The sequence below is a fragment of the Mycobacterium sp. IDR2000157661 genome (assembly GCF_022317005.1).
GTDB lineage: Bacteria > Actinomycetota > Actinomycetes > Mycobacteriales > Mycobacteriaceae > Mycobacterium.
The window spans coordinates 3350501-3408171 of record NZ_CP081006.1; the positions used below are offsets into that span (position 1 = coordinate 3350501).

At 69.9% G+C, this 57671-nt stretch carries 45 protein-coding genes and 1 tRNA gene (2 of these 46 running past the window's edge); 35 read left to right on the forward strand and 11 right to left on the reverse strand.

The window, feature by feature from the left end:
* On the reverse strand, nucleotides 1-326 hold the beginning of the coding sequence (locus K3G64_RS17525; RefSeq protein ID WP_238886110.1) for a nitrite/sulfite reductase. It extends 1351 nt beyond the left edge of the window; only the first 326 of its 1677 coding nucleotides appear in the window; it begins with the start codon at nucleotides 324-326; the stop codon falls past the left edge of the window.
* Nucleotides 327-615: 289 nt separating this feature from the next.
* Between K3G64_RS17525 and hemW the strand changes: the two genes are divergently transcribed.
* The 4 genes from hemW to K3G64_RS17545 all read left to right on the forward strand — a co-directional run bounded on the left by hemW (nucleotide 616) and on the right by K3G64_RS17545 (nucleotide 8398).
* A complete protein-coding gene (gene hemW, locus K3G64_RS17530) occupies nucleotides 616-1791 on the forward strand; it encodes a radical SAM family heme chaperone HemW (RefSeq protein WP_238886111.1) in 1176 nt (391 codons plus the stop codon).
* A 67-nt stretch (nucleotides 1792-1858) separates the two neighbouring features.
* Nucleotides 1859-2374, forward strand: coding sequence for a sigma-70 family RNA polymerase sigma factor (locus K3G64_RS17535; protein WP_238886112.1), 516 nt, complete (start codon nucleotides 1859-1861; stop codon nucleotides 2372-2374).
* Complete coding sequence (locus tag K3G64_RS17540) at nucleotides 2371-3084, forward strand: hypothetical protein (RefSeq protein ID WP_238886114.1); 714 nt, start codon at nucleotides 2371-2373, stop codon at nucleotides 3082-3084. The genes K3G64_RS17535 and K3G64_RS17540 overlap by 4 nt, the downstream gene beginning before the upstream one ends.
* A 199-nt stretch (nucleotides 3085-3283) precedes the next feature.
* The gene (locus K3G64_RS17545; protein WP_238950770.1) at nucleotides 3284-8398 is read left to right on the forward strand and encodes a type I polyketide synthase; all 5115 of its coding nucleotides are present in this window, start codon (nucleotides 3284-3286) and stop codon (nucleotides 8396-8398) included.
* A gap of 21 nt (nucleotides 8399-8419) precedes the next feature.
* Here K3G64_RS17545 and K3G64_RS17550 read toward each other — a convergent pair whose 3' ends face one another.
* Nucleotides 8420-10093 carry a (2,3-dihydroxybenzoyl)adenylate synthase gene (locus K3G64_RS17550; protein ID WP_238886116.1) on the reverse strand — a complete coding sequence of 558 codons (1674 nt, stop codon included), beginning with the start codon at nucleotides 10091-10093 and terminating at the stop codon, nucleotides 8420-8422.
* 100 nt (nucleotides 10094-10193) lie between these two features.
* Here K3G64_RS17550 and K3G64_RS17555 point away from each other — a divergent pair, with 100 nt between their 5' ends.
* Nucleotides 10194-13652 carry a non-ribosomal peptide synthetase gene (locus K3G64_RS17555; RefSeq protein ID WP_238886118.1) on the forward strand — a complete coding sequence of 1153 codons (3459 nt, stop codon included), beginning with the start codon at nucleotides 10194-10196 and terminating at the stop codon, nucleotides 13650-13652.
* Here K3G64_RS17555 and K3G64_RS17560 read toward each other — a convergent pair.
* The gene (locus tag K3G64_RS17560; RefSeq protein ID WP_238950772.1) at nucleotides 13644-14504 is read right to left on the reverse strand and encodes an LLM class F420-dependent oxidoreductase; all 861 of its coding nucleotides are present in this window, start codon (nucleotides 14502-14504) and stop codon (nucleotides 13644-13646) included. The genes K3G64_RS17555 and K3G64_RS17560 overlap by 9 nt on opposite strands.
* A 217-nt stretch (nucleotides 14505-14721) precedes the next feature.
* Between K3G64_RS17560 and K3G64_RS17565 the strand changes: the two genes are divergently transcribed.
* From K3G64_RS17565 to K3G64_RS17600, 8 genes are read left to right on the forward strand one after another with little or no spacing between them, the layout of a single operon-like run.
* Nucleotides 14722-15468, forward strand: a complete 747-nt coding sequence (locus K3G64_RS17565; protein WP_238886120.1) for a thioesterase II family protein — start codon at nucleotides 14722-14724, stop codon at nucleotides 15466-15468.
* On the forward strand, nucleotides 15458-16786 hold the full coding sequence (locus tag K3G64_RS17570; RefSeq protein ID WP_238886122.1) for a polyketide synthase: 1329 nt from the start codon (nucleotides 15458-15460) through the stop codon (nucleotides 16784-16786). The genes K3G64_RS17565 and K3G64_RS17570 overlap by 11 nt, the downstream gene beginning before the upstream one ends.
* A complete protein-coding gene (mbtD, locus tag K3G64_RS17575) occupies nucleotides 16783-19728 on the forward strand; it encodes a mycobactin polyketide synthase MbtD (RefSeq protein WP_238886123.1) in 2946 nt (981 codons plus the stop codon). The genes K3G64_RS17570 and mbtD overlap by 4 nt, the downstream gene beginning before the upstream one ends.
* Nucleotides 19725-24827 (forward strand): non-ribosomal peptide synthetase, encoded by a 5103-nt coding sequence (locus tag K3G64_RS17580; protein WP_238886124.1) that lies wholly within the window; start codon nucleotides 19725-19727, stop codon nucleotides 24825-24827. Before mbtD ends, K3G64_RS17580 begins: the two co-directional genes overlap by 4 nt.
* A complete protein-coding gene (locus K3G64_RS17585) occupies nucleotides 24824-29179 on the forward strand; it encodes an amino acid adenylation domain-containing protein (protein ID WP_305071261.1) in 4356 nt (1451 codons plus the stop codon). The genes K3G64_RS17580 and K3G64_RS17585 overlap by 4 nt, the downstream gene beginning before the upstream one ends.
* Complete coding sequence (gene mbtG / locus K3G64_RS17590) at nucleotides 29176-30477, forward strand: NADPH-dependent L-lysine N(6)-monooxygenase MbtG (protein ID WP_238886125.1); 1302 nt, start codon at nucleotides 29176-29178, stop codon at nucleotides 30475-30477. Before K3G64_RS17585 ends, mbtG begins: the two co-directional genes overlap by 4 nt.
* Nucleotides 30455-30670: an MbtH family protein gene (locus K3G64_RS17595; RefSeq protein WP_238886126.1), complete on the forward strand. Its 216-nt coding sequence runs from the start codon at nucleotides 30455-30457 to the stop codon at nucleotides 30668-30670. Before mbtG ends, K3G64_RS17595 begins: the two co-directional genes overlap by 23 nt.
* Nucleotides 30671-30714: 44 nt before the next feature.
* Entirely contained in the window at nucleotides 30715-31368 is a 654-nt protein-coding gene (locus tag K3G64_RS17600) for a DUF998 domain-containing protein (protein WP_238886127.1), read from the forward strand.
* On the opposite strand, the gene K3G64_RS17605 is transcribed toward K3G64_RS17600, so the two are convergent.
* Nucleotides 31365-31700, reverse strand: coding sequence for a type II toxin-antitoxin system VapB family antitoxin (locus K3G64_RS17605; RefSeq protein ID WP_238886128.1), 336 nt, complete (start codon nucleotides 31698-31700; stop codon nucleotides 31365-31367). The genes K3G64_RS17600 and K3G64_RS17605 overlap by 4 nt on opposite strands.
* A gap of 173 nt (nucleotides 31701-31873) precedes the next feature.
* On the opposite strand from K3G64_RS17605, the gene hrcA reads away from it, so the two are divergent.
* From hrcA to era, 8 genes are all read left to right on the forward strand, one after another.
* Nucleotides 31874-32905: a heat-inducible transcriptional repressor HrcA gene (gene hrcA / locus K3G64_RS17610; protein WP_238886130.1), complete on the forward strand. Its 1032-nt coding sequence runs from the start codon at nucleotides 31874-31876 to the stop codon at nucleotides 32903-32905.
* A gap of 36 nt (nucleotides 32906-32941) precedes the next feature.
* The gene (gene dnaJ, locus K3G64_RS17615) at nucleotides 32942-34090 is read left to right on the forward strand and encodes a molecular chaperone DnaJ (protein ID WP_238886132.1); all 1149 of its coding nucleotides are present in this window, start codon (nucleotides 32942-32944) and stop codon (nucleotides 34088-34090) included.
* 3 nt (nucleotides 34091-34093) lie between these two features.
* A complete protein-coding gene (locus K3G64_RS17620) occupies nucleotides 34094-34834 on the forward strand; it encodes a 16S rRNA (uracil(1498)-N(3))-methyltransferase (protein ID WP_238886134.1) in 741 nt (246 codons plus the stop codon).
* A 103-nt stretch (nucleotides 34835-34937) separates the two neighbouring features.
* Nucleotides 34938-36002: a PhoH family protein gene (locus K3G64_RS17625; protein ID WP_238886136.1), complete on the forward strand. Its 1065-nt coding sequence runs from the start codon at nucleotides 34938-34940 to the stop codon at nucleotides 36000-36002.
* Nucleotides 36003-36006: 4 nt separating this feature from the next.
* The gene (ybeY, locus tag K3G64_RS17630; protein WP_238886138.1) at nucleotides 36007-36543 is read left to right on the forward strand and encodes an rRNA maturation RNase YbeY; all 537 of its coding nucleotides are present in this window, start codon (nucleotides 36007-36009) and stop codon (nucleotides 36541-36543) included.
* A complete protein-coding gene (locus K3G64_RS17635) occupies nucleotides 36540-37832 on the forward strand; it encodes a hemolysin family protein (protein WP_238886140.1) in 1293 nt (430 codons plus the stop codon). The genes ybeY and K3G64_RS17635 overlap by 4 nt, the downstream gene beginning before the upstream one ends.
* Nucleotides 37825-38145: a cytidine deaminase gene (locus K3G64_RS17640; RefSeq protein ID WP_238886142.1), complete on the forward strand. Its 321-nt coding sequence runs from the start codon at nucleotides 37825-37827 to the stop codon at nucleotides 38143-38145. Before K3G64_RS17635 ends, K3G64_RS17640 begins: the two co-directional genes overlap by 8 nt.
* Nucleotides 38146-38161: 16 nt before the next feature.
* Nucleotides 38162-39076: a GTPase Era gene (era, locus tag K3G64_RS17645; protein WP_238886144.1), complete on the forward strand. Its 915-nt coding sequence runs from the start codon at nucleotides 38162-38164 to the stop codon at nucleotides 39074-39076.
* Between the two features lie 4 nt (nucleotides 39077-39080).
* On the opposite strand, the gene K3G64_RS17650 is transcribed toward era, so the two are convergent.
* Together K3G64_RS17650 and K3G64_RS17655 are read right to left on the reverse strand one after the other, a co-directional pair.
* A complete protein-coding gene (locus tag K3G64_RS17650) occupies nucleotides 39081-39653 on the reverse strand; it encodes a CAP domain-containing protein (RefSeq protein WP_238886146.1) in 573 nt (190 codons plus the stop codon).
* 11 nt (nucleotides 39654-39664) lie between these two features.
* A complete protein-coding gene (locus K3G64_RS17655) occupies nucleotides 39665-41155 on the reverse strand; it encodes an amidase (RefSeq protein WP_238886148.1) in 1491 nt (496 codons plus the stop codon).
* A 64-nt stretch (nucleotides 41156-41219) separates the two neighbouring features.
* Here K3G64_RS17655 and recO point away from each other — a divergent pair, with 64 nt between their 5' ends.
* The 3 genes from recO to K3G64_RS17670 are packed head-to-tail and all read left to right on the forward strand — an operon-like array spanning nucleotide 41220 to nucleotide 43343.
* Nucleotides 41220-42089 (forward strand): DNA repair protein RecO, encoded by an 870-nt coding sequence (gene recO, locus K3G64_RS17660; RefSeq protein WP_238886150.1) that lies wholly within the window; start codon nucleotides 41220-41222, stop codon nucleotides 42087-42089.
* Nucleotides 42034-42918: a decaprenyl diphosphate synthase gene (locus K3G64_RS17665; protein ID WP_238886152.1), complete on the forward strand. Its 885-nt coding sequence runs from the start codon at nucleotides 42034-42036 to the stop codon at nucleotides 42916-42918. Before recO ends, K3G64_RS17665 begins: the two co-directional genes overlap by 56 nt.
* Nucleotides 42918-43343: a hypothetical protein gene (locus K3G64_RS17670; protein WP_238886154.1), complete on the forward strand. Its 426-nt coding sequence runs from the start codon at nucleotides 42918-42920 to the stop codon at nucleotides 43341-43343. Before K3G64_RS17665 ends, K3G64_RS17670 begins: the two co-directional genes overlap by 1 nt.
* A gap of 16 nt (nucleotides 43344-43359) precedes the next feature.
* On the opposite strand, the gene K3G64_RS17675 is transcribed toward K3G64_RS17670, so the two are convergent.
* Both K3G64_RS17675 and K3G64_RS17680 read right to left on the reverse strand, forming a co-directional pair.
* A complete protein-coding gene (locus K3G64_RS17675; RefSeq protein WP_238886156.1) occupies nucleotides 43360-43755 on the reverse strand; it encodes a Fur family transcriptional regulator in 396 nt (131 codons plus the stop codon).
* Nucleotides 43752-44138, reverse strand: a complete 387-nt coding sequence (locus K3G64_RS17680; protein ID WP_238886158.1) for an ArsR/SmtB family transcription factor — start codon at nucleotides 44136-44138, stop codon at nucleotides 43752-43754. Before K3G64_RS17680 ends, K3G64_RS17675 begins: the two co-directional genes overlap by 4 nt.
* A gap of 71 nt (nucleotides 44139-44209) precedes the next feature.
* Between K3G64_RS17680 and K3G64_RS17685 the strand changes: the two genes are divergently transcribed.
* Entirely contained in the window at nucleotides 44210-45616 is a 1407-nt protein-coding gene (locus tag K3G64_RS17685; protein ID WP_238886160.1) for a glycine--tRNA ligase, read from the forward strand.
* 141 nt (nucleotides 45617-45757) lie between these two features.
* Here the strand turns inward: K3G64_RS17685 and K3G64_RS17690 are convergent, their stop codons facing one another.
* Entirely contained in the window at nucleotides 45758-47761 is a 2004-nt protein-coding gene (locus K3G64_RS17690; protein WP_238886162.1) for a TPM domain-containing protein, read from the reverse strand.
* 65 nt (nucleotides 47762-47826) lie between these two features.
* On the opposite strand from K3G64_RS17690, the gene K3G64_RS17695 reads away from it, so the two are divergent.
* From K3G64_RS17695 to K3G64_RS17705, 3 genes are read left to right on the forward strand one after another with little or no spacing between them, the layout of a single operon-like run.
* Nucleotides 47827-49083: a deoxyguanosinetriphosphate triphosphohydrolase gene (locus tag K3G64_RS17695; protein ID WP_238886164.1), complete on the forward strand. Its 1257-nt coding sequence runs from the start codon at nucleotides 47827-47829 to the stop codon at nucleotides 49081-49083.
* A 9-nt stretch (nucleotides 49084-49092) separates the two neighbouring features.
* Nucleotides 49093-51024, forward strand: coding sequence for a DNA primase (gene dnaG, locus K3G64_RS17700; RefSeq protein WP_238886166.1), 1932 nt, complete (start codon nucleotides 49093-49095; stop codon nucleotides 51022-51024).
* Nucleotides 51025-51084: 60 nt separating this feature from the next.
* A complete protein-coding gene (locus tag K3G64_RS17705; protein WP_238886168.1) occupies nucleotides 51085-51387 on the forward strand; it encodes a DUF7155 family protein in 303 nt (100 codons plus the stop codon).
* Here the strand turns inward: K3G64_RS17705 and K3G64_RS17710 are convergent.
* Nucleotides 51384-51644 (reverse strand): hypothetical protein, encoded by a 261-nt coding sequence (locus K3G64_RS17710; RefSeq protein ID WP_238950775.1) that lies wholly within the window; start codon nucleotides 51642-51644, stop codon nucleotides 51384-51386. The two genes, K3G64_RS17705 and K3G64_RS17710, sit on opposite strands and share 4 nt — an antisense overlap.
* Before the next feature lie 159 nt (nucleotides 51645-51803).
* Between K3G64_RS17710 and K3G64_RS17715 the strand changes: the two genes are divergently transcribed.
* The 7 genes from K3G64_RS17715 to K3G64_RS17745 all read left to right on the forward strand — a co-directional run bounded on the left by K3G64_RS17715 (nucleotide 51804) and on the right by K3G64_RS17745 (nucleotide 56627).
* Nucleotides 51804-51876: transfer RNA gene (locus tag K3G64_RS17715), tRNA-Asn, on the forward strand.
* Between the two features lie 114 nt (nucleotides 51877-51990).
* Nucleotides 51991-52329, forward strand: a complete 339-nt coding sequence (locus K3G64_RS17720) for a hypothetical protein (RefSeq protein ID WP_238886170.1) — start codon at nucleotides 51991-51993, stop codon at nucleotides 52327-52329.
* Between the two features lie 110 nt (nucleotides 52330-52439).
* Nucleotides 52440-52721 carry a GlsB/YeaQ/YmgE family stress response membrane protein gene (locus K3G64_RS17725; RefSeq protein ID WP_238886172.1) on the forward strand — a complete coding sequence of 94 codons (282 nt, stop codon included), beginning with the start codon at nucleotides 52440-52442 and terminating at the stop codon, nucleotides 52719-52721.
* Between the two features lie 99 nt (nucleotides 52722-52820).
* Nucleotides 52821-53189: a hypothetical protein gene (locus K3G64_RS17730; RefSeq protein WP_238886174.1), complete on the forward strand. Its 369-nt coding sequence runs from the start codon at nucleotides 52821-52823 to the stop codon at nucleotides 53187-53189.
* Nucleotides 53190-53357: 168 nt separating this feature from the next.
* On the forward strand, nucleotides 53358-55628 hold the full coding sequence (locus tag K3G64_RS17735) for a DUF4185 domain-containing protein (RefSeq protein WP_238886176.1): 2271 nt from the start codon (nucleotides 53358-53360) through the stop codon (nucleotides 55626-55628).
* Between the two features lie 4 nt (nucleotides 55629-55632).
* Complete coding sequence (locus K3G64_RS17740) at nucleotides 55633-56115, forward strand: hypothetical protein (RefSeq protein ID WP_238886178.1); 483 nt, start codon at nucleotides 55633-55635, stop codon at nucleotides 56113-56115.
* Nucleotides 56116-56150: 35 nt separating this feature from the next.
* A complete protein-coding gene (locus K3G64_RS17745) occupies nucleotides 56151-56627 on the forward strand; it encodes an LppP/LprE family lipoprotein (RefSeq protein ID WP_238886179.1) in 477 nt (158 codons plus the stop codon).
* 9 nt (nucleotides 56628-56636) lie between these two features.
* Here K3G64_RS17745 and K3G64_RS17750 read toward each other — a convergent pair whose 3' ends face one another.
* Nucleotides 56637-57671, reverse strand: the 3' portion of a protein-coding gene (locus tag K3G64_RS17750; protein WP_238886180.1) for an acyl-CoA dehydrogenase family protein. The gene runs 951 nt beyond the window's last position; only the last 1035 of its 1986 coding nucleotides appear in the window; its start codon lies off the right edge, out of view; its stop codon occupies nucleotides 56637-56639.

Below are 57671 nucleotides of genomic sequence, written 5' to 3' on the forward strand. Positions count from 1 at the left end.
GTCAGCGCGCCGCCGTCGCAGCGCACCCGCATCATGAAGAACTCGTCTTCGAGCATGTCGGTGTTCTCGTCACCGGTCCAGGTGCCGTCGTAGCCCTGCTTGCGCTGGGTGTAGAGGCCCATCCAGCGCATGCGGCCCCGCAGGTCCTGCTTGTCGATGCTGTCGAAGCCCTGCTGCGAGTAGACGTCGAGGATGCGGGCGCGGACGTTGAGCGCGTCGTCGTCCTTCTTGAACTGCTCGTTCGGGTTGAGCGGCTCGCGGTAACCGAGCGCCCACTGGCCTTCGCCGCGCGGACGCTTGACCGGCTTGGGTTGGGCTGTGGTCATGGTGTGGCTCCTTTGTGGAGCCGGATCGCGCGGCATCACCGGTGGCTGTCCGGCGGCGCAGATCCGGCGGCCAGCTGAAGTTTCAGGTGGGCGATCTACGACGTCAACGCTGACAACAACAGGTACAAACGCGCTTGAAGTCGACGTGCCGCCGCGCCACCAACGAAATGCGGTGGGGGAAGTGGGCGGCAATCACGAGTTCGATTGTGCCACGGACACCGGCGTATGCCCTAACTGGCCAGACTTTCGCGCACGGTGAACGAAACGGTGCGTCTGGGACACTGGCGGGGTGACTGTCCGAACCGCGCCCGTTCCGCTGCTGGCACTCGCGCCGACACCGGGGCGGCCGTTCGGTATCTACATCCACGTACCGTTCTGCGCCACCCGCTGCGGCTACTGCGACTTCAACACCTACACGCCCGCCGAGCTGGGCGGTGCGGACCCCGACGCCTGGCTCGCCGGGTTGCGCGTCGAGCTGCGGCTGGCCGCGCAGCTGCTGGGCCCGGTCCGACCCGTCGACACGGTCTTCGTCGGCGGCGGCACCCCGTCGCTGCTCGGCGGCGCGGCCCTTGCGGCGGTGCTCGAGGCGGTCCGCGAGCCGTTCACCCTGGCCGCCGACGCCGAGATCACCACCGAAGCCAACCCCGAGTCCACCTCGGCGCGGTTGTTCGACCAGCTCCTCGCCGCCGGATACACGCGGGTGTCGTTGGGCATGCAGTCCGTCGCGCCACACGTGCTGGCGGCCCTGGACCGGGTGCATTCGCCCGGTCGGGCGCTCGAGGCGGCCAGGGAGGCCCGCGCGGCCGGCTTCGGCCACGTCAACCTCGATCTGATCTACGGCACGCCGGGGGAGAGCGACGACGATCTGCTCCGGTCGGTCGATGCGGTGATCGACGCCGGCGTCGACCATGTGTCGGCCTACGCGCTGGTGGTCGAGGACGGGACGGCGTTGGCGCGTCGGGTGCGGCGAGGCGAGTCGGCGGCCCCCGACGACGACGTGCTGGCCCGGCGCTACGAACTGCTCGACGGTCGCCTGACCGCCGCCGGGTTCGACTGGTACGAGGTCTCGAACTGGAGCAGGCCCGGCGGCGAGTGCCGGCACAACATCGGCTACTGGAACGGCGGCCAGTGGTGGGGAGCAGGACCGGGAGCGCACGGGTTCGTCGGCGCGACGCGGTGGTGGAACGTCAAGCACCCCGGCGCCTACACCAGGTCGTTGGCCGCGGAGACGTTGCCCGTCGCCGACCACGAACACCTCGACAGCGGGCTCGCGCACGTCGAGGACGTGATGCTGCGGGTGCGCCTGCGGGCCGGCCTGCCGCTGGCCCTGCTGAGCGCGGCCGAACGCCGCCGCGCCGACACCGTCGTCGGTGACGGCCTGCTCGCCCGCGACGAGGATCGGCTGGTGCTGACCGGGCGCGGCCGGCTGCTGGCCGACGCCGTGGTGCGCGATCTGCTCGACTGACGGCGCCGAACGTTGAACGATTGCCTCGTGCGCTCCGTTGTGTTGAGCGACGACAGGAGGAGAAGGGATGAGCCCTGAGCCGGACCAGGCCGCGCTCCTGCGGGCGATCCACGACGAGCACAGCCCGGCACTGCTGCGCTATGTGCTGCGGCTCACGCGCGGCGACATGCCGTTCGCCGAAGACGTGGTGCAGGAGTCGCTGCTGCGGCTGTGGCGCAAGCCGGAAATCATGGAGCAGCCCGGCGAGTCGGCTCGTGCGTGGCTGTTCACCGTCGCGCGCAACCTGGTGATCGACGACCGGCGCAGCGCCCGCTACAGCCGCGAATTGCAGACCGACGACATGCCCGAGCGGCCGTCGGCCGACACCCTCGGGCCGGCCTTCGACAAGTGGATCCTGTCCGACGCGTTGCAGTCGCTGAGCCCGGACCACCGCACCGCCATCGTGCGCGCCTACTACCTGGGCCAGACCGTCGCAGACATCGCCCAGCATGAGGGGATACCCGAGGGCACCGTGAAATCCAGACTCCACTACGCGCTGCGCGCGCTGCGAATCGCACTGCAGGAAAGGGGGGTGGTCCAGTGAGCGGACCGAATCCCGACCGCACACCCGACGACGACATCGCCGAATGGGATGCCGCCTACGTACTGGGTGCGCTGAGTCGACAGGACCGACGCGACTACGAGGACTTTCTGGCGGAGAATCCGCAACGGACCGCCGACCTGACCGAACTGGCCGGCATGCCCGGCATTCTGAACGCGCTCAGCCGCGAGGAGGCGGTGGCCCTCACCGACATCGGCGGCCCGCCGGTGCCCGCCGAGCGGCCCGACAATGTCGCCTCCCTGGCTCGCGCCGCGGCCAAGAGACAGCAGCGGTCCCGCCGCAGTGCGCTGGTGGCCGCGGTGGCATCGGCGGCGGTGCTGGCCGTCCTCGGGGTGGTCGTCGGCTCGACGGTGTTCCCCCGCCAGTCCGCGGTGCAGACCGTGGCGATGCAGCCGATGCAGCAGGCGGAGCGCCAAGGGCTCACCGCGCAACTGGCCGTGACGCAGAAGAAGTGGGGCACCGAACTCCACTGGGCGTGTGAGTACACGAAGGACTGGGCGCGTCAGGTCGACAGCTACGACATGGTGGTGATCACGCGCGACGGCGCACAGCGAACCGTCGGGTCCTGGCGCCCGGCCGGCGACGAGGCCACTGGTCTGGCGGCCGCGACGGCCATCCCGACCGACCAGATCCGCAGCGTCGAGATCCGGGTCTCCGGCCGCGACGAGCCCCTGGCGATCCGCACGCTGTAGCGACCCGGGTCGACGGCGCCGCGACGTGACCAGCGCCACCGCCGACGACGCGGTGTGAATCACAAAGATCAGTGCGGTTGTGTCAAGATTGCCCGCATGTCCGATGATTTATTAGGGAAGGCTACCCAGACTTCGCTATCCATCGGGTTGGGCTGAGGTGGCCGATTCCGCATCCCCCGAACCGGTCGCGATCGTCGGCATGGGCTGTCGACTGGCGGGCGGCGTCAGCAGCCCGGCGCAGTTCTGGCGCTTCCTGCTCGCAGGCGGCAGCGACGTCACCGAGATTCCCAGCGAACGCTGGGAGCCGTATCTGCGCCGCGACCCGCGCAATGCGGCGGTGCTCAGGGAGGCCACAAAGCTGGGCTCGTTCCTGCCGGATCTGGGCGGGTTCGACGCCGAGTTCTTCGGGGTGTCCCCACGCGAGGCGGAGCTGATGGACCCCCAGCAGCGGCTCGCGCTCGAGGTCAGCTGGGAGGCGCTGGAACACGCGGGCGTACGGCCGCGGTCGCTGGCCGGCAGCGACACCGCCGTGCTGATGGGCGTCAACTCCGACGACTACGGCAAGCTCGTCATGGAGGACCTCACCGGCATCGAGGCCTGGACCGGGATCGGCACGTCGTTGTGCGGCATCGCCAACCGGGTGTCGCACCTACTCGACCTGCGCGGGCCCAGCGTGGCGCTGGACGCCGCCTGCGCCGCCTCGCTGGTCGCCGTGCACCAGGCCTGTCAACTGCTGCGGGCGGGTGAGACGTCGCTGGCGCTGGCCGGGGGCGTCAGCGCGTTGATCGGACCCGGGCTGACCCGGGTGCTCGACGTCGCGGGCGCGACCGCTGCCGACGGACGGTGCAAGACGTTCGATGCCGCCGCCGACGGCTACGGGCGCGGTGAGGGCGCAGGCGTGGTGGTGCTCAAGCGACTCGCCGACGCGGTCCGCGACGCGGACCACGTGTACGCGGTCGTGCGCGGCGGCGCCGTCGCGCAGGACGGTCGCACCGTCGGGATCATGTCGCCGAACGGCGACGCCCAGGCCGACATGTTCCGGCGGGCCTGCCGGTCGGCGGGCGTGAGTCCCGCGAGCGTCGACTTCGTCGAGGCGCACGGCACCGGCACCCCGACCGGTGATCCCACCGAGGTGCGCGCCCTCGCATCGGTTTACGGTTTCGGCCGCGGGGGCGACGCGCCGTGCCGCATCGGCTCTGTCAAACCGAATGTCGGCCACCTCGAGGGGGGCGCCGGTGTCGTCGGGCTCATCAAGGCGGCCCTGGCCCTGCACCACGAGACCATCCCGCCCACTGCGGGCCTGACCACCCTGACTCCGGCCGTCGACTGGCCCAGCAGCGGGCTGCGGGTGCCGACCGATGCCGAACCATGGCAGCGCACCGCGGAGCGGCCACGGCGCGCTGCGGTGTGCAGCTACGGCTACGGCGGCACCATCGCCCATGTGCTGCTCGAAGAAGCGCCGGCGCAGCCTGGCCCGGAAGCCGTTGACAGACAGAAAGTTCCGGCGGTCATCCCGGTGTCGGCCCGGTCGGCCGCGCGGTTGCGTGCGCAGGCGGGCGCGCTCGCCGAGCACCTGAACGGCGGCGGCGATTCCCTCGACCGGGTCGCGGCCACCATGTGGGTGCGCCGCTCACACGAACCGGTGCGCGCGGCCGTGATCGCCGACGACCTCGCCGCCGCGGCGACGGCGCTGTCCGCACTGGCCGCCGACACCCCCGACCGCGCGGTGGTCACCGGCGCCGTGCTGCCGTCGGCGGCCGACGGTGCGGTGTGGGTGTTCTCCGGCCACGGTTCGCACTGGACCGGCATGGGTCGCCGACTGCTCACCGCCGCAACGGAATTCGCGACGGTCATCGATGCGATCGACCCGGTGTTCGAGGCGCAGCTCGGCTTCTCTGCCCGCGAGGCGCTCACCGCGGGCGAACTCGGCGGCACCGACCGGGTGCAGGCCCTGACGTTCGCCATGCAAGTCGGCCTGGCGGCCGTGCTGCGGGCGCGCGGCGTGACACCCGCCGCGGTGATCGGGCATTCGGTCGGCGAGGTGGCCGCCTGCGTGACGGCCGGGGTGTTCGACCTGACGACCGGTGCCGCGGTCGCGTGCTACCGGGCGCGCGGCTTCCGGTCGGTGGCGGGGCAGGGCGCCATGGCACTTGTGCGCCTGCCGTTCGCCGAGGCACAGCGACGCCTGAGAGGGCGGACCGACATCGAGGCGGCGATCAACGCATCGCCCGCCTCGACCGTGGTGTCGGGCACGGTCGACGCCGTGGCCGAGGTCAGCGCCGACTGGGCGCAGCAGGGCGTCATGGTGCGCCGCGTCAACACCGACGTCGCGTTCCACAGTCCCGCGATGGACGCGCTGACCGGCGAACTCGGCCGCCTCACCGGGCAGCTGCCCGCTCCGCGCGCCGCCGAAACTCCGCTGTACACCACGGCGTTGGCCGACCCGCGGTCCCGAGCACCGCGTGACCGGCACTACTGGGTGGCCAATCTGCGCGACCGCGTGCGGTTCGCCGAGGCCGTGTCGGCGGCGATCGAGGACGGACACCGACTCTTCCTCGAGGTGTCGGCGCATCCGGTGGTCGCGCACTCGATCGCCGAAACCCTGGCCGATGCCGGAATCGACGAGCACGCGGTCGTACCGCTGCTGCGGCGGGACCGGCCGGAGATGCACTCGGTCGCAACGGCACTCGCCGCGCTGCACTGTCACGGCGCCCCGGTCGCCCACGGTTTCGACGCGGCCGCACCGTGGGCACACGACCTGCCGGTGACGCAGTGGCAACACCGCCGCTTCTGGCGCACCCCCACGCCGCCACCAGGCGGGCGCGCCGTGCACGACGTACGCAGTCACACGTTGCTCGGTGGCCGCACCGAGGTGACCGGCGCCGTGACATCGCGGATGTGGCAGACCCGCCTCGACATGAGCACCCGGCCCTATCCCGGAGATCATCCGGTCAAGGGCACCGAGATCGTGCCCGCCGCGGTCATCGTCAACACGTTCCTCGCTGCGGCCGCGGGCCTGAACACCCGCTGTGACCGCGTGGGCACTGATCTGGTCGACGTCCGACTGCGCACACCGGTCGCACCGGGGCGTGCCCGTGACGTCCAGGTGGTGCTGCAGGACCGAGGCCTGACGCTGGCCACCCGCCTGGTCGACGACGAGGACGGCGCCGAGGACGGCGGGTGGCTGACCCACAGCAGCGCGGTGGCCGCGGCCGACGAGCACATCGAGGACCTACTCGGGCGGCTGCTCGACGAAGCCGCGGCCCGCGATCGGTGCCACCGGCCGTTGCCCCCCGACCATGTGGTCCACACGCTGTCCGCACTGGGAGTGGCCGCGATGGGATTCGACTGGCAGATCCGCGAAATCAGCGGCGGCGACGGCGAACTGCTCGCCCGGGTCACCACGCACGGTGACGGCTCTTGGCCCGACACCTGGGCCTCGCTGCTGGACGCGGCGACGTCGGCGGCGTCGACGGTGTTCGACGGTCCACCGCGGCTGCGCATGCCTGCGAGCATCGAACGGATACAGGTGCACGGCCGCCCGCCCGCGGTGGCGCTGCTGCACGTTCGGCGTCGCCCCGGCACCACCACGACCGACGTGGTGCTGGCCGAGCAGTCGGGCAAGGTGCTCGCCTCCCTGACCGGTATGGCCTTCGAGCCACTCGAAAACCCCTCGGGCAGTGATGTTTCCCGGATGCTGCACCGAGTTGCGTGGCATCCGGTGCCGTGGTGCGAGGACAGCAGGCCCGCTGCGGTCCTGATCGTCGGCGGTGACCAGGGCAGCCGCGACCTCGTCGGCCGCGACCTCGCCGCCGCCGAAGTCCCCTACGCGTTCTGCGGCGACCCGGTCGAGGTGGCCGCGTCGCCGGTCGTGACCCAACGGGACGCGGTGGTGTTGCTGATTCCGCGGCCCCAGGATTCACCCGAGCAGTCGGTCGCGCTGGCCACGCGGACGTTGCGCGTTCTGGTGGACCATGGCGCGACGGCCCGCATGTGGATCCTCACCCACCGGGTGCACGAGGGCGCCAACCTGGGACCCGCGCCCCTGTGGGGCCTGGCCAGGGTGGCCGCGGCCGAACATCCGGACGTCTTCGGCGGGGTACTGGACGTCGCCGCCGGACTGCCGGTCGGCGTGCTGTCGTCGGTGCACGGTCACCCCGTCGTGGTGGTGCGCGACGGGGTCGCCCGGTCGGCCCGCCTGGCGCCCGTCGAGCGCGGCGCGGCTGCCCCACTGCAGTGTTCGGCCGGCGGTACCTACCTGATCACCGGGGGCACCGGCGTGCTGGGTCTGCGCATGGCTGCGCGGCTGGCCGACATCGGCGCCCGACGACTGGTGCTGCTGTCGCGGTCCGGCATACCGGACCGGTCCGAGTGGCACGGTGACTGCGAACTGACCCACACCGTCACAGCGCTCGAGCAGCGCGGGGTCTCCGTGCACGTCGTCGCCGTGGACATCGGCGCATCCGGCGCCGCCGGTGTGCTGCGCGCAACGCTGCGGGACCTGCCGCCCGTGCGCGGCGTGATCCACGCCGCCGGTGTCGAGGCGGGCGCACTGCTGGTCAACACCACGCCCGAGGATTTCCGCGCCGCGATGCACCCCAAGGTCGACGGCACCCTGACCCTGCACGAGGTCTTCCCGCCCGAGCAGCTGGACTGGATGGTGTTGTTCTCGTCATGCGGTTACCTCTCCGGATTCCCCGGCCAGGGCGCCTACGCGTGCGCCAACTCGTTCCTGGATGTGATGGCCCGGCACCGCCGTGGGTTGGGTGACCGCACGGTCAGCGTGGCCTGGACGGCATGGCGGGGCCTGGGTATGGGGTCGACCTCCGGCTTCGTCGCGGCGCAGCTGGATGCGCTCGGCATGGGAACCGTCGGCGCCGACGAGGCGATGCGCGCACTCGACCTGGCGATGCGCCTCGACGAACCGAATGTGGTTGTGCTGCCCGTTCTTCCAGATGCTGCAGCAGTGCCGATGCTGGCCGACGTGGCGCCCGCTGTTGAGAACGAGGCGGGGGAGGCGCCTGCCGACGGCGGGCCGGACGTCGACCCGGAGAACGTGAGCGGAATCGTCGTCGCCGCCGTCGCGGCGCAGCTGGGATTGCCCGAGCGCGACGTGGATACCGGCCTGCCGCTGGTGGAGGCGGGCGTCGACTCGATCATGACCGTCGGACTGCTGCGCACCCTGGAGAAGCGAACCGGGCTGTCGCTGCCGCCCACGCTGCTGTGGGAACACCCAACGGCGGCAGCGGTTTCCGACCGCATCGTCGAACTGCTCGCCGCACCGGGCATGGCCGAGCAGATCGAGGTGTCCTGACCGTCAGGACATCAGCTGGGCTCAGGACACCAACTGAGCGATGACCTTCTTCTTGTCGACCTTGCCGACCGCGGTCTTGGGCAACGCAGGCAGCGGCGCCAGCACGTCGGGGCGGCAGTGCGCCGAGACGCCGCGGTCGTCGAGGAACCGGTTCAACTCGGCAAGCGTGATCGGTGCGCCCTGGAAAACCACGGCGGCGCAAATCTTCTCGCCGAGGAAGTCGTCGGGCAGCGCCACCGCCGCCGCGGCATAGACCGCAGGGTGCGCGAACAAATGCTCTTCGAGGTCGGACGCCGACACCGTCTCGCCACCCCGGTGGATGACGTCCTTGATGCGTCCGGTGACCTCGACGTATCCGGCGTGCGGACCGTCGGTGAAGATGCGCACGCGATCGCCGGTGCGGTAGAAGCCGTCCGGGCTGAACGACCGCGCGTTGGCCTCCTCGGCGCGGTAGTAGCCGTTGAGGGTGTAGGGCCCGCGCACGAGCAACTCGCCCTCCGCACCGGCGGCCACGTCCGCGCCGGACTCGTCGACCACCCGCATCTCGTCGTGGGGCGACATCGGGCGGCCCTGGGTGTTGACCACGACGTCGACGGGATCACCGGGACGGGTGAAGTTCAGCATGCCCTCGGCCATCCCGAAGATCTGCTGCAGCCCCGGCGTGAGCCCCGACAGGATGTACTCGGCCTCCTGCGGGGTCATTCGCGAGCCGCCCACCTGCACCAGGCGCAGCGAGGTCGGCAGCACCGGTTCCCACTCACAGGCCTGGGTCCACACCTTGGCCAGTGCGTTGACCAGAGCGGTGACGGTGACTCGGTGGCGGTCGATCAACGCGAACGCCGATTCGGGGCTGGCGTCGGTGGTGAAAACCGATGTGGCGCCGACCGTCATCGACCCCAGGATGCCCGGACAGGCGAGCGGGAAGTTGTGCCCGGCCGGCAGGACGACGAGATAGACGTCGTCGCCGGTCATCTGACATTCCTGAGCGCTTGCCTTCGCGTTGTACAGATAGTCGTTGTGAGTGCGCGCGATCAGCTTCGGCAGGCCGGTGGTGCCGCCCGACACCAACAGCAGGGCCGGTGCATCCGGGTCGACCGAAACGCGGGGCGGTGGCGGCCCGTCGAATTCGGCCAGCGCCGAGAAGGATTCGAAGTCACCCGGCTCGCCGTTGACGAAGACATGCCGCAGGGCCGGGTTCGCGGCGACCAGTTCGGCGGCCAACTCGCGGTAGTCGAAGCCCGCGATGACGTCGGCGACGATGAGGCCGACGGCGTCACTGGTGGCCGCGAAATGGTTCAGTTCGGCCGCGCGGTGGCCGGGCAGGCACATCACCGGGACGGCGCCTGCCCGCAGCACCCCGAACACCGCGACGGCGAAGTCGCAGGTGTTCGGCAGTTGCACCAGCAGTCGGTCACCGGGTGCGATCCCGCCGTCGGTCAGCGCCGCGGCGACGCGGTCCGCACGGGTGTCGAGGTCGGCGAAGGTGTAGCTCACGGCCGGGTCGATCACCGCCGTCCGGTCGGGCCAGGCTGATGCCGCGTCGCCGAGGATCGAGTCGAGCGGGCGGTCGGCCCAGTAGCCCGCTCGCCGGTAGGCCTCGGCGCGGTCAGCCGGAAACGGCACGAAACCGGTCGTGAGATCGCCGGTCTCGACCGATCCTGGTGCGGCGGTGTGCTGTTGGAAGCCGGTGCTCATCGCGATTCGGGCCCCTCGAGGTAGGTGTACGGATGCGTGCGGATATAAGGTAGCGTTCCCCGGGCTAGTTAGGGCAGCCTGTACTAATTCGGAGGACGGCGTGAGTTCTGGCAGGACGGTGCGTGAGGAGGTCGCCGAGCTTCTCGGCGTGAGTCCGGAAACCGTCGACCCGGAGGCCGACCTGATCGCGTCGGGCCTCGACTCGATCCGCATGATGTCGTTGTCCGGCCGGTGGCGTAAGCAGGGCATCGACATCAACTTCGCGGCGCTCGCCGAGAACCCCACCGTGGCGGCGTGGTCGACGTTCGTGGCCGAACGCCGCGCCGACACTCCGCCCGCACCGGTGGCCCGCCCGGGGGCCGGGGACGCCGGCGACGCCGGGGAGGCGCCGTTCCCGCTCGCACCGATGCAGCACGCGATGTGGTTGGGCCGCAACGCCGACCAGCGACTCGGCGGTGTCGCGGCGCACCTGTATGTCGAGTTCGACGGCGCCGGTGTCGATCCCGAGCGGCTGCGCGCGGCGGCGGCGAAACTCGTCGCCCGCCATCCGATGCTGCGGGTAAAAATCCTGCCCGACGGCACCCAGCGCATCGGTGACCGCGGCCTTACGGTCACCGTGCACGATCTGCGCGACCTCGACACCGCGGCCGCCGACGAGCGGCTGGAGGCGATCCGGCACCAGAAGTCGCATCAGATGCTCGACGGTGACGTGCTCGAGCTGAGCCTGTCCCTGCGTCCCGGCGGCCGCACCCGGTTGCACGTGGACATGGACATGAACGCAGCCGACGCGGTGAGCTACCGCAAGTTCATGGCCGACCTCGCGGTGTTCTACCGCGGCGGCGACCTGCCCGACCTCGGCTACACCTACCGCGAGTACCGCGCCGCGCTGACGGCGGCCGATCCCGGGCCGACCGAGGAGGACCTGCGGTGGTGGGCCGAACGGATTCCCGGGCTCCCCGAAGCGCCCGCCTTGCCGCTAACGCCTCCTGCCGAGCAGGATGACCCCCGCCGCAGCGTGCGGCTCTGGCACATCTTCGACGTGCCGACCAGGGACGCCCTGTTCGCCGCCGCACACCGCCGCGGCATCACCCCCGCCATGGCCGTCGCGGCGTCCTACTCGAATGCGCTGGCGCGCTGGTCGAGTGGCCCGCGCTTCCTGCTGAACCTGCCGATGTTCGGCCGTGAGCCGTTCCACCCCGACGTCGAGAAGCTCGTCGGGTGCTTCACCTCCTCGCTGATGCTCGACATCGACCTGTCGCACACCAGAACCCCCACCCAACGGGCGCGGGCGGTGCAGGGGACGCTGCACAACACCGCGAGGCACTCGAGCTACTCGGGCTTGTCGGTGCTGCGCGACATCGGCAGGCACCGCGGCAACCAGACCCTCGCGCCGATCGTCTACACCAGCGCGCTGGGGCTCGGCGACCTGTTCGCCGGTGAGGTGACAGATCAGTTCGGCGCGCCGGTGTGGACCATCTCCCAGGGGCCGCAGGTGCTCATCGACGCCCAGGCGACGCCGCTGGCGGACGGCCTGATGATCAACTGGGACGTCCGCGTCGACGCGTTCCGGCCCGGCGTCGCCGACGCCATGTTCGCCTACCACCTGGCCGAGCTGACCCGACTCGCCACCGACGACACCGCCTGGGAGCGGCCCGACCCGCCCGCGCTGCCCGAGGCGCAGCGGGCCGTGCGCGAGGTGGTGAACGGCACCGCCGCGCCGCCCAGCGGAGAGGCGCTGCACGACGGGTTCTTCCGCACCGCGGCGGCCGCTCCGGGTGCACCCGCCCTGATCGGGCGTGACGGCGAGCTCAGCTACGGCGAACTGCGTGCGCGGGCGCTCGGCGTCGCTACAATGCTGCGCGCCAACGGGGTTCGCCGAGGTGACGTGGTCGCGTTGATCGGACCCAAGTGCACCGAGCAGATCCCGGCGGCGCTGGGCATCCTTGCCGCCGGCGCGGCCTACCTGCCGATCGGCGCCGACCAGCCGGCGGACCGGACCGCGCGGATCCTCGCGTCGAGCGGCGTGTCGGCGGTGCTGCTGAGCGGCGGGGCCGGACCCGTGGGACTCGACGTGCCGACCCTCCGCGTCGCCGATGCGGCTCGGTCGGCAGCCGACGGTGAGCGCGATCCCGTCGATCCGCAATCCCTTGCCTACGTGCTGTTCACGTCGGGGTCGACCGGTGAGCCCAAGGGTGTGGAACTGACGCACGACGCGGTGATGAACACCGTCGAGTTCGTCACCGACCGGTTCGGTCTGGGACCCGCCGACCGCAGCCTGGCACTGGCCTCCCTGGAGGCCGACATGTCGGTGCTGGAGATCTTCCCGATCCTGCGCGCCGGCGGCACCGTGGTGGTGGTCGACGAGGATCAGCGCCGCGATCCCGACGTCTGGGCGCGACTCGTCGACGAGCACGGCGTCACGATGCTCAACTGGATGCCAGGATGGCTGGACATGCTGCTCGAAGTCGGTGGCGAGCGGCTGCGCAGCCTGCGCGTGGTGCTGCTGGGCGGTGACTGGGTGCGCCCCGAACTCGTTCGGCGTCTTCGTGATTCGGCACCATCGGTGCGGGTGTCGGGTCTCGGCGGCGCCACCGAGACCGCCGTGCACGGCACCGTCTGCGAGGTCGGCGAGCTTCCGGCGGCGTGGACGTCGGTGCCGTACGGTCACCCCTTCCCGAACAACGCGTGCCGCGTCGTCGCCGCCGACGGCAGCGACTGCCCGGACTGGGTGCCCGGCGAACTCTGGTTCACCGGCCGGGGGATCGCGCGCGGATACCGGGGCCGCCCCGACCTGACGGCCGAGAAGTTCGTCGAACACGACGGCCGGACCTGGTACCGCACCGGTGATCTCGCGCGCTACTGGCCCGACGGCACGCTGGAGTTCGTCGGCCGGATGGACCACCGGGTCAAGATCAGCGGTTACCGCATCGAACTCGGCGAGGTGGAGGCGGCGCTCGAACGGGTGGCTGGTGTCGACGCCGCCGTCGCCGCCGTCGCCGCCGGCGACCGTGACGCCCTGGGCGCGGTGGTGCGCAGCGCGGATCCGAGCGTCGACGCGCGATCCGTCGCCGCGGCGCTGACCGATCTCCTGCCTGCCCACATGGTTCCCAGCGTCATCGTCGTCACCGATGCGATCCCGTTCACCCTCAACGGCAAGATCGACCGCACGGCCGTCGCGCGACTGCTGGCCGAGGCGAAACCCCCTGCGGCCCAGATGTACCGGCCGCCGTCAGGCCCGCTGGAATCGGCGCTGACCGCCATTGTGGCCGACGTGCTCGACATCGATCCCGAGGGCATCGGCGCCGATGACGACTTCTTCTCCCTCGGCGGCGACTCGGTGTTGGCGACCCAGGTGATCGCCCGGGTGCGCGACTGGCTCGACGCTCCGACGGCGCAGGTGACCGACATGTTCGCCGCGCGGTGTGTGGCCGGGCTCGCCGAGCGCCTGCTCGCCGGGGAGGCCGACGGCGAGCGGCTCACTGCGGTGGCCGAGGTCTACCTCGAGGTCGCCGGAATGGACAGCGACGAGGTTCTTTCCGAACTGGAGTCCTCAGCGTAGGGCCGCGGCCAGTCGGCGCCACTGCTCGTGCGGGAATTCGCGCGGGTCGGCGGTGAGCACCTGAACGCAGACATGGTCGGCGCCGGCGTCGTGATGCTCGCGCACGCGGCGCAGCACCGTCTCCTCGTCTCCCCAGGCGATGATCGCGTCGAACAACCGGTCGCTCACTGAGCTCACGTCGTCTTCGGTGAAGCCGGACCGCAGCAGGTTGTTGGCGTAGTTCGGCAGCGCCAGATACGCGCGCAGCCAATCGGTGCCCAGCGAGCGCGCCTGGTCGGCGTCGGTGGTGAGCAGCACCGTCTGCTCGGGCAGCAGCAGCGGGCCGGCACCGAGGTGCTCACGCGCGAACCCGGTGTGCTCGGGGGTGACCAGGTAGGGGTGTGCCCCGCGGGAGCGGCTCGCAGCGAGTTCGAGCATCTTGGGGCCCAGCGCCGCGAGTACCCGGTTGCCTACGGGCACGGGGTGTTCGGCGGCGTCCAGCCCGTCGAGATACGCGCGCGTCGCGGCCAGTGGCTTGCGGTAGCGGCCCGGTTCGGTCGAGTCGATCAGCGGTGCGTGGCTCACGCCGATACCCAGCAGGAAACGTTCCCCGTGCGACGCGCTGAGCTCGGCGTAACGAGCGGCCACGTCGGCGGGCTCGTGCATCCAGAGGTTGAGGATGCCGGTCGCGATCACCACGTTCGTCGTCGCCGTCAGCAGGTGGTCCACCGAGTCGAGCACGGGCCCGCCGACGTCCGGTATCCACAACGCGTCGAAGCCCAGCTCCTCCAGCTCCGCGGCGGCTTCGGCGGCCTGCCCCTGGTCGCCGTAACGCAGCTGCGAACTCCATATACCGACGCCCGTCAGATCCATGCCGTCACCCTTCCCGCTAGCCAACGGCCTCACGTTACGGAGCGACCGCAGCCGCGGTTCATCCGGTGGGCGCGGATCTCGAGGTAGGCCGCTCAGCATGGCAAGGATAGGGTAACCTCACCACTGATTTAGGACAGCCTGCGCTAATTCACTGGAGGACCTCGATGCGTCTGCTCGCCGCGCACCCGCAGGCCCTTTCTCACCGCGTCTCCGACCGATGATCGACGAACAGAGCCGGCTGAACTTCGCGCCATGGATCAAGCGCTCGTCCGGGCAGCCGTCGCGGCCGGCGACCGTCGTGTTCCCGCACGCCGGCGGCGCCGCCGCTGCTTACCGGGCGTTCGCCTCGGCGCTGTCGCGCGGCGGCGGGGATGCGTTCGTCGTGCAGTATCCGCAACGGGCGGACCGGCTGACCCATCCCGCCCCCGACACCGTCGAGCAACTGGCGGCCGAGTTGTTCGCGGCCGGCGACTGGGCGGGTCTCGGCCCGCTGCGCCTGTTCGGCCACTGCATGGGTGCGGTCATCGCGTTCGAGTTCGCCCGAGCGGCCGAGCGCCACGGTGTCGACGTCCGGCAACTCTGGGTGTCGGCCAGCCAGGCGCCGTCGACGATCGCGACGTCGCCGCGCCTACCGACCGCCGCGGCCGAAGTCGTCGCCAACATGGTCGACCTCGGGGGCACCGACCCGCGGTTGCTGGCGGACGAGGACTTCATCGAACTGCTCGTGCGGGCCGTGCGCGCCGACTACCTGGCGTTCAACCGGTACGCCTGCGGTTCCGACGTGCGCATCCGCGCCGACATCCACACGCTCGGCGGCCACGGGGACCATCGGGTGAGCCAGGACATGCTGCGGCACTGGCAGACTCACACCGACGGCGCGTTCACCCTGTCGGTTTTCGACGGCGGGCACTTCTACCTCAACGACCACATCGACGCGGTCGCGGAGCTGGTCAATGCCGGATAGCAGGCGGCACGGCGCGGCCGCCGACCCGATCGTCATCGTCGGCATGGCGCTCGAGGCACCGGGCGGCATCGTCACCGCCGACGACTACTGGGCGTTGTTGTCGCAACGACGCGAAGGCCTTGGGCCGTTCCCGCGCGACCGCGGCTGGCGGGTGCGTGACGTTCTCGACGGGTCGGCCCGCGACGGCTTCAAACGCATCCATGATCTCGGCGGGTTTCTCGACAGCGCAGCCACTTTCGATCCCGAGTTCTTTGGGATCTCGCCCCGCGAGGCGGTCGCCATGGACCCGCAGCAGCGGGTCGCCCTGCGGGTGTCGTGGCGGGCGCTGGAGAACAGCGGCATCAATCCCGACGACCTCGCCGGCCACGACGCCGGCTGCTACGTCGGCGCGTCGGTGATGGGGTACGGGCCCGACCTCGCCGAGTACTCGGATCTCACCGGACACCTCATGTCGGGAACCTCGCTGGGGGTCATCTCGGGGCGGATCGCCTACACCCTCGGCCTGGCCGGTCCCGCGCTGACCGTGGACACCTCCTGCTCGTCGGCGTTGACCGCGGTGCACACCGCGGCCCAGGCGCTGCGCTCGGGTGACTGCGACGTGGCGCTGGCCGGTGGCGTCTGCGTGATGGGCTCACCCGGGTTCTTCGTCGAGTTCGCCAAACAGCACGCGTTGTCCGACGACGGCCATTGCCGCCCCTACAGCGCCCACGCCAGCGGCACGGTGTGGGCCGAGGGCGCGGCGATGTTCGTGTTGCAGAGGCGCTCGGCCGCCCTTCGCGAGAACCGCCACGTATACGCCGAGTTGCGCGCCACCTGCCTGAACCAGGACGGTCGATCCGTCGGGCTCACCGCACCCGACGGACAGGCCCAGGCGCGGTTGTTCCGCCGTGCGATCGACCGGAGCGGCGTGCGCGCCGAGGACATCGGGATGATCGAGGGCCACGGCACCGGGACCCGCCTGGGCGACCGCACCGAACTTCAGTCGCTTGCCCGGACCTACGGAGCCACCGCTCCCGGGAAGGGCCCACTGCTGGGTTCGGTGAAGTCGAACCTCGGACACACCCAGGCTGCCGCGGGCGGGCTCGGCCTGGCCAAGGTGCTGATCGCCGCAGAGTGCGGCACCGTTCCCGCCACCCTGCACGCCGACGAGGCGAGCCCCGAAATCGACTGGGCCGGTCAGGGTCTGCGGCTGGCGTCCGAGCAGTCGCCGTGGCCCGCCGTCGACGGCCACCGACTGGCTGCGGTGACCGCATTCGGCATGAGCGGCACCAACGCCCACGTGATCGTCTCGATCCCGGCGCGGCCGGAGGCGGCATGACGGCCGCCGGACTGCCCGACGGGCGGGTGCCCGTCGTGCTGAGCGCACACGCCGAGGAACTCGTCACGGCCGACGCCGCGGCGATCCTGCGTCACCTCGACGAGGGAACCGACGTGGCCGCCGTGGCGGCCACCCTGCTGCGCACCCGCAGGCTGCGCAGGCACCGGGCGGTCGTGCGCGCGGTCGACACCGCCGAGTTGGCCGACGGGCTGCGCGCGCTGGTCGCGGGCGTCGAGCACCCGCTGCTCACCCGTTCCCGCGAGGCGCGTTCGGCCCGAACGGCTTTCGTGTTCCCCGGACAGGGCAACCAGTGGTCCTCGATGGGTGCCGACGCCTACCGCCGATCCGCGGTCTACCGCACCCACGTCGACCGCTGCGCCGACGCGTTCGTCGCCGCGGGCGAGCGGTCACCGCTGCCCTATCTGCTCGCCGACACGCCGGGGGGAGCCTGGCCCCAGGTACAGATCCAGGGCGCGCAGTTCGCCCATGCGGTGGCGCTGGCCCGCCTCTGGTGTGCCGCCGGAATCACCCCCGACGTCACGGTCGGGCACAGCCTCGGCGAGGTCGCGGCCTGCTACGTGGCGGGCCGCATCGCGCTGCCCGATGCTGCCGCCGTCGTCATAGCCCGGGCCAGGGCGGTCGAGCGCCTGCGCGGCGACCACGGCATGGCCGCACTGGGCGTCTCGCTGGACGACGTCGAACGGCTGATCGCCGCGGTCCCCGGCTGGCTGGAGGTCTCGGCGGTCAATGCGACCGCATCGGTCGTGGTGTCGGGGGACCGCGCGGCGGTCGCAACATTGGTCACCGCCGCGACTGCCGAGGGGCTGTTCGCCCGCCAACTGGACGTGGACTACCCCGGCCACAGCAGCGCTCTGGAGCGGCTTCGTGCCGACCTCACCGCGATGCTGCCGCAGGCCGAGTTCGCCGACAGCGCGGTCGAGTTCATCGGGTCGACGACCGGATCGGCGGTGGATGCGGGTACCGGGTTCGGCGACTACTGGTACCGCAACCTGCGCAACACAGTCCGCTTCGACCTGGCGGTAACCGCGGCGCTCCGCAACGGTGTCGACCGGTTCGTCGAGATCTCGGCGCATCCGGCGCTGCTGTTGGCCATGGCCGACCTCGTCGGCGACGAATGCCTGGTGACCGGGTCGGGCCATCGCGACGCCCCGCTGGTCGAGGCGGTGTCCGCCAGCATCGTCGCCGCCGCTGCGGGTGACGACAGGAATGGTTGGACCGGTCTGGTCGACATGACCCGGCCGCCGCTGCGGAACTTCCCCAACGCACCCATGCGGGCCACGCACCTGTGGGCCGATCCCCGACCGTTGCCGCCGGTATACGGGCTGACCGTGGCCACCGAAACGTGGAAGCCGTTGCTTACCAGACGTTTCAGCCAGGGTGTTCGCCGCGTCGCGGTGCTCGACCTCGCCGGTCCCGACGCAGGCCCGACGCCAGTCGGCCTCGCCGGCCTGCTGCGCGCCGCGCTGCACCACCACCACGCGGTCGACGTCACGGCAGCCCGGGACGCCGACCTGCTGGTCGCGGTTGCGCCCGTCCTGGACCACCCGGATGTGGAACGCTCCGCACGCGAGGTCGCCGACCTGGTCGGCGCCGGCCTGCTCGACTACGTCGACGCAGCGGGTCCCGGCTGTCGCGCCGTCTGTCTGGTCACCGCGGGGGGCGAGCATGTCCGCCCCGACGAACCGGTGGCGCTCCCAGCCCAGGCCGCACTGGCGGCGATGCATCGCAGCCTGGGCCTCGACCGGCCCGACCAGGCCTACCGGCACCTCGACCTGCCGTCCTGGGAACCCGGGGAAGCGGTCGTCGCGGCCGCGGTCGATGCACTGCTGGGCGAGTCGCAGGAGCTCGCCGTTCGCGACAACGGTTCGCAGACAACGACCCTCGTCCGATCCGTCACCGACCCCACCGAACCGGCGCCGCCGTGGCGGCTGGACACCGGAGTGCTCGACAACGTGGTGATCACCGGCGGCAGCGGTGCGGTGGGCCTGCACTTCGCGCGTCACCTCGCCGCCAACGGCGCTCAGCGCGTCGTGCTGCTGAGCCGCGGCGGTGTCGACACGGCGGTTGTGACCGAACTGACCCGACTGGGCGCCGACGTGGTGGCTGCACACTGCGACGTCACCGCCGCCGCCGACGTCGCGGCTGCTGCGCGCGCATACGCCGGGGTCGGTGCGTCGCTGGTCGTCCACGCCGCCGGCGCGGCGACATTCGGCGACCGCGACGAACTCACCGCCGAGGCGTTCGTCCATACGGCGGCGGCGAAGCTCGGCGGCATGGCCCGCATGGCGGAGCTGTGGCCGATGCGTGCCGACGCGCGAATCGTGCTGTGCTCGTCGATATCCGGTGTCTGGGGCGGTCGCGGTCATGCCGCCTACTCGGCGGCCAACCGGATGCTCGACGTGCTGGCGGGCCAGCTTCGGGCCGATGGCAGGCACTGTGTGGCGCCGAGGTACGGACTGTGGCGGGGGAGTGGGATCGCCGGAGCCGACGAGGTGGCCGGCATCCAGCGGTCCGGTCTGCAGCCGATGAACCCCGACGCCGCGGTCGCCGCGACCCTGCGCGACCACACCGAGGACCCACTGCTGCTGGCCGCCGACCACGCCCGGCTGCAGGTGTTCCTCGACAGTCAGGCGCCGAAGGCCGCCGACGACGGACCCGTGGTGTCCGGCGGCGACACCGCGGACCGGGTGCGAGCCGACCTCGCGGCGGTGCTGAACCTGCAGCCGGACTTCATCGATCTCGATACCTCGCTGCTCGACCTGGGGGTGGACTCGCTGCTCGCGCTCGATCTGCGCAAACGGCTGCACCGCACGACCGGGCGGAAGGTCGCGCTGGCCACTTTGCTCGGCGGCATCACCGGCGGGGCGCTCATCGCCAGCCTCGACGCCACGACACAGACGACAGAAGGTGGAAACGCGTGACTGACATGGTCGACACCCGTGCCAGGCAGGACGACCAGCGGCTGGAGTTGTTGCGGCGCAGGCTCGCCGAGCGCGGTCTGCGTTCGGCCCCGGGCGCCTCCGGGGACGCATCTGTCGCCGCCGGGCTCTCCGACGGGCAGCGCCGCATGTGGTTCGTGCAGATGGCCGATCCGACCGGCGCGATCCTCAACATCTGCCTGTCTTACCGGATCACCGGGCAACTCGATGTGGCCCGACTACACGATGCCGTCGACGCGGTCGCCGCGCGTCATTTGATCCTGCGCACCACCTACGCCGCCGGCGCCGACGGCGAGCCGCAACCCGCCGTGCATCAGGAGCTGACCCCCGGTTGGTCGGTGCACGACCTGACCGACCTGTCCGAGCACGCACGGCAGCTGCGCCTGGAAGTGCTGGCGCAGCGCGAGTTCGGCGCTCCCTTCGATCTCGCCACGGACTCCCCGCTGCGGCTCACATTGGTGCGCACCGCGCCCGATGAGCACGTCATGCTTCTGGTCGCACACCACATCGCGTGGGATGACGGCTGCTGGTCGGTGTTCTTCGGCGACCTGACCCGCGCATACGTGGGCGAGCAGCTGGTTCCGGCTCGCTTGCCTGCACCGGACCTCCACCCGGTCGACGACGACATCGACTACTGGCGAACGGTGCTCGCCAACCCGCCGGAACCGCTCGAGCTGCCCGGCCCCAACGGTTCTGCGGTGCCGACGAGTTGGCGGTCCCAACGCGCCACGCTGCCGCTGTCGCAGCAGACGGTCGAGCGGGTCGCGATGCTGGCCAAGGAGTCCGGCGCGACACCGTACATGGTGCTGCTGGCCGCGTTCGGTGTGCTTATGCAGCGCTACACCCAAGCCGAGGACCTCCTCGTGGCCAGCCCGGTGCTCAACCGCGGCGCCGATGTCGATGACGTCATCGGCTATTTCGGCAACACGGTCGCCCTGCGGCTTCGTCCGCAACCCCGCCAGAGCTTCCGGGAGGTGCTCGCGCACACCCGCGACACCGCGGTCGGTGCATTCGCCCATCAACGGGTCGATCTCGACCGCGTCGTGCGTGAACTCAACCCCGACCGCACCCACGGCGCGGAAAGGATGACCCGGGTGTCCTTCGGTGCGCGCGGCGCCGACGGCGACGGTTTCCGCCCCCCGGGTATCACCTGCCGCCGCAGTGAGCTGCGCGGTCGGCTCACCCAGCTGCCGCTGGGCTTCATGGTCGAATTCGACCACACCGGTGCAGAAGTCGAGGCCGAGTACCTGGTCGAGATCCTCGACGCGGCGTTGGCCCGACAGCTGCTCGAGCACTACTCGGTGCTGCTCGACGATGCGCTGGTGAATCCCGACCGGCCGATCAGCGAGCTCGACCTGCTGGGGTCCGCCGACGCCGAGTGGCTGCGCCGCGTCTCCGCCGGCGAACAGTTCACCACGGCGCCAACGACTATGACCGCCCTGGTGCAGGAGCAGGTGGCCCGCACCCCGGACGCGGTGGCCGTGGTCTATGAGGGCAGGCACTACACCTACCGCGAGCTCAACGCGGCAGCGAACCGGGTCGCGCACTGGCTCATCGGCAAGGGCATCGGCGCCGAGGATCGGGTGGCGGTGCTGCTGGACCGCTCACCGGAACTGGTGATCACCGCACTCGGGGTGATTAAGGCCGGCGCGGTCTACCTGCCGATCGACCCCAGCTACCCGCAGGACCGGTTGACCTTCATCCTGTCCGACTCGGAACCCGAACTCGTCGTCCGCGAACCCATCACCGATCTCGACGACCTGCCGGACACCGATCCCACCGACGCCGACCGGGTTCGGGCGCTGCGGCCCGAGAACACGGCCTACCTCATCTACACCTCGGGGTCGACCGGCCTGCCCAAGGGCGTGCCGGTGCCGCACCGACCGGTCGCCGAGTACTTCGTCTGGTTCCAGGGTGAATACGACATCGACCACCACGAACGGCTGCTGCAGGTCGCCTCGCCCAGCTTCGACGTGTCGATCGGGGAGATCTTCGGCATGCTCGCCTGCGGAGGGCGGCTGGTGATCCCGCGGCCCGACGGGCTGCGCGACATCGGCTACCTGACCGAACTGCTGCACACCGAGGGCATCACGTCGATGCACTTCGTGCCGTCACTGCTCGGGCTGTTCCTTTCCCTGCCCGGCGTCAACCGGTGGCGGACGCTGCAGCGCGTGCCCATCGGCGGTGAGGCGCTGCCGGGTGAGCTCGCCGACAAGTTCCACGCGACCTTCGACGCGCTGCTACACAACTTCTACGGCCCCACGGAAACGGTGATCAACTCGAGCCGCTACAAAGTGGAAGGCAAGCAGGGCACGCGCATCGTGCCCATCGGCACCCCGAAGATCAACACGCAGATCCACCTGCTCGACCACGCGCTGCAGCCGGTGCCCGTCGGGGTGATCGGGGAGATCTACATCGGCGGAACACATGTGGCGCGCGGCTACCACCGCAGGCCGGGGCTGACCGCCGAGCGGTTCGTCGCCGACCCGTTCACACCCGGCGGCCGGCTGTACCGGTCGGGCGATCTGGCCCGCCGCAACCCCGACGGCGACATCGAGTTCGTCGGCCGCGCCGACGAGCAGGTCAAGATCCGCGGCTTCCGCATCGAACTCGGCGAGGTGGCTGCCGCGATCTCCGTCGACCCCAGCGTCGGACAGGCAGTGGTGGTGGTCAGCGACCTGCCGGGCGCCGGGCAGAGCCTCATCGGCTACGTGACGCCGGCCGACGACGTCACCGACGTCGACGTCGAGCGCATCCGCAACCGGGTCGCCGCTGCGCTTCCCGAGTACATGGTGCCCGCCGCATACGTGGTGCTCGACGAGATCCCCATCACCGCGCACGGCAAGATCGACCGGTCGGCGCTGCCCGACCCCGACTGGAGCACCGGCGCCACCTACCGCGAGCCCGCGACCGGCACCGAACGCCTGCTCGCCGACCTCTACGCCCACTTGCTCGAACGCGACGCCGTCGACATCGGCGCCGACGACTCGTTCTTCGAACTCGGCGGCCACTCGCTGCTCGCGACGAAACTCGTTGCCGCAGTGCGGGTGCGGTTCAACGTCGACATCGGCGTGCGGGACGTCTTCGAGCTCGGCACCGTGGCCGCACTGGCCGCGCGGATCGACTCGGCCGCCGCAACCGACCAGCGCAGGCCACGACTGGCCAGCGTCCCGCACGACGGACCACTGCAACTGTCGGCGTCCCAGCTGCGGATGTGGTTCCAGTACCGGGTCGACGGGCCGGGCCCGGTCAACAACATCCCGTTCGCCGCCCGCATCGACGGGCCATGCGACCCCGAGGCGTTCGTGCAGGCGGTGCGCGACGTCGTGGCGCGGCACGAGGTGCTGCGCACCACCTACCGAGAGATCGACGGCGCACCGCATCAGATCGTCAACCAGGCGGGAGAGGTCGCGGTGCGCCGGGCACGCGGCGGGGACGACGGCTGGCTGCGCGACGAACTCGAGAAGGAACGCAAACACGTATTCGACCTCGAATGCGATCTGCCCGTACGGGCCGCGGTGCTGGCCACCCCCGGCGCACACGTGGTGTCGCTGGTGGTGCATCACATCGCGGCCGACCACTGGTCGGCGATGGTGCTGTTCACCGATCTAATGACGGCGTACCGCGCGCGGCGGGCAGGCCGGTCACCGGGCTTCGCGCCGCTGCGGGTGCAGTACGCCGACTACGCCGCCTGGCAGGCCGCGCTGCTGTCGGACGGCGACGGGCCCATTGCCGAGCAACGGGAGTACTGGCGCAGGCAACTGGCGGGCGTGCCCGAGGACTCCGGCCTGGCGCCGGACTTCGGCCGGCCGCCCGTTCTCAGCGGGGCGGGTGACGCGGTCGCATTCAGCATCGACCCCGCGACCCGGGCCAGGTTCGCCGAACTGAGCGCCGAACTCGGTGTCACCGAGTTCATGCTGCTGCAATCCGCGGTGGCCCTCGCCCTGCACAAAGCCGGAGAGGGGCCGGACGTACCGCTCGGCACACCCGTCGCGGGCCGCACCGAACCCGAACTCGACGCGCTGGTGGGCTTTTTCGTCAACATCGTGGTGCTGCGCAACGATCTGCGCGACAACCCCACATTGCGGGAGGTGCTGCGGCGGGCCCGCGACACCGCGCTGGCCGCCTACGCCCACCAGGACCTGCCGTTCGACCAGGTGGTCGACGCGGTCCGCCCGGCTCGGTCGCTGTCGCGCAACCCGCTGTTCGGTGTGGTGGTGCATGTGCGCGACGCGCTGCCCGATGGCAGGCTCGTCGAGACGGGGCCCGCCGCGGACACCACGTTCACCGCGCTGGAACCGCCGTTCGACGTCGCGCACGCTGACCTGTCCGTGAACTTCTACGGCACCGATGACGGATACCGCGGACACGTGATCTACCGGACCGACCTGTACCGGCGCGCCACCGCCGAACGGTTCACCGGCTGGCTCTCCCGTGTGCTCGCAGCGCTTGCCGACGATCCGGACCAGCGGGTGCGCGACGTGCAAATCGCCGACTGCGACGAACGCCGCCTTGTCGAGAGGTTCTGCGCCGCAGCGAAAACCAGCGTGTTCGACGGTTGGTACGACAACGTCGCGATCGGGGTGGTCGGCGACGTCTACGAGCAGGTGACCGTCGAGGACGAGACCGTCCTGCGGGCCACCGGGAGACGTGGCCGCTGGACCGCCGACGGGCGAGTGGAGTTGGTCGAGAGCGCAGAACCGCGTCGCCGGGCCGCCACCCCGGCCGGCATGGCCGAACCGGCGCGCACCGAGACCGAACGAGTGCTGGCCGCGATCCTCGCCGAGATCGTCGGAGTGGCCGAAGTCAACCGGACCGACGACTTCTTCGAACTGGGCGGCGATTCCATTCTGGCGGTCCAGCTGGCGGCGCGCGCCCGCGATACCGGTCTGTCGTTGACCGCGCGAATGGTGTTCGAAAACCCCACGATTCACGCGCTCGCCGCCACCGTCGACGAAGCCCCCCGCGCGCATTCCACACCCGACACCCGCCATGAGCCGATGGCCGCCTCAGGACTCTCGGCCGACGAACTGGCGGCGGTGACGTCGATGTGGTCTGCCTCGCAGGACGGCGTCCGGTGACCGCGACGCAGTCCGAGCCCGCCGTCGAGGACGTGATGGCGCTCAGCCCCCTGCAGCAGGGGTTGTTCTCGCTGGCCCAGTTGAGCACCGGCGCCGACGACCCGTATGTCATCGCGATGGCCGCCGACATCACCGGCGAACTGGACACCGCTCTGCTGCGCGACTGCGCCGCGGCCCTGCTGGCCCGGCATCCGAACCTGCGGGCCTGCTTCCTGCGCGGCGATCTGAGCAGGCCGGTGCAGGTGGTGCCCGCCCGCGTGAACGTGCCCTGGCGGCATGTCATCGCCGCCGCCGACGAGGTGGCCGCGCTCGAAGCCGACGAACGGCGGCGTCCGTTCGATCTGGAACGCGGTCCGGCGATCCGCTTCCTGCTCATCGACATCGCCGGTCATCAGGACGGCCGGTTCCGCTTCGTTGTCGTCGCGCACCACATCATCATCGACGGCTGGTCGCTGCCCCTGTTCGTCGGCGAGCTCATCGCGCTGTACCGCTCCGGCGGTGACACCGGTGTGCTGCCGCCGCCGCCGCGCCCCTACCGCGACTACATCGGCTGGCTGGCCGCACGCGATCAGCAGGCCAGCCGTGATCTGTGGCGCGCCCACCTCGGCGGTCTCGACGGTCCCACCCTCGTCTCTCCCGCGCTGACCACCGGGGAGCCGCCCGCCGGCGAGCCGCACCGCACCGAGGTCGCGCTCGACCGCGCCGCCACCGACCGGTTGACCGACGCGGCCCGCAACCGCGGCGTCACCGTCAACACGCTTGTCCAGATGGCCTGGGCCGTCCTGGTTTCGGCGTTCACCGACCGCGACGACGTGGTGTTCGGGGTGACGGTGTCCGGGCGACCCGGCGAGCTCACCGGCGTCGAGACGATGGTCGGCCTGTTCATCAACACCGTGCCGCTGCGGGTGCGGCTGGACCCGGTGGCGCGGGTCGGCGCGCAATGCCTTGCGCTGCAACGGGAGGCCGCCATGCTGCGCGACCACGGCTACCTGCCGCACAACGAGTTGCGGGCAATGGGCGGCGTCGGTGAGATGTACGACAGCCTGCTGGTGTACGAGAACTTCCCGCCCGGCGGATTGGTCGGCGCCGGTGAGTTCGTGGCCAACGGCGCCACTTTCCGGCCCGCGGCACTGGAGAGCGTCTCTCATTTCCCGGTGACCATCGCCGCGCACCTGGTCGACGACCACCTCACGGTGCTGGTCGAGGTGGTCGACGGCGCGCTGGGCCCGATGAGCCCCGAGTCGCTGGGCAGGCGACTGCTGATGACCGTCGAGCGGTTGGTCAGCAACTGGGACACGCCGCTTCGCGACGTCGACCTGCTGTTCGACGGCGAGGATCCGGTGCTGGGGGACGGGTCTGCGACCTCACCGGCGGCAGCGGGGGTGCACGAGATGTTTCGCCGGGTGGCCGGTGGCCGCCTCGGGTCTGTCGCATTGAGCTGGTCCGGCGGTGAGCTCACCTACCGCGAACTCGACGAGGCCGCCGACCGCGTCGCCGCGGCGCTGGCCGTTCGCGGCGTGCGCACCGAGACACCGGTGGCGATCCAACTGGGGCGCGGCCCGCACTACGTGATCGCGATGCTCGCCGTCCTCAAGGCGGGCGGGGTGATCGTCCCGCTCGACCCGGCGATGCCCGACGAACGCGTCGCCGACATCCTCGCCCAGTCGAAAGCGACGGTCGTCGTCGACGAGGCTTTCGTGGCCGCGTCGGCGAGCGAGCCCGCCGACGACTTCCGCCCGGTGCCTGCCCGCACCGGACAGGCCGCATACGTGGTGTTCACCTCTGGCACCACCGGCAGGCCGAAGGGCGTGGTCGGCACACACCAGGCGCTGCTGGCCTACGCCGACGACCATGCCCGAACCGTGTTGCGGCCTGCGGCGACCCGGCTGGGCCGTCCGCTGCGGGTCGCCCACGCCTGGTCGTTCACCTTCGACGCGGCGTGGCAGCCGCTGGCCGCGCTGCTCGAGGGGCACGCCGTGCACATCGTCGACGACCATGTCCAGCGCGACGCCGAGGCACTGGTCGAGACCATCGGGCGCCACGGCATCGACCTGATCGACACCACGCCGTCGATGTTCGCCCAACTGCACGCCTGCGGGCTGCTGACGACCGTCCCGCTGGCCGTGCTGGCGCTCGGTGGCGAGGCGGTCGGCATTCCCGCGTGGTCGATGATCCGCGACGAGTGCGCCCGCACCGGCATGGCGGCCTACAACTGCTACGGCCCGACCGAGACCACCGTCGAAGCGGTCGTCGCGGTCGTCGCCGCCCACGAGGCACCGACCATCGGCCGGCCGACGTCACCCACCCGGGCCTACGTACTGGACTCCTGGCTGCGACCGGTCCCCGACGGCGTGCCGGGCGAGTTGTACCTGGCCGGGGCTCAGCTGACCCGCGGCTACCACGGCAGGCCCGGCGAAACCGCAGCGCGATTCGTGGCCGACCCGTTCGCGCCGGGACAACGCATGTACCGCACCGGCGACGTGGTGCGACGACAGGCCGACGGCGCGCTCGACTTCCTCGGCCGATCCGACGCACAAGTCAAGATCCGCGGTTACCGCGTCGAGCCCGCCGAGATCGCGGCGGTGCTGCACGGCCACCCCGCGGTGCGGCACGCCCACGTTGCCGTGCGCAGGCGGCGCTGGGGCGCCCAACTGGTCGCCTACGTCGCCGCCGAGCCCGCGCCCGACGTCGCCGAGCTGCGCGCGCTGGTCGCAAAACGCCTGCCGCGCTACATGGTTCCGCACAGCATCGTGCCCGTCGACCGGATGCCGGTGACGTCGCACGGCAAGGTCGACGACGCGGCGCTGGCCGCCATCACCGTCACCGACGACCGGTCCGCCGCCGCCGCGACGCCGACGGAGGCCGCGCTGGCAGCCGTGCTCGCCGAACTGCTCGACGGCGCCGAGATCGATGTCACCGCCGACTTCCTCGCGCTGGGACTGGACAGCATCGTCGCGCTGTCTGTGGTGCAGGCCGCGCGCAGACGTGGGATTGCGCTGCGAGCGCGGCTGATGCTCGAGTGCGCCACCGTCCGCGAACTGGCCGCCGCGCTCGACGACGAGGTCGACCAGGCGGCGGCGGCCAACCGGCCCGGCGAGCCGGCCGGCCCGATCCCGGTGCTGCCCAACGTGCACTGGCTCTACGAGCACGGCGATCCGCGGCGACTGATGCAGACCGAGGCGATCCGGCTGCCCGACGGCATCACCGCCGGGCACCTGAACGCGATGCTGCGCGCCGTCGTCGACGATCACGAGATGCTGCGGAGCCGCCTCGACCGGCCGTCCATGACCTTCGTCGAACACGAGCCACAGCAGTTGCTGACCGAGGTGTGGGTCGACGGCGCCGTCACCGAAGCGGTCGCCGCAGCCACTGCGAACGCGGTCGAAACCCTTGACCCGCAACGCGGTTCGATGCTGACGGCGACTTGGCTGCGACATCCCGACGGTCCCGGTGTTCTCCTGCTCGCCGCGCACGTGCTCGCCATGGACCCCGCGTCCTGGCGCATCGTGTTGGCCCAGCTCGACGCGGGCTGGCATGCGATCGGTTCCGGGCGCGACCCCGTGTCGACGCCGGAGCACACCGGTTACCGGCGGTGGTCGCGGTTGCTTGCCGAGCGCGCCGAGACTCTCGACACCTGTGACTTCTGGGCCGCTCAACTCGACGGCGACGATCCCGCGCTGGGTGCCCGCCGGTTGCGGCCAGGAACCGACCGGGTCGGCGATGTCGTGGTCTCAATGTCGATGGCCGGCGCCGAACTGACCGTGCGGTTGCTCACCGCCGCCGAACCCGCACCGCACCTGTTGGCCGCGGCGGTCGCGCGCACCGTCACCCGGTGGCGGCGCCACCGCGGCCAGGACACCCCGCCGCCACTGTTGTCGCTGGAGACCCACGGCCGTGCCGACGACGTGGTCAGCGACGCCGACCTGTCGGACACCGTGGGCCTGCTGACCGCCATCTATCCACTACGCGTGCAGTCGATCAGCGATGTGGCCGGACTGCCCGGCGCCGGAATCGATTTCGGGCTCCTGCGCTACCTGCGGTCGGATACCGGCGAACGGCTCGCCGCCTGCCGCGAACCCCAGCTGCTGCTGAACTTCCTCGGCAGGATGCACGCCGGGATCGACGGCGGCGCACTGCAGCCCGACCGCGGACTGCTGGCAGGCGTGTCACCGATCCCGGAGCCGAATCTCGCGGTGCGCCACGAACTGACCATCATGGCCGCGATGCTCGGCCCGAGCGACGCTCCGGTGCTGGGCACCCAGTGGCGCACGCTGCCCGACATCCTGTCCGCCGAGGACGTCGCCATGCTGCAGTCGATGTTCCTCGACTCGCTGGAAGAGGTCCTCTCGTGAACCGGACACTCGCGGTGGTGGGCGCGGGCGCGAAGGCGGTGGCGGTCGCGGCCAAGGCCGCCGTGCTGCGCGACATGGGCGTCGACGCGCCCGACGTCGTCGTGGTCGAACGCACCGAAGTGGCCGCCAACTGGCAGGCCGACGGCGGCTGGACCGACGGTCAGCACCGGCTGGGCACCAGCCCCGAAAAGGACGTCGGGTTCCCGTACCGGTCAGCACTGGTCCCGCGGCGCAACGCCGAACTCGACGAGCGGATGACCCGGCACAGCTGGCAGTCGTACCTGATCGCCACCGGCCAGTTCGCCGAATGGGTCGACCGCGGCAGACCCGCACCCACGCATCGCCGGTGGAGCCAGTACCTGCGTTGGGTCGCAGCCAATGTCGAGATGACGGTGGTCGCCGGGGAGGTGCAGCGCATCTCGGTCGACGTCCGCTTCGACCGGCAACGCTGGGTGCTGCACACACCCGACCGCACGGTGCCGGCCGACGGCTTGATGATCACCGGCCCCGGCCAACCCGAGCGGTCGATTCTGCCCGGCAATCCGCGGGTGCTCTCGATCGCCCAGTTCTGGCACCGCGCGGCCCAGCGCGAGATGATCTCCGCCGAACGCGTCGCGGTGATCGGCGGCGGCGAGACCGCGGCCTCGATGCTCAACGAGCTGTTCCGGCATCGCATCTCCACGATCACGGTGATCTCGCCGCAGGTCACGCTGTTCACCCGCGGCGAAGGTTACTTCGAGAACACGCTGTTCTCCGACCCGACCGGATGGACGAATCTCACGCTGGCCGAACGGCGCGACGCGATGGCACGCACCGACCGCGGGGTCTTCTCCGCGCGGGTGCAGGACGCCCTGTTGGCCGACGACCGCATCCGGCACCTGCGCGGCCGGGTGGCGCATGCCGTGGCCAGGGACGGTCAGATCCGGTTGACGCTGAGCACGAACACCGGCGGTCCGGCGCTGGAGACCGCCCATGGATTCGACCTCGTCATCGACGGCTCGGGCGCCGACGCGCTGTGGTTCGTGCCGCTGCTCGCCCAGGACGCCCTCGACGTGCTCGAACTCGGGCTGGGCGGGCCGCTGACCGGTGACCTGCTGCAGGTCTCGATCGGCGACGATCTCGCGGTCGAACACGTCATGCCGAAGCTGTTCCTGCCGGGGTTGGCCGGCCTGACCCAGGGCCCCGGCTTCCCGAACCTGTCCTGCCTGGGCCTGCTGTCCGATCGGGTCCTCGGCGCCGACCTGACCACAACCCCATCGCCTGCGAGGAGAAGCCATGAGCCACAACCCTTTCGATGACGAGCACGGGGACTTCTACGTGCTGGTCAACGACGAGGACCAGTACAGTCTGTGGCCGACGTTCGCCGAGGTTCCCGCGCAGTGGCGGGTCGTTTTCGGCGAGAGCACCAGGTCGGACTGCCTGGCCTACATCGAGGAGAACTGGACGGACCTGCGCCCGCGCAGCCTGCGCGAGGCGATGACGGAGCGCTGACGGCGCCGGAGTCCGGCACCGCCGGTGCCCTACGGTGTGATGTTGTGGCAACGACGAGAACGCCGGTGGTGGCCAACCGCACGGCCCTCGTCGTCGGAGCGGTCGCGTGGCTGGTGGCAGCTGTCGGCTACGTCGCCCTCGAATTGCTCGCGGCGTCGGCGGTTCCCGGATACAGCTACGCCGAGCAGTACATCAGCGCGCTCGGCGTGCCGGCCTGGTCGCCGCGCGCCTACCTGATGAACGCCGCGTTCCTCGGTCAGGGCGTGCTCTTCGTCGTCGGCTCGGTGTTCGTCGCCCGTGCCGTGCGGGCCGGGTGGACCGGCGCGCTGTTCGTCGTGCTCACGGTGGTCGCGGCCGCTGGCGACTTCCTGGTCGGCATCGTGCACGGTGGGTCACCGCTGTGGAACGCCGGGCACGAGTGGCTGCACGGGCTCGGTGCGGTCCTCGCGATCTTCGGCGGCAACGCGGCGATCCTCGCGGGCACCGCGGTGGCGGGCCGCGCGATCGGCACCAGAGGCTACCGGCTCATCGGGGCCTCGATCGGGATCGCCGGGCTGCTGATCCTCGTCGTGCTGCAGAACTACCACTCTTGGACGGTCGACTACGTGCCGATCGGTGTCGTCGAACGGGCCTGTGTGTACACGGTGATGTTGTGGCAGCTGCTCACGGCGCTGGTGCTGCTGCGCCGCCGTACCTAGATCTGCTGAGACTCGGCCCACGCGTCAGCCGGAGACGGGAAGTCCATGTCGAACACGCGCGCGTGCAGCACCGTCCGGTTGCGCAGCGCGGCGCGCACCGCCCGGTGCAGACCGTCCTCGAGATAGACGTCGCCCCGCCACCTGACCGCGTGTGGGAACAGGTCGCCGTAGAACGTCGAGTCCTCCGACAGCAGCCGGTCCAGCGCCAGCACCGTCGTGGTCATCACCAACTCGTCGAGGCGGATCTGCCGCGGCGGGATCTGTGCCCACTGTCGATGCGACAACCCGTGTTCGGGGTAGGGCCTGCCGTCGCGGACTCCCTTGAAGATCATCGGGCAAACACCCTTCGCGTCGTCCCCCGGGGCAACCACATCAAGCCGGCATCGCGGTACAAAGGCTAGCGGGAAAAGGGCCGTCCGCGGCGCGGCAACCGCTCATACGCTATCGCCGCTGTTGATGACCGTAAAATGGGTGCGAACTCGACGCGAGGGGTAGGTGAACAGGCATGGGTAGCGCCGACGATCGTCGATTCGACGTGCTGCGCGCGATCGTCGCCGACTTCGTGGCCACCAAGGAGCCGATCGGATCCAAGACGCTCGTCGAGCGGCACAACCTGGGGGTGTCGAGTGCCACCGTGCGCAACGACATGGCAGTGCTGGAGGCCGAGGGCTACATCACCCAGCCGCATACCAGTTCCGGGCGGGTGCCCACCGAGAAGGGTTACCGCGAATTCGTCGACCGGCTCGACGACGTCAAGCCGCTGTCGACCGCCGAGCGGACGGCGATCCTGCGGTTCCTCGATACCGGCGTCGACCTCGACGACGTGTTGCGCCGCGCGGTGCGGCTGCTGGCCCAGCTGACCCGTCAGGTGGCGATCGTGCAGTACCCGACGCTGACCACCTCGACGGTGCGCCATCTCGAGGTCGTGGCGCTCACGCCTGCGCGGTTGCTGCTGGTGGTGATCACCGACACCGGCCGCGTCGACCAGCGCATCGTCGAACTTGGTGATGCGCTCGACGAACACGACGTCGCCAAGCTGCGCGACCTGCTGGGCCAGGCACTCGAGGGCAAGCCGGTCACCACCGCGTCGGTCGCGGTGTCGGATCTGGCCTCGCACCTCACCGGGCACGGCGGGCTGGCCGACGCCGTCGGCCGGTCGGCGACCGTGCTGGTCGAGACGCTGGTCGACCACAGCGAGGAACGGCTGCTGCTGGGCGGCACCGCCAACCTGACCCGGAACACCGCGGACTTCGGCGGTTCGTTGCGCTCGGTGCTGGAGGCCCTCGAGGAACAGGTCGTGGTGCTGCGGCTGCTGGCCGCCCAGCAGGAGGCGGGCAAGGTGACCGTGCGCATCGGTCACGAGACCGAGGCCGAGGAGATGGCGGGGACCTCGGTGGTCACCACCGCCTACGGCAGTTCGGGCAAGGTGTACGGCGGCATGGGTGTGTTGGGGCCCACTCGAATGGACTATCCGGGAACTATCGCTAATGTCGCTGCGGTTGCTCTCTATATCGGGGAAGTCTTAGGCAGCCGGTAGAGCCGGCATCGTCAACCAGGAACAGGCAGGGTCAGCGTGGCACGCGACTATTACGGGCTGCTCGGGGTGAGCAGGGGCGCGACGGATTCGGAGATCAAGCGCGCCTATCGCAGGCTGGCGCGCGAACTGCATCCCGACGTCAACCCGGACGAAGGGGCCCAGGCGCGGTTCAAGGAGATCAGCGTCGCCTACGAGGTGCTATCGGATCCGGAGAAGCGCCGCATCGTCGACTTGGGCGGTGACCCGCTGGCGTCGGCGGGGGCGAACGGAGCCGGCTTCTCCGGCGGGTTCGGCGGGCTCGGTGACGTGTTCGAGGCGTTCTTCGGCGGCGGCGGCACCGCCCGCGGACCGGTCGGGCGAGTGCGGCCGGGCTCGGACTCACTGCTGCGGATGCGACTGGACCTCGACGAGTGCGCGACCGGGGTGACCAAGCAGGTCACCGTCGACACCGCGGTGCTGTGCGACCTGTGCCAGGGCAAGGGCACCCATGGGAACTCGACGCCGGTGGCCTGCGACACCTGCGGTGGCCGCGGCGAGGTACAGAGCGTGCAGCGCTCGCTTCTGGGTCAGGTGATGACGTCGCGGCCGTGCCCGGTCTGTGGCGGCGTCGGCGAGGTCATTCCCGACCCTTGCCACCGCTGCGGCGGCGACGGGCGCGTGCGGGCCCGACGGGACATCAGCGTGAAGATCCCCGCAGGCGTCGGTGACGGGATGCGGGTGCGGCTGGCCGCGCAGGGCGAGGTCGGACCGGGCGGCGGGCCCGCAGGCGACTTGTACGTCGAGGTGCACGAGAAGCCGCACGAGGTGTTCCTCCGCGATGGGGACGACCTGCACTGCACCATCTCGGTGCCGATGGTCGACGCCGCGCTGGGCACCACGGTCACCGTCGAGGCGATCCTCGACGGGCCGACCGAGATCACCATCCCGGCGGGCACTCAACCCGGAGCGGTCACCACTCTGCGCGGGCACGGTATGCCGCACCTGCGCTCGGGAGTGCGCGGTGACCTGCACGCCCACATCGAGGTGATGGTGCCGACCCGACTCGACCACGAGGACGTCGACCTGCTCCGCAGGCTCAAGGAGAAGCGCAACCGCGACGCCGCCGAGGTGCGGTCGACCCACGCCGGCGCGGCCACCGGCGGCGGACTGTTCAGCAGGCTGCGCGAGACGTTCACCGGTCGCTGACCGGTGACCCGCGCGCTGTTCTACGTGGACGCGCTGCCGCCCGCCGGCGACCTCGCCGTCGTGGACGGGGATGAGGGCTTCCACGCGGCCAACGTGCGCCGGATCCGCGTCGGCGAGCGGCTCGACCTCAGTGACGGCGCCGGCGCGCTGGCCTCATGCGTCGTCGAAGACGTCGGCAGGGGCAGGCTGGCGGCGCGGGTGCTGGACCGTCGCACCGTCCCGCCAGGGAGGCCCACCGTGACCGTGGTGCAGGCCCTGCCCAAATCGGATCGCGCCGAACTGGCCGTCGAGCTGGCCACCGAGGCCGGTGCCGACGCCTTCGTGGCGTGGCAGGCGTCGCGCTGTGTCGCCAGGTGGGACGGCGCCGCCAAGGTCGACAAGGGCCTGCGGCGCTGGGCCGCGGTGGCCCGGTCGGCGGCCCGGCAGTCGCGGCGCGCACACATCCCACCGGTCAGCGGCCCGTTGTCGACGGCCGAGCTGTTGTCGTCGCTTGCCGGTGACGGCTCCGTCGTGCTTGTGCTCCACGAGTCGGCGACGCGTCGGCTGACCGAGGTGCCGGTGGCCGGCGCGGACTCGCTGAGCCTGGTCGTCGGTCCCGAAGGCGGCATCGCCGACGACGAGCTGACCGCGTTCGACGAGCTGGGGGCGACGGTGGTCCGGCTGGGCCCCACGGTGCTGCGCACCTCGACGGCCGCGGCGGTCGCCCTGGGCGCGCTCGGCGTCCTCACCTCCAGGTGGTCGTGATGCGGCCGGTGCGGTTAACCATTGGGATGCGCCAGCACCCGGCGGTAAACTGTGACCACAGCTACGACCAGGCCAGACCCCAGAAAGCAGGCATCGAACCCTCTTGACGCCCCGCGAGACAACCGCTGACTCGCCGCAGGCCTCCGAGTCTCCTCAGTCGGTACGCAGCACGAGCTCGAAGATCGATGTGCCGCCCGACCTCGTCATGGGCCTTCTGGGTTCCGCCGACGAGAACCTGCGCGCGCTCGAGCGAATCCTGGCCGCCGACATCCATGTGCGCGGCAACGCGCTCACCCTCGCCGGTGAACCCGCCGACGTCGCGCTCGCCGAGCGGGTGGTCTCCGAGCTGATGACCATCGTGGCCAACGGTCAGTCGCTGACACCGGAGGTGGTGCGGCACGGCGTCGCGATGCTCACCGGCACCGGCGACGAGTCGCCTGCCGAGGTGCTCACCCTCGACATCCTCTCGCGGCGGGGCAAGACCATTCGGCCCAAGACGCTGAACCAGAAGCGCTACGTCGACGCCATCGACGCGCACACCATCGTGTTCGGCATCGGCCCCGCAGGCACCGGCAAGACCTATCTGGCAATGGCCAAGGCGGTCAACGCATTACAGACCAAGCAGGTGTCGCGGATCATCCTGACCCGGCCCGCCGTGGAAGCCGGGGAGCGGCTGGGCTTCCTGCCGGGCACGCTCAGCGAGAAGATCGACCCGTATCTGCGCCCGCTCTACGACGCGCTGCACGACATGATGGATCCCGAGCTGATCCCGAAGCTGATGAGCGCCGGGGTCATCGAGGTCGCACCGCTGGCGTACATGCGCGGCAGAACCATCTCGGATGCGTTCATCATCCTCGACGAGGCGCAGAACACCACCGCCGAGCAGATGAAGATGTTCCTGACCCGGCTCGGCTTCAACTCGAAAATCGTTGTGACAGGTGACATCACGCAGGCCGACCTGCCGGGTGGCGCGGCATCGGGACTGCACGCGGCGATGCGGATCCTCGACGGCATCGACGACATCCACTTCGCCGAACTCACCAGCGCCGACGTGGTGCGCCACCGGCTGGTGTCGGAGATCGTCGACGCCTACGCCAGACACGACGAGCCGGCGCTGATGAACCGGGCGCAGCGGCGCGCATCCGCCACCGGCCGGGCCCGGCGGTAGCCCCATGAGCATCGAGGTGTCCAACGAATCGGGCATCGACGTCTCCGAAGAGGAGTTGATCAGCGTCGCCCGGTTCGTCATCCGCAAGTTGAACGTCAACCCGGCCGCGGAACTGTCGATGGTGCTGCTGGACACCGCGGCGATGGCCGACCTGCACATGCGATGGATGGACCTGCCCGGGCCCACCGACGTGATGAGCTTTCCGATGGACGAGCTGGAGCCCGGTGGGCGGCCCGACGCTCCCGAACCCGGTCCCGCGCTGTTCGGCGACATCGCGCTGTGTCCGGAGTTCGCCGCGACCCAGGCCGGTGCGGCCGGCCACTCGCTGGGCCAGGAACTCGCGCTGCTGACCGTGCACGGCGTGCTGCACCTGCTGGGGTACGACCACGCCGAGCCGGACGAGGAAAAGGAGATGTTCACGCTGCAGCGCCAACTGCTCGAGGAGTGGGTGGCCCATCAGGTCGAGGCCTATCACCAGGACCGCCAGTCCGACAAGGAGCGGCGGCTGCTGGACAACTCCCGATACTTCGACGCACCGTGAGCGGTGTGGGGCAGCTCATCGTCGCGGCCGTGCTCGCAGGCCTCGGCGGGTTGTTCGCGGCGATCGACGCTGCGCTGAGCACGGTGTCGATGGCCCGCGTCGAGGAGCTGGTCCGCGACGAACGGCCCGGTGCGGTGCGACTGGGCAGGGTGATGACCGAACGCCCGCGCTACATCAACCTCATCGTGCTGCTGCGCATCGCGTGCGAGGTGGGCGCGACCGTGCTCATGGCCGCCTACCTCGATGACTACCTGGGTGTCACCTGGGGGCTGGCTGCGGCCGCGGCGATCATGACGGTGGTCAGCTTCGTGGCCATCGGAGTGGGGCCCCGCACCCTGGGCCGACAGCATGCGTACTCCATTGCGCTGGTCGCGGCCCTTCCACTGCAGGCACTTTCGGTGGTGCTGACGCCCGTGAGCCGGCTGCTGGTCCTCATCGGTAACGCGCTGACACCCGGCCGCGGGTTCCGCAACGGCCCGTTCTCCTCGGAGATCGAACTGCGCGAGGTCGTCGACATGGCACAGCAGCGCGGGGTGGTGGCCGACGACGAGCGGCGGATGATCCAGTCGGTGTTCGAACTCGGCGACACGCCCGCGCGGGAGGTGATGGTGCCGCGCACCGAGATGGTGTGGATCGAGAGTGACAAGACAGCCGGTCAAGCGACCTCATTGGCGGTGCGCAGCGGTCACTCCCGCATCCCGGTGATCGGCGAGAACGTCGACGACGTCGTCGGCGTCGTCTATCTGAAAGACCTGGTGCAGCGGACGTACCACTCCACCAACGGCGGCCGCGGCACCAGTGTCTCCGAGGTGATGCGCCGGCCGGTGTTCGTGCCGGACTCCAAGCCGCTGGACGCCCTGCTGCGCGAAATGCAACGCGACCGGGTCCACATGGTGCTCCTGGTCGACGAGTACGGCGCCATCGCCGGGCTGGTCACCATCGAGGACGTGCTGGAGGAGATCGTGGGTGAGATCGCCGACGAGTACGACACCGACGAGGTGCCGCCCGTGGAGGAACTGGGTGACAACCGGTACCGGGTGTCGGCCCGCCTGCCCATCGAAGACCTCGGCGAGCTGTACCACATCGAGTTCGGCGAGGATCTCGACGTCGACACCGTCGGCGGACTCGTCGCGCTGGAACTGGGCCGCGTGCCGTTGCCCGGCGCGGAGGTCACCTGGGACGGGCTGCGGCTGCAGGCCGAGGGCGGCCCGGACCACCGCGGCCGGGTGCGCATCGGCACGGTGCTGGTCGGTCCCACCGAGACACCCGAGGAAGAAACCGATGAGTGAGCTGGACCCCGAGGACGCCAAGCTGGTGACGCTGGCGCGCGGCGCGATGGGCCGGGCCGAGGCGGCCAGCGGAGCAGCGGTGCGCGACGCCGACGGCCGCACCTACGCCGGTGCGCCGGTCACACTGCAGGCGTTGCGGCTGAGCGCATTACAAGCGGCCGTCGCGGCGGCGGTGTCCAGCGGGGCGACAGGACTTGAGGCGGCGGTGCTGGTCGGCGGGTCATCGGACGACGACGGGGTCGCCGCGGTGCGCGAGCTCTCGGCCGACGCGGCCATCATCGTCACCGACCGGGCGGGCGCCGTCGTCGCATGAGTGCATTCGACCGCCGATGAGCACCGAGTTCCGTTCCGGCTTCGTCTGTTTCGTCGGCCGGCCCAACACCGGCAAGTCGACGTTGACCAACGCGCTGGTCGGGGCGAAGGTGGCGATCACGTCGAACCGGCCGCAGACCACCCGGCACACCATTCGCGGCATCGTGCACCGCCCGGACTTCCAGATCATCCTCGTCGACACACCGGGCCTGCACCGGCCCCGCACGCTGCTGGGACAACGGCTCAACGACCTGGTGAAGGGCACCTACTCCGAGGTCGACGTCATCGGGTGGTGCATCCCGGCCGACGAGAAGATCGGTCCGGGCGACCGGTGGATCTACGAGCAGATCCGCGCCGTCGCCCCGAAGACCACACTCGTCGCAGTCGTCACGAAGATCGACAAGGTGGGCAGGGACCGGGTGGCCGCGCAACTCATCGCGGTCAGCGAACTCGTCGGCCCCGACACCGAGATCGTTCCGGTATCGGCGACCGCGGCCGACAACCTCGACGAACTGACCGCGGTGCTCGCCGCGCAACTGCCGCCGGGGCCGGCGTTCTACCCCGACGGCGAGCTCACCGACCAACCCGAAGAGACGCTGATGGCCGAGTTGATCCGGGAGGCCGCACTGGAGGGTGTGCGCGACGAACTACCGCACTCGCTGGCCGTCGTCATCGAGGAGGTGACGCCGCGGGAAGGGCGCTCACCAGAACAAGGGGACCTGATGGACGTGCACGCGATCCTCTACGTCGAACGCGACAGCCAGAAGGGCATCGTCATCGGCAAGGGCGGCGCCCGGCTGCGTGAGGTGGGCACCGCCGCGCGCACGCAGATCGAGAGGCTGCTGGGCACCAAGGTGTTCCTCGACCTGCGGGTCAAGGTGGCCAAGAACTGGCAACGCGACCCCAAACAGCTGGGGCGGCTGGGGTTCTAGGGGCTCAGCTCTGGGCGCCTGAGCCAGGTTCTCCGAACGGCCGGCCCGGGCCGTGCACCGGCGGCGCGGTGTCGCCCGTGCCGTAGACGGCGACCACCACCGTGCGGTCCAGCGAGTTCTCCGACCACACACCGATGTCGACGTTCGAACAGTCGGCCATGATCGCGTGGTAGTCGGGCCGGTGATACCACTGGTTGATCAACTCGATACCGCTGATGGCCAGCGCCGGGTTGATCGCCACCGTCTCGGCGACGGCGCCCTGGTAGCCGGCGTTGCGCGCGCGGTCGGCCACCGTCGATCCGTCCGAGCCGATGTCGCCGTTCAGCGCCCGGTTGCGCAGCACGTCGTTGGTGTGCCACTGGGCCGCCAGGCGCAGCTTCGGGTTGATCGCGATATCGGTGTTGCAGCCGGCCTGACGCTGCACGGTGTAGACGTTGGCCACGACACCGTCGTTGAGCCGCTTGTTGTCGGCCCCGGCCGCGGGCATGCCGGCAACAGCGCCGCCCAGCAGCGCGACAAGGGAGATCGCATACGCCGCGCGCACCCGGGAATCACCACAAGTCCGCCGCGCCGTCATGCCCGACGACTCTACGCGACCTCGGGGGACGCGGCGTGCGAGATCTTCGATTCGTCGACCACCGAGGGCTCGGGTTCGGGGGCGGGCGCCGGAACCCACCAGGTGTCGGGCTGTCGCATCGGCCAGGCGTTGATCGCCTCGAGTTCTGCGGCCAACGAGACCAGCAGCGGCTCGCTGTGCGCCGGGCCCATCAGTTGCACGCCGATGGGCAGGCCGTCGGAGGTGAACCCTGCGGGCACGCTGATCGAGGGCCAGCCCAGCAGGTTCCACGGCCATGTCACCGGGCACGCCTTGATCATGGCGCGATCGGTCGACAGCCCGCCGCGCCCGTCGAAGTCGTGGACCTCCAGCGGCGGCTGGGCGGTCGTCGGGGCCAACACCACGTCGGCGATGTTGAAGATGTAGCCGATACGACGGTGTGCGCGGGCCTCGCGGGCGCGGGCCTTGCGCAGCAAGTGTTCGGAGAGCAACCGGCCGGTGCGCAGATTGGCCTTCGTGCGCTTGTCGAGCGCGACGTCATGGCCGAGGCGGTCGGCCCACTCCAGCAGACCCGAGGTCGACCGCGCCAGGAAGTTCCACGACATCTCCAGGCTGTAATCGGGGTCAGCCGCGGTGACGGTGTGCCCGAGTTCGCGCAACTGGTCGGCGACGACCTCCATTGCGCCCCGGATCTCGGGATGGAGCTTGGCACGGAACACCGTGTACGGGAACTTCGTTGACATGGCGATCCGCAGCGGCCCGGGCGCCTGGGCGACGTAGTCCGACACCTGTACCGGCGGTGGCTGGTGGCGGTCGCCCGGCGCATTGCCCGATGCGGCGTCGAGCACCAACGCGGCGTCGCTGACGGTACGCGCCAGCACTCCGTTCACCGTGATGCCGTTGAACGCCTCGGGCAGCGGCCAGGTCGAGATGCGGCCACGCTGCGGCTTGATCCCGACGAGGTGTGTCCACGCCGCGGGGATCCGCACGCTGCCCGCACCGTCGGAGCCGATGGCCGCGGCGACCAGTCCGGCCGCGACGGCCGCCGCGCTGCCGCCCGACGATCCGCCCGGCGTGTGGTCGCGCGACCAGGGGTTGCGGGTGTGGCCGAACGCCGGCCCGCTGGTGAACGGCCACTGGCCCAGTTCACAGGTATTGGTCTTGCCGACGATCACCGCTCCTGCGGCCTTCAGCCGTCGCACCACCTCGGCGTCCCTGGTCGCAGGGCGCACGTTGCCGTCGGCGCCGAACCGGGTCGGCACGCCCGCGACATCGACATCGTCCTTGACCGCGATGGGGATGCCCAACAGCGGAAGTTGTTCACCCGCTGCGCGTTTGCGGTCTGCCGCGGCGGCGTCGGCGAGTGCCTGCTCGGTGAACACCTCGCGGAACGCGTTGAGTGTGGGCTGGCTGGCGGCGATGGCGTCGAGGGAGCGTTGGACCAGCTTGACCGACGTCACCGAGCCGCTGGCCAGTTGGAACAGCTGCTGGGTCAGGGTGGGGAAGCGCTTGGTTTCAACCATCGCAAACCAGGATATCGGCGCTGCGCTAACAGCTTCTGTCGGATGGCAGTGCGAGACTGTCCTGATGCGGCTGTATCGGGACCGGGCGGTGGTGCTGCGCCAGCACAAGCTCGGCGAAGCCGATCGAATCGTCACCCTTCTCACCCGCAACCACGGGTTGGTGCGGGCGGTGGCCAAGGGCGTGCGGCGCACCCGCAGCAAGTTCGGAGCCAGGCTGGAGCCGTTCGCACACATCGACGTTCAGCTGCACCCGGGCCGCAACCTCGACATCGTCACCCAGGTGCAGGCCATCGACGCCTTCGCAGGAGACATCGTCAGCGACTACGGCCGCTACACCTGCGCCTGCGCGGTGCTGGAGACCGCCGAACGCCTGGCCGGCGAAGAGCGGGCCCCGATGCCTGCGTTGCACCGGCTGACGGTCGCCGCATTGCGCGCGGTGGCCGACGGCAGCAGGCCCAGGGAACTGGTGCTGGACGCCTACCTGTTGCGGGCGATGGGGATTGCGGGCTGGGCGCCTGCGCTGACCGAGTGCGCCCGCTGCGCCGCGCCGGGCCCGCACCGGGCGTTTCACGTGGCCGCCGGTGGCAGCGTGTGTGTGCACTGCAGGCCGTCGGGGTCGGTGACGCCGCCGCAGGCCGTGCTGGATCTGATGGCCGCGCTGCACGGCGGTGACTGGGCGCACGCCGAAACATCGACGTCGTCGCACCGCAGCCAGGCCAGCGGACTGGTCGCGGCGCATCTGCAATGGCATCTGGAACGGCAGATGCGGACGTTGCCACTGGTCGAGCGGGTGTACCGGGTGGACCGGGCCCTCGTCGATCACCGCACCGCGGTGGCTGGCGACCAGCATGTGACGCGCCTCGGGCAGGATATGCCCCATGGCAACCAAACGGGCGGGCAGGAAGACCTACCCTCAGCTGCCCCCGGCGCCTGACGACTACCCGTCGTTTCCGGACAAGTCGACGTGGCCCGTCGTCTTCCCCGAGATCCCACCGGGCACCAATGGCCGCTTCGCCCGCCCGCCTCAGCACACGTCCAAGGAGGCCGCCCCCCGGATCCCGGCCGACCAGGTGCCCAACCACGTGGCCGTCGTCATGGACGGTAACGGCCGCTGGGCCACCCAGCGGGGCCTGCACCGCACCGAAGGTCACAAGATGGGCGAAGCCGTACTCATCGACATCACCTGCGGCGCAATCGAAATCGGTATCAAGCACCTGACGGTGTATGCGTTCTCCACCGAGAACTGGAACCGCAGCACCGAGGAGGTCCGCTTCCTGATGGGGTTCAACCGCGAGGTGGTGCGCCGCCGCCGGGAGAACCTCAACGACATGGGCGTGCGGATGCGCTGGGTCGGCTCACGGCCGCGGATGTGGCGCAGCGTCATCAAGGAGTTCGACATCGCCGAGCAGATGACGGTGGGCAACGACGTCATCACCATCAACTACTGCGTGAACTACGGCGGCCGCACCGAGATTGTCGAGGCGACCCGCGAACTGGCCCAGATGGCGGTCGACGGCAAGATCAAACCCAACCGGATCACGGAGGCGACCTTCGCCAAACACCTGCACCGCGCCGACATCCCCGACGTGGATCTGTTCATCCGCACGTCGGGGGAGCAGCGGGCCAGCAACTTCCTGCTGTGGCAGGCCGCCTACGCCGAGTTCGTCTTCCAGGACAAGTTGTGGCCCGACTACGATCGCCGCGACCTGTGGGCCGCCTGCGAGGAGTACGTCAACCGCAACCGTCGCTTCGGTAGGGCCTGATGAGCCTGCAGGAGCGGCTGGCCGACGTACTCGACGGGGTGCTTCCGGTGACGCGCGAGGACGACGGCGCCGTCACCGTGCACCATGACCAGACGCTGGCCTCCCTGCGCACGGTGCCCGTCGCCGAGGGTCTGGAGTTGGTGTCGCTGACCCAGATCCTGGCGTGGGACCTGCCGCTGGACGCCAAGCTGCGGACAAAGGTCGCCGAGCATGCTCACAACACGTTGCTCGGCACGGTGTCGCTGGCGGCCAAGAGCGCGCCCCACGATGTCGCTGCCGGCGCCAAGCGCAACTCGAAAAAGGCCGCAGACGTCCTGCTGCGCTACAACTTCCCCGCTGCCGGCTTGACCGACGACGCACTGCGCACGCTGATCCTCATGGTGCTGGCCACCGGCTCCGACGTGCGCAGGGCGCTGGTCGGCTGAGCGGTATCGGCGGCGGTTATCCCCTGGTGCAGTCGCCGCACACGCCGAAGATCTCGATGGTGTGGCTGACGTCGGAGAAGCCGTGTTCGCGAGCGATGTCGGCGGCCCAGGTTTCGACGTCGCCGCCCTGAATCTCGACCGTCGAACCGCACGCCCGGCAGACCAGGTGATGGTGGTGGTCCTCCGAGCAGCGTCGGTACACCGACTCACCCGTGTCGGTGCGCAGCGTGTCGACGGCGCCGGCCGCGGCCATCTGCTGCAGGGTGCGGTAGACCGTCGTCAGCCCGATGCCCTCGCCACGGCGACGCAACTCGTCGTGCAGTTCCTGTGCGGAGCGGAAGTCGTCGAGCTTGTCCAGGAGCGCGGCGATCGCGGCGCGTTGCCGTGTCGACCGCAAACCGGTCGCGCTCACTCGGCGCCCTGTGCGTCCTCGCCGGCGTGAGTGACCGCCGCGACGACGATGTCAGCGAGGTGATGGTCGACCAGGCGGTACATCACTTCGCGTCCGGAGCGCTCGCCGGCGACCACGCCGGCGGCCTTGAGGATCCGCAGGTGCTGGCTGACCAGCGGCTGCGGTACCGCCAGCGCGTCGACGAGTTCGTGCACGCACCGCGCCGACCCCCGCAGCGCCAGGACGATCGCGATACGCACCGGCGCGGCCAATGCGCGCAGCAGGTCGCCGGAGGTGTCGAGCACGTCGCGCGGCGGGAGCTCGGGAAACGGCGCGCCGCTGTGCTCGTGGAAGCCCTCGGCCGGTGGCGCAGCCGCGGCAGGCAAGGTGGAAATCGTTTTCATTATGACGCCTACAATACATGCGCTCTCGTGCATGTCAACGGCGTCGCGGGGGGTCGCTAGGCTGTGCACCCGTGGCTCAGTCTTCCTCGATCATCGACACCGTCGCGAATCTGGCCAAACGACGCGGCCTCGTATATCAGGCCGGCGAGATCTACGGCGGTACGAAGTCGGCGTGGGACTATGGGCCGCTCGGTGTGGAACTGAAGGAGAACATCAAACGGCAGTGGTGGCGGTCGGTGGTCACCGGCCGCGAGGATGTGGTGGGCCTGGATTCGTCGATCATTCTCCCGCGCGAGGTGTGGGTGGCCTCGGGGCACGTCGAGGTGTTCAACGACCCGCTCGTCGAATGCCTGAACTGCCACAAGCGCCACCGGCAGGACCACATGCAGGAGGCCTACTTCGAGAAGGGCGGGGCGAAGAAGGGCTATTCCGGTCCGGACGATGTCCCGATGAGCGAGATCGCCTGTCCGGACTGCGGTACCAAGGGCCAGTGGACCGAGCCACGCGACTTCAACATGATGCTCAAGACCTACCTCGGGCCGATCGAGTCCGAGGAGGGGCTGCACTACCTGCGGCCGGAGACCGCCCAGGGCATCTTCGTCAACTTCGCCAACGTGGTGACGACCCAACGCAAGAAGCCGCCGTTCGGAATCGCCCAGACCGGCAAGAGTTTTCGCAACGAGATCACCCCGGGGAACTTCATCTTCCGCACCCGCGAGTTCGAGCAGATGGAGATGGAGTTCTTCGTCGAGCCGTCGACGGCGCGCGAATGGCATCAATACTGGATCGACGAGCGGCTGGGCTGGTACGTCGAACTCGGTATCGACCGCGACAACCTGCGACTCTACGAGCATCCGAAGGAGAAGCTGTCGCACTACTCCGACCGCACGGTCGACATCGAGTACAGGTTCGGCTTCACCGGCAACCCGTGGGGGGAGCTGGAAGGTATCGCGAACCGCACCGACTTCGACTTGTCCACGCACAGCAAGCATTCCGGCGTCGACCTGTCCTATTACGATCAGGCAGGCGACACCCGCTACACCCCGTATGTGATCGAACCGGCAGCCGGTCTGACGCGGTCGTTCATGGCGTTTCTGGTCGACGCCTACGCCGAGGACGAGGCGCCCAACGCCAAGGGCGGGGTGGACAAGCGCACAGTGCTGCGCCTGGATCCGCGACTGTCTCCGGTCAAGGCGGCGGTGCTGCCACTCTCTCGCAACGAGGCGCTCTCGCCGAAGGCGCGTGACCTCGCTGCCGAACTGCGCAAGAACTGGAACGTCGAGTTCGACGACGCCGGCGCGATCGGGAGGCGTTACCGGCGCCAGGACGAGATCGGTACGCCGTTCTGCGTGACGGTCGACTTCGACTCGCTCGAGGACCAGGCCGTCACCATCCGCGAGCGCGACGCGATGACCCAGGACCGCGTCGGCCTCGACAACGTCAGCGACTACCTCGCCGTCCGCCTCAAGGGCTGCTGACCTCTGGCGAGCGTGCGTGTCTGAACACCACACGCCCGCATTGCGCAACGCTTCGCGCACGGTCGGGGGTGACGAGCGTGCACAGACTGTTGGAGATCTGCGGCATGTGGTGTTCAGACACGCACGCTCGCGCATACGGCGTCAGAAGCGGCCGCCGCCGCCGAACATGCCGCCACCACCGCCGCCGGAGCCGCCGAACGAGCCGGGGCTGAACCCTCCGCCGCCGAATCCGCCGAACCCGCCGCGCATTCCGCCGCTGAGGATGTTTCCGATCAGGATGCCGCCGATCATCGCTCCCATGTTGCCTCCGCCACGGCCGCCACCGAACGGACCCGGATACGAATTCTGGGCATTCTGCACGTCGGAATTGGCCAGGTGCTGGGCCTGGGCGGCCAGCATGGCCGCGCCGTTGGCGTGGGCGACGGCTTCGGCGGGCTCGGTCGAACGCTTCGCCTCGGCGGCGCCGATCTGCCGCACGGCCTCTGCGAGCCGGGTCCGCGCCTCCGGGCCCACGATGCCGCGGCGCGTGTCGATGAAGTCGGACACCGAGCGCACCCGCGACCGCGCGGTGAACAGCGCCTCGTCCAGGGTCCGGTTGAGCCGTTCGGCGGCCTCGCGTTCCTGCTCGACGGTCACCAGCAACCGGTCGAGGTTCGCGTCGGCCGTGGTCAACTGCGTGAACGCGCCCAGCGGGTCGGTCGACCCGGTGCGTCGGGCCGTCGCCACGGCGGCCGCCGCGGCGTCCCGGGCCTCGGTGAGTCCCGTGGCGCTGGGCACCGAACCTTGGCGCAGCAGTTCGCCGGCCTGCTTGATGCCGTTCTCGACGTCGTCGATCGCGGCAGGCAACGTGGCCGCCGCGCGGCGGATGTCGCTGGCCGCGCTGTCGACCGAGTCCAGCAGTGATCGCGCCTGCGCCAACGCCGACTCGGCGCCGCGCACGCAGTCGACCAGTTCGGCCTGCTGTCCTGCCACCGGCCGGTTGGCCAGCTCGCGGCCGCGGGTGAGGTTGCGGTCGGCGAACTTCAGCAACTCCTTGGCGGCATCGACGTTGCCGCTCACCGAGGTCAGTGCACCGGCGTCGAACTCGGTTCGCAGCTGGGCGAGCGTCTGCTCGGAGGGGGCGAGGCGGGCGGTGATGTCGACCACCTGTTGCGTCATCGCGGTCAGCCGGGTCGGCGCGTTGATCACCAGATCCCGCAGCTTGGCGAACGCCTCGCTCTGCGCGTCGAGCTCCCGGTCGGCCTTGGCCGCCGCCACCACCACGCGCGTCAACAGGTCGCGGCGTTGCGCCGGGGTCTCCGGAATGGCGTCATCGAGTATCTGGCGGACGTTGAAAGCCTGCGCCAGTGTCGTTTTCGCACCGTTGACCGCGCGAGTGAAGGGCTCGGTTCGTTCGGCTCCGAACTCCTCGATCGCTATCTCGAGTTCGTGCTCGCTGGTGCGCACCGCGTTGTCGACGTCGACCACGATCGCCCGCGACAGGTCGTCGAGGGCGTCGAGGGACACCGCCGCCAACGCGTTCGGGTCCGACGGGTCGACCCGGCGGGCCGCCGCGAACTCCGCCTCGCGACGCTTGCGCCGACGGCGGCGGCGCCACAGCAGCAACAGGCCGACTGCGACCGCCACGATCCCCAGCATGATCAACACCCCGAACCAGCTGAGGCCGGTGCCCGACGTCGGGGAGGCGTTGAGCCCGTCGGCGGCCGCCACCGCAGCTCCCGCCCAGTCCTCTCGGCGCAGCTCGGGCTCGATTGCGTTGCGCCGCAGGCTATCCACCCGGCTGGCGCTCAATTCGGTGGCGGTGTCCGGAACGAGGAAGGCATAGGCGCGATCGACCGTGGCCACGGCCAGCAGTGCGTCGAAGTCGCCCAGGTCGCTGAGCCGTCGTGTAGTGGCGGCCCAGCTCTCGGCCGACTGGCCCGAGAACGAATCGACGTATACCACCCACAGGCGCGTCCTGCGTTCGGAGTACAGCTCGTCGACCGCGGTGGTCACGCGGCTGCGCTCCGCGCCGTTGAGCACACCGGCGCCGTCGGTGACGTAGCCGGTCAGCCGGAACGGCGGTTCGGCCGCGGTGGCCGGCGCGAGCAGCAGGCCGACTGCCAGCACCGCGAGCACGAGGCTGAGCAGACGTGCAAGTCGCATGCCCGCCAATGTAGTGGGAGCCGACCCGGCCGTACCGTCGAACAGTCCTGGCAGACTGTGCGTCGGTGGCCGCGCAGCAAGATCCGTACGACGAGTTCGACCGCGAGCGATTCGTGGCCGAACCGCCCAAGGCTGCCGCGTTGCCCGGCACCGACGCCGAACACCGCACCGACTTCGCCCGCGACCGTGCGCGGGTGCTGCACTGCGCCGCGCTGCGCCGGCTGGCCGACAAGACCCAGGTCGTCGGGCCCCGTCAGGGCGAGACGCCGCGCACCCGGTTGACCCATTCGCTGGAGGTCGCGCAGATCGGTCGCGGGATGGCGATCGGACTGGGCTGCGACCCCGACCTGGTGGACCTGGCCGGCCTGGCCCACGACATCGGCCACCCGCCGTACGGGCACAACGGCGAGCGGGCGCTCAACGAGATCGCCGCCGACCACGGCGGCTTCGAGGGCAACGCGCAGAACTTCCGCATCCTGACCCGTCTCGAGCCCAAAGTGCTTGACGGCGAAGGAATCAGCGCCGGACTCAACTTGACCCGCGCCGCGCTCGACGCCGTCACGAAGTATCCGTGGCGGCGTGGGCCGCAGCAGGCCAAGTTCGGGTTCTACGACGACGACGGGCCCGCGGCGGACTGGGTGCGTGCGGCAGCGCCGGTCGCCAAGCCGTGCCTGGAGGCGCAGGTGATGGACTGGGCTGACGACGTCGCGTACTCGGTGCACGACGTCGAGGACGGTGTGGTCTCCGGACGCATCGACATGCGGGTGCTGGCCGACGGCGACGCGGCCGCCGAACTCGGCCGGCTCGGCGAAGCCAGCGGCATGGGGGCGGGCCTGCCTGCGGACGACCTCGTCGCCGCGGCGGCGCGGTTGTCGGATCTGCCGGTGGTCGCAGCCGTCGGCAAGTACGACGGCACGCTCACCGCTTCGGTGGCGCTCAAGCGGTTGACCAGTGAGTTCGTCGGCCGGTTCGCCTCGGCGGCGATCGCTGCGACCCGGCACCGGCCCGGCGGCGGGCCGCTCACCCGCTACCGTGCGGACCTGCAGGTACCCGCGCTCGTGCGGGCCGAGGTCGCGGTGCTCAAGGTCCTGGCGCTGCAGTTCATCATGTCTGACCCGCGGCACCTGGAACTGCAGTCGCGACAACGCGAACGCGTGCACCGGGTGGTCGCCTGGATACTCGCCGGGGCGCCGGCCACCCTGGACCCGATCTACGTGCCGGCCTTCAACGCCGCGGCCGACGACGGCGCCCGGCTGCGCGTGGTGATCGACCAGGTCGCCTCATTCACAGAGGGGCGATTGGAGCGGTTGGAACCGGCCTAGACTGGCCCGGTGGCCGGCCGCATCGCTGATCGTGACATCGCGGCCATCCGTGACCGCGTGCGCATCGAGGACGTCGTCGGCGACTACGTGCAGTTGCGGCGGGCGGGCGCCGACTCGATGAAGGGCCTGTGCCCGTTCCACGACGAGAAGAGCCCGTCGTTCCACGTCCGGCCAAACCACGGCCACTTCCACTGCTTCGGCTGCGGTGAGGGCGGCGATGTCTACGCCTTCCTCCAGAAGATCGAGCACGTCAGCTTCGTGGAGGCCGTCGAACTGCTGGCCGACCGCGTCGGTCACACCATCACCTACACCGGCGCCTCGGCGACGAACGTGCAGCGCGACCGGGGGAGTCGCAGCAGGCTGCTGGCCGCCAACGCCGCCGCGCAGGAGTTCTACGCCCAGGCGTTGAACTCCGAGGAGGCCGCGCCGGGCCGTCAGTACCTGCTGGAGCGCAATTTCGACGCCGAGGCGGCGCGGCGGTTCGGGTGCGGGTTCGCGCCCTCGGGCTGGGACTCGCTGACCAAACACTTGCTGCGCAAGGGGTTTGAGTTCAAGGAGCTGGAGGCCGCGGGACTGTCGCGCGAAGGCAAGCGGGGTCCGATGGACCGCTTCCATCGCCGGCTGCTGTGGCCGATCAGGGCCAGCGGCGGTGAGGTCATCGGCTTCGGCGCGCGGCGGATCTTCGACGACGACCCGATGGAGGCCAAGTACGTCAACACGCCCGAGACCGTCCTGTACAAGAAGTCGTCGGTGCTGTTCGGTCTCGATCTGGCCAAACGCGACATCGCCAAGGGACACCAGGCCGTGGTCGTCGAGGGATACACCGACGTGATGGCGATGCACCTGGCCGGGGTGACGACCGCCGTCGCATCCTGCGGCACGGCCTTCGGTGACGAGCATCTGGCGATGCTGCGCCGGCTGATGATGGACGACAACTTCTTCCGCGGCGAGCTCATCTACGTCTTCGACGGCGACGCGGCGGGCCGCGCGGCGGCGATCAAGGCGTTCGAGGGCGAGCAGAACCTGGCCGGGCAGTCATTCGTGGCCGTCGCCTCAGAAGACAAATTGGCCGGGATGGATCCGTGTGACATCCGGCTTCACTTCGGTGACGGCGCGCTGCGCGACCTCGTGGCCCGGCGGACCCCGTTGTTCGAGTTCGCGATCCGCACCGCGCTGGCCGAGCACGACCTCGACAGCGCCGAGGGCCGGGTGTCGGCGCTGCGGCGCTGCGTGCCGATGGTCGCGCGCATCAAGGAGCCGATGCTGCGCGACGAGTACGCGCGTCGGCTCGCCGGCTGGGTCGGCTGGGCCGACGAACCGCAGGTGCTGTCCCGGGTGCGCGAAGAGGCGCAGAAGCGGGGCCTGCCGGAGCGCGGTGGACGGCGGCGCACGGCAGCCGAAGGCGCCCAACCGAGCAGATCGCGGCCGCCGGAGTTGGGGCCGCGCCCCGACCCGGCCGATCCGACGCTGTGGCCGCAGCGCGAAGCGCTCAAGAGCGCGCTGCAGTACCCCGCGCTGTCCGGGCCGGTGTTCGACTCCTTGACCGTCGACAGCTTCACCCATCCCGGCTACGCCGCGGTGCGGGCGGCGATCGAGGCGGCGGGCGGTACCTCGGCCAGCCAGTCCGGCGCGCACTGGATCGAGGCGGTCCGCGACAAGACCGCCTCACCCGCGGCCGCCAGCCTGGTCAACGAACTCGGGGTGGAAGCCATCAACGTCGTCGACGACGACAGGCTGCCCCGCTACATCGGCGGGGTGCTGGCTCGGCTGCAGGAGGTCTGGGTCGGCCGCCAGATCGCCGAGGTCAAGTCGAAGCTGCAGCGGATGTCGCCCGTCGAGCAGGGCGACGAGTACCACGCGCTGTTCGGGGACCTGGTCGCGATGGAGGCGTATCGCCGCAGCCTGCTCGAACAGGCCAGCGGCGACGACATCTCTGCGTGAGCTGATGTAACGCGATATGGTGGGCGCGCTATTAAACCGTCGGGGAACGGCGAGGAAGGCATGCACGTGACATCGACGAACAACCGGGCGCGCCGGCTCGTGGCCGCGGGCGCCTTCGCGGTGGCCGCCGTCGCGGCGCCGATCGCGGCTTCACTCCTCGGCTCGAGCGACGCCGGCCAGCCCGCGGCCCAGTGCCTGGCGTGGTTCGGCAATAAAGAAGACAACAACTGCATGGGCTACTCGAACGGCAACGGCGTCAACGTCGGCACCCCGGAGTTCGGCCTGTACGGGCCGGACGGACCCGGGATCAGCACGGGACCGTTGTTCCCGGGCCGGATCTACGGCGGCGGCACCGGCTTTTAGCGCTTCTGAGCCTCACTATCCCGCACGACCTCGGGACCGATGACCGCGGTTCCGGGGTCGAGTTCTGTGAGCGTCACCATCGGCGGATCCGGTGAGACCCGGTCGGCGATCTTACGGCGCCCGGCGTCTATGACGGCCTTGGCCGCGGGGCTCTCGGTGACCGCCTTGTACGTTCCGGTGATCTGCTCATATCGGCGCCGGCCCGCCTTCGTGCCCAACACGTAGCCGACCCCCAATACGACGAGATACCCGATCACAAGGCTCCTCCCGGACAGTGCTGCGTTGGTCTTGAGTCGGGCTCCATCCTGCCTCACGCGGGCGGGTGTGCGCCCGGCAGCGGCGTATTGGCGGGCCGAGCGGCACGTGCGCTAGAGTCATCCCTCGGCCCGCGCACTACCGTGATCGCGGGAGAGCAGTCCCCTGTAGCTCAATTGGCAGAGCATTCGGCTGTTAACCGAAGGGTTGCTGGTTCGAGTCCAGCCGGGGGAGCACTCATCGTTCGCAGCCCCGAGACCCACCCTGATCTCCGATTCGCCGGTCGTGCCGGCCACGCGTCATTACGATACTGAATCCTCAGCTTGCTCAGCGATGTCAAGGAACAGCATGCTCCCCTCAGCTCGTAGTGCGGCGAGGCTGCTCCTTGCCGCCACCGCATCGGCCGCCTTGGCATTCGGTGTCGCCGTTTCTCCTGCCGCTGCCCAGCCAGCCGATTCCGAGTTCACCGGCCCCACGATCGGCGGTCCCGACGTGCTGCCCGTGGTCGGCGTGCTCGACGGCATGTGGCGGGAGTACGTGCCACCCAACGCTGTGCCGCCCGCAACCATCGGGCAGATCGACGGGTTGATAGACCAGTTCGTGCCGACGACCACCGAGGTCCGCGACTTCTTCGGGTTCCTCCAACAGTTCCCCAGACCCGGAGTCATCCGCCAGCCCGCGCCTTAGTCGATTTCGGTTACCGAACATTCACCGCGCAGACGGTTCCAGGCGACCCACCGTGGGTACCAAGAAGGGGTGACAGTTTTGTCGCGAGTGTCTTTGGAGAGGAAATCGCCGTGTGGACAATCATCGTTGCGCTGATCGCAGGGATCATTCTCGGAGCCCTCGCCCGGCTCATCATGCCGGGCAAGCAGAACGTCGGTGTTCTGATCACCATCCTGCTCGGCGCGGTGGGGGCGCTGCTGGGCTCGTGGATCTCGAACGAACTCTTCGGCACCGGAGACAAGATCTTCTCGCCGATCCCGTTCGTCATCGGTCTGGTGGTTGCCGTCATCCTGATCGGCATCTATGTGGCGATCACCGGTCGGCGCAGCACCGGAACGCGCGCCCCGCGGTAGCGGTCACCGTCTAAGTCATCGGTCCGCCATCTCGATGAGATGGCGGGCCGATGTGTGTGTCGACGGCGGCAGGACGCGTGCGCCACGCATGATGGGTGCATGGCCGATGCGGGATTGTGGATCGCGTGGGGAATCCCCGCGCGTGGACGTGAAGTGCAGGCGCTCGCACTCCTTCGGGAGACGACGACCGGGTACCTGCTTCGACTGCAGCAGGAGCGGGCGATCGAGCGCTTCGACACCGCGATCCTTCGGCCGCAGAGCACCGAGTTGGGCGGATTCATCCTGATCCAGGGGTCGCAGCAGCAGATCGACACCTTGCGCCGCGACGCCGAGTTCCAACAGTGGGTCAATCAGGTGCAGATGGTCGCCGATCGCGTCGGCATGGTCGATGCCTGGGTCAACGACGGCCTCGGCGAGGCGATCGGACTGTACGAAGAGGCGCTGCGCAAGGCCGGTCTTACTTCGTAGCAGTTTTTGCTGGTCCAACCAGCAAGGTCGGCAAAGTCCCATCAAGATCATCACCACAGCGACCCCTGTTGTTCATGGGACCTTCGGCTCTTTTGCTGTGGAGTACCGTCTGGTGCTATTTAATAGCCTAAATATTGACGGGCCGGGGGATTGCTTTTGGAGGAACTCATGGGAGCTGCGCGGTACATCGGTCGCGTCGGGGGGTTGGCGGTCGCCTTGGGTGTGGGGACGGCGATCGCGACCGGGCACGGGATCGCATCAGCCGACAGCACCGAGTCGAACACCTCCAATCCCCCCAACACCGAGCAATCGTCGAACGGCAACACCACGGACACCGTGACGGCCACCGGCACCACGACGGGCACCGATACGCAGTCCACCCTCGACGAGGGCGACGACGAGGACGCCGACGAGGACGCCGCCGACGAGGGCGACGAGGCCGCCGACGAGGGCGACGACTCGTCGACGACGACGACGACCGTCACCGGCGGCGTGACCGTCAGCGCCCAGACCAACACGGGGTCGTCGAGCAGCGAGCCCACCAGCGGCGAGCAGGCCGAGGGTGCGCAACCGAACGAGCCGGCCCCGACCGGCACCGTCGAGCCCGGGGCGGCCGTCACGCTCGACCCCGGAGTCACCCCGGACTCGAGCCTCGAGCAGAAACCAGCGGCCTCTACGGACTCCAACGGTGGTTCGGAGGTGATCACCGCACCGGCAAGCGGGTCGTTCGAGCCGCAGACGTCGCCTGCGGGGCAAACCCAACCGACCACCGCCACGTCCGCCCGCACGGTGCAGTCGCTGTCGGATCCGGCCACGACCTTCCAGGAAGCGGCCCAGGTGGCGGTGTTCGCCGACGCCCGCGTGCTGGCCGGTTCCGCCACCCAGACCTACGCGCCGATGACCGCCTCGACGGCTGTGCCGGCTCCGGCCGCACCGCGCGACGTTTTCACGGCGGTGGCGAACGTCGTCTCCAGCGCGCTGAATTGGGTGCTGAGCCCGCTGGCCGGCAACGTACCGGGTGGTCCAGCGCAGCCACCGCTGATCTGGGGACTTTTGGCGTTTGCGCGTCGCGAGTTCGACAGGTTCTTCGCCGCGCTCGCCGGAGGGTCGACGGCTTCGACATCGCCGACCGCGCTGACTGCGCCGACCTCGCTGACCTCGCCTACCGCGTTTTCGGCGCTCACCGAGCCCATGGCTCGTTTGGCGATGGCGGCGCCCGTCATCCCGACGCCCGCGCCGCCGTTCCCCGCCCAGGTCAGCCCGTCGACGAAGTTCGTGAGCTGGGTGACCGGCCCCTACGTCTATCCCAGCCAGGCCGATGCCACGGTTCAGAACCCGCTGCTGGCCAACACGCTGAGCCGCTACAGCGTCTACGGCACGGACCTGGGAATCATGTGGGACAACGGGATTCCCGACAATCCGCTGACGAAAGACATCAACGAGAACCAGGTCCTCATCGCCGTAGGCGACACGTTCGCCGGCCCGTACATGCAAGGCGACTGGCGATCGAACACCATCTTCCGCAGCTCCGACATCGACCTGGCCAACGGCATGGAGATCCCCGACGGTCAGTGGTACAACGGCAACATGTTCGGCGGGGCGCCGTTGGGCCCCACGCAGTACCGCGCCCGGCAGGTCATCTTCCCAGAGGGTCTGCCCGCGGGTATCACGCTTATCCCCACGGCCGGCGTATCCATACCTACTCCGGGTTCGAGGTTCGGCGCGATCCAGTACGTGAGCTTCATGTCGGTCACGCAATGGGGCGCACCGGGTTCGTGGACGACCAACTACTCGGCGATCGCATATTCGGACGACAACGGCGAGACCTTCAAGGTGGCGCCGCAGACCGTCCGCTACAACCAGCCGTGGACCGGCAACCAGAACTTCCAGCAGTCGGCGTTCGTGCGACCCGGTGACGGCTACGTCTACATGTACGGCACGCCGAACGGCCGCCAGGGTGCCGCCTATGTGTCCCGCGTGCCGGAGAAGGACATCCTGAACCTGTCGCAGTACGAGTACTACAGCAAGGGCACCGCCGGCGGATGGTTCGGCTGGGGAGCCACACCGGCTGGATGGCACAAGAACAACCCCGGCGCGGCCACTTCCGTGTTCGGCGTGGATCAGGGCGCCTGCGGCGTCGCGAATCCCGGCAACCAGGTCAGCGAGATGTCCGTGCAGTACAACAAGTCTCTGAACAAGTACGTCGTGCTCTACGGCGACCAGTTCAACAACATCGTGATGCGGACCTCCGACACACCGCAGGGAACCTGGTCTAGCGCAAAGGTTTTGATGCCGCAGCAGGCCGGCGGCATCTACGCACCGATGATGCACCCCTGGTCGCCGTCGACACTGGGCAGCGGCAACGACCTGTACTGGAACCTGTCGCATTGGGGCAACTACAACGTCATGTTGATGCGCACCGACCTCTCGAAGGTCTGATCCGGTGCTGAGGTCGGTGCTGCTGGCGATGCTGCTGACGCTCTGCAGCGCGCCGGTGGCATGTGCCGAGCCCGCCGGGCCCGCGGGCCCCGCACCGACCCAGGCCGCGGGCGCCTGCACTCCTGAGCGGACCGGCGTCAGGACCTTGTTGCCGGGCGACACGATGCCGTCGGTCTGCCAGGACGGTGCGTGGCGCATGCAAACGACGCCACAGCCACCGGCCGACCGGTGGCTCAGTTCCGGTCCACCGCTGAAGCTGCACGGCCAGGGCCAGCGCAACCCGGACATGGCGGCGGGCAGTTGGACTGGCACACCGCAGGATTCGAGCAGTGTGTGCCGAGCGCAGCATCAAGTCGTGGTGAGCCCGGGTGTGCTCAGCGACGTGCGTACCGATGAAGGCAGGGCGGGGGACCCGGTCTCCATCGAATTACCGCCCAGAACCTTCACCATCGAACTGGCCGGCAACTGCCTGTGGGTTCGCGCCTGACCGTCGGCCCCACATCTGCGCCGTAAGCTCGGCCCATGCGTCACCTGAGAGCGGCCGTGGTCCTGACCGTCGGCCTGGGAGTCTCGACGAGCTGTGGATGGAGTCCACCGCCCGCGTCGCCGACCACCTCGGTGGCCTGTGGCCAGGCCGAGGGGCCGAGCACCGCGACACTCGACAGCGAGATCGCGCGCCTGCCCTCTGCATCGTGGCGTGAGGCGTCGCGCGGACACAGCGCCGACTGCCGGTTGCACTGGGTGATCGTCACCGCGGGCGCCGCCCCCGACAGCCCGCAGCAGGTGCTGTTCTTCGACCGCAACTCGCCGCTCGGCACGCCGACGCCCGACCCGCGGCCCTACGTCGCGGTCACACCGCAGGGTGATGACACGGCCGTGGTGCAGTACCAGTGGCGACAGGCAGACGAGCCGGCGTGCTGCCCGACCGGAATCGGCACCGCCCGCTTCACGATTCGCGACGGCAGGCTCGAGGCGCTAGACCCCGTCCCGGGTCCGTAGTCCCCCCGGCTACGGTTCGATGGTGCCCGCGCTGGTCGCGTCCTTCTCCTCATGCTCGTCGGTGTCGGGGATCTTCTCCGGATGCAACATCTCGGCGTAGCGCAACTGCTCGGGGACACCGAAGCCGTCGACCAGCAGTTCGGCGTACGGCCGCAGGTTGCGACAGCGCTCGTTGATGCCGCGCGTGACGGCCTTGGCCCGCTCGGTGGACACGAACCGGTGCTCCATGAACCAGGCCCGGTCCTCCTCGATCACGGACAGCGCATACAGATCGCACACCATGTTGAGGATCTTGCGGGCCTCCTGCCCCTCGACAGAAGTGTCCTCGCAGGAGTCGATGCCGGCGATGAACGCCTCGAGCACCACGCGGTCGATGTGCGCACGGGCCACGTGCAGCACATGGTCCTGCACGGAGTTGAACGCGTCGAAGGCGCTCATCTCCTTGGACTTGCTCTGCAGCCGGCGCGCCACCCGGGACAGCATGTACTCCTCGCGGTCCTCGAACATCTGCAGCTGCGTGCCCCGGTTGAACAGGCTGCCTTCCTCTTCGTTGTCCTGCCGGGTGTCGAGGATGGTCTGCATGATCGTTTCGGCCGCAGTCCTTTTCAGCACCCGCTCACCGGCGAAGTTGGCGGCGAAGCGAACCCACTCCACCGGGCTCATGCCCTTGATGTCGTCGGCGTACGCAGTCAGCAGTTCCTTGGCGACCAACTGGGTGAGCACGTGGTTGTCACCCTCGAAGGTGGTGAACACGTCGGTGTCGGCCTTCAGCGCGATGAGCCGGTTCTCGGCGAGGTAGCCGGCGCCGCCGCAGGCCTCGCGGGCCTCCTGGATCGCGCGGGTGGCATGCCAGGTGTTGGCGGCCTTCAGGCCGGCGGCCCGCGATTCCAGCTCACGCTGTTCCTCGGGGTCGGGGTCGTCGGCGGTCTGCAGATCGTGGCACTTGGCCACCAATTCGTTCTGGGCGAACTGCAGCGCGTACGACTTGGCGATCAGGGGGAACAGTCGTCGCTGATGCACCAGGTAATCCATGATCAGGACCTC

What these genes read in the sequence shown, in the direction of transcription:
- K3G64_RS17655 (WP_238886148.1), bottom strand. Translation starts at nt 41,155, where the DNA reads ATGGTTGAAACCAAGCGCTTCCCCACCCTGACCCAGCAGCTGTTCCAA.
- K3G64_RS17705 (WP_238886168.1), top strand. Translation starts at nt 51,085, where the DNA reads ATGCACGTGACATCGACGAACAACCGGGCGCGCCGGCTCGTGGCCGCG.
- K3G64_RS17595 (WP_238886126.1), top strand. Translation starts at nt 30,455, where the DNA reads ATGAGCCACAACCCTTTCGATGACGAGCACGGGGACTTCTACGTGCTG.
- K3G64_RS17720 (WP_238886170.1), top strand. Translation starts at nt 51,991, where the DNA reads ATGCTCCCCTCAGCTCGTAGTGCGGCGAGGCTGCTCCTTGCCGCCACC.
- ybeY (WP_238886138.1), top strand. Translation starts at nt 36,007, where the DNA reads ATGAGCATCGAGGTGTCCAACGAATCGGGCATCGACGTCTCCGAAGAG.
- K3G64_RS17670 (WP_238886154.1), top strand. Translation starts at nt 42,918, where the DNA reads ATGAGCCTGCAGGAGCGGCTGGCCGACGTACTCGACGGGGTGCTTCCG.
- K3G64_RS17650 (WP_238886146.1), bottom strand. Translation starts at nt 39,653, where the DNA reads ATGACGGCGCGGCGGACTTGTGGTGATTCCCGGGTGCGCGCGGCGTAT.
- K3G64_RS17560 (WP_238950772.1), bottom strand. Translation starts at nt 14,504, where the DNA reads ATGGATCTGACGGGCGTCGGTATATGGAGTTCGCAGCTGCGTTACGGC.
- K3G64_RS17570 (WP_238886122.1), top strand. Translation starts at nt 15,458, where the DNA reads ATGCCGGATAGCAGGCGGCACGGCGCGGCCGCCGACCCGATCGTCATC.
- recO (WP_238886150.1), top strand. Translation starts at nt 41,220, where the DNA reads ATGCGGCTGTATCGGGACCGGGCGGTGGTGCTGCGCCAGCACAAGCTC.
- K3G64_RS17665 (WP_238886152.1), top strand. Translation starts at nt 42,034, where the DNA reads ATGGCAACCAAACGGGCGGGCAGGAAGACCTACCCTCAGCTGCCCCCG.
- K3G64_RS17680 (WP_238886158.1), bottom strand. Translation starts at nt 44,138, where the DNA reads ATGAAAACGATTTCCACCTTGCCTGCCGCGGCTGCGCCACCGGCCGAG.
- K3G64_RS17565 (WP_238886120.1), top strand. Translation starts at nt 14,722, where the DNA reads ATGATCGACGAACAGAGCCGGCTGAACTTCGCGCCATGGATCAAGCGC.
- hrcA (WP_238886130.1), top strand. Translation starts at nt 31,874, where the DNA reads ATGGGTAGCGCCGACGATCGTCGATTCGACGTGCTGCGCGCGATCGTC.
- K3G64_RS17735 (WP_238886176.1), top strand. Translation starts at nt 53,358, where the DNA reads ATGGGAGCTGCGCGGTACATCGGTCGCGTCGGGGGGTTGGCGGTCGCC.
- K3G64_RS17690 (WP_238886162.1), bottom strand. Translation starts at nt 47,761, where the DNA reads ATGCGACTTGCACGTCTGCTCAGCCTCGTGCTCGCGGTGCTGGCAGTC.
- K3G64_RS17550 (WP_238886116.1), bottom strand. Translation starts at nt 10,093, where the DNA reads ATGAGCACCGGCTTCCAACAGCACACCGCCGCACCAGGATCGGTCGAG.
- K3G64_RS17545 (WP_238950770.1), top strand. Translation starts at nt 3,284, where the DNA reads ATGGGCTGTCGACTGGCGGGCGGCGTCAGCAGCCCGGCGCAGTTCTGG.
- K3G64_RS17640 (WP_238886142.1), top strand. Translation starts at nt 37,825, where the DNA reads ATGAGTGAGCTGGACCCCGAGGACGCCAAGCTGGTGACGCTGGCGCGC.
- era (WP_238886144.1), top strand. Translation starts at nt 38,162, where the DNA reads ATGAGCACCGAGTTCCGTTCCGGCTTCGTCTGTTTCGTCGGCCGGCCC.
- K3G64_RS17745 (WP_238886179.1), top strand. Translation starts at nt 56,151, where the DNA reads ATGCGTCACCTGAGAGCGGCCGTGGTCCTGACCGTCGGCCTGGGAGTC.
- K3G64_RS17730 (WP_238886174.1), top strand. Translation starts at nt 52,821, where the DNA reads ATGGCCGATGCGGGATTGTGGATCGCGTGGGGAATCCCCGCGCGTGGA.
- mbtD (WP_238886123.1), top strand. Translation starts at nt 16,783, where the DNA reads ATGACGGCCGCCGGACTGCCCGACGGGCGGGTGCCCGTCGTGCTGAGC.
- K3G64_RS17535 (WP_238886112.1), top strand. Translation starts at nt 1,859, where the DNA reads ATGAGCCCTGAGCCGGACCAGGCCGCGCTCCTGCGGGCGATCCACGAC.
- K3G64_RS17605 (WP_238886128.1), bottom strand. Translation starts at nt 31,700, where the DNA reads ATGATCTTCAAGGGAGTCCGCGACGGCAGGCCCTACCCCGAACACGGG.